Genomic DNA, 57671 nt, shown 5'->3' with positions numbered 1-57671 from the left:
ACATATTAGTCGCTTAAAATGTTTTGTCTTTCCTCTTTTTAGTTTTGCCTTACTTCACAAGCATTGCAGGGCATTGGACACGCTTCATCACTTTATGTGATACGCTGCCTAGCACCATTTCCTGCAGGCTGTTTAAGCCGCGGCTTCCAATCACCACTAAATCCACATTTTGCGTGTTGGCAAATTTGATGATTTCAGGTGCTGGTGAGCCGTGAATGATTTCCACCTTATAACGGACTTGATGCTCCTTGAACAGTTCCTCGATTGGCACGAGCTTTCGACGGCGTTCCATATATAGACTTTCGATGGAGCTTGAATGCAATACATCCGTTTTCGCTTTTTCCATATCAATTATAAAAATGATTGTCACCAATGTTTCAGCATTTATTTGGGCTATTTTTAAAGCTTCTTTTGCCGCACGTATCGAGTTTTGCGAACCATCAGCGGCCAGTAAAATATGTTGATACATAAGCCACCTCCTAATCGATTAATGTCGTACCGGTTAACTTCTTCAATAGCTGTTTACTTGACTCATCAATATTCAAGTAGGTAACTTCTATATTTTTCGCTTTCAACTGGTCTTTCACCTTCATTAAAGCACCGATTGCCGAATCATCCCACACTTTACATAGTGAAAAATCGATGACAATTGATGAATGCTCATTTTGAACAGTTTTGAAATAGTCAATAAAACCTTCCGTTGAAGCGAAGAATAGCTGCCCTTTGACAAAGTATGTTTTCCCTTGTTGTGAAATACTTACACGTGAGATTTCGTTGACGAAAAACAGTGCGCTGACAATAATACCGGCTACAACACCTAACGCTAAGTTATGTGTGTACAGGACAACCGCGATTGTCAGAAGCATAACAAACACATCTTTTTTCGGCGCTGTCACAGCATATTTGAATGATTGCCAGTCAAATTGGGTAATACATACAACAACCATTACACCGGCAAGTACCGGCATTGGAATTTGAACAACATAATCGCCCAAAACGAGTATTAAAAACATTAAAAATATACCAGCAACAAAAGTGGAGAGTCGGCCACGTGCGCCGGATTTTACGTTAATAACGGATTGTCCGATCATCGCACAGCCGGCCATACCACCGAAGAAACCGTTAATAACATTGGCAATCCCTTGTCCGCGCGCTTCTTTATTTTTATCGCTTTCTGAAGCAGTCATATCATCCAAAATTGATGCTGTCAGTAATGATTCGACCAAACCGACAACAGCCAGAGCCAATGAATAAGGTAAAATAATCATCAACGTTTCTAAATTAATAGGAATATCCGGTATTAAAAATGATGGTAATGACTGTGTAATTGTTCCCATATCTCCGACTGTATTTAAATTAAAGCCAGAATAAATAGCTACTGCCGATAAAATAACTACGGCAATTAGCGGGGCAGGGATGCCTTTAATGACAAAAGGGATTGCATAAATAAGTGCAATTGTCGCAAGCAGGAACGCCCACGTAACGAAGTCGCCACCAATAAAGTGCGGTGTTTGAGCCATGAATACCAAAATCGCCAATGAGTTAACAAAACCGATCATAACCGCATTCGGGATAAACTTCATCAGGCGTGCAATTTTCAGCATTCCGAAAATGATTTGGATAACTCCCGTTAAAATTGTTGCAGCGAGTAAATACTGCAATCCATGATCTTTTACAAGTGACACGATAACGAGGGCCATCGCTCCTGTTGCGGCAGAAATCATTGCAGGACGACCACCGACAAAGCTGATTGTTACAGCGATTACAAATGAGGCATAGAGTCCGACCATCGGATCTACACCAGCTAAAATAGAAAAAGCAATTGCTTCAGGGATGAGGGCCAGTGCGACAACAAGTCCTGCCAGCACATCTGAGCGTACATTCCCAAACCATTGCTCACGGATATTGTACATATAATGTGTATCTCCTTTTAAATATTCTTCTACTATAATAGCACGCAAACAATGTCGAGTAATAGCAACATTATGATGGATTTTATATTCCTTAATAAAATTTCCGTGTGTTAATACCTAGTCCACGTTTTATTGATTAAGTATGAGGAACCAATTATTTCGATTTTTGTAATTACTTCTCCAAATGGAAATCACTGAGTTTATAATAGAATAACAATTGTTTGTAAAGGAGTGACCCGTATGACTGAGCGATTCAGCGAACAGCTAAACAACACTGATGAACATAATCCGTTGGAACAATTAATTGAACGGTTAAAACCTTTGCATAGTATTCTGTCTCGAAATAGTTATGTAAAAGATACGACAAACCGTTTAAAACAGATTATAGATGATGCAATCAGTCAGCCAATCGTGCTCTTAATTGGAAAAGAGCGGGTTGGTAAAACAACATTAATCAACAGTTTACTCGGCAGAAATCTGTTGGAAGACCGCCTATCAGAACCGACAAGGACCAATACATTTTTGAAATATAGTAATGAGGAATATATAAAAGCCGTATTTTTAAATGGAATGGAAGTAACATTTGATATTGCCAACCTCTCACTATTCACCATTTCAAATACGGAAAGTGCACAAATAATTCGTAAGCATCTGGATTATTTGGAAGTATATATAACAAGTGAGCTGTTAAAAAAAGTGACAATTGTCGACTCGGTTGCGCTTGAAACAGGCGAAAACAATACGGCATACTTTTCACCAGCTCTTTTACAGCGCTGTAATGAAGTTTTCTGGGTATTACAAGCGGGTTCACCTGCTACAAAAGCAGAAGTGAATTTTATTGAAAAGCTGAACAAAATGGGGGTAACTGCTCATTTAGTCGTAAACGGGATTGATCAGGTAGATGGGGAAGTGGAAGCCTTTCTTGATATGGAGAAAGAACGTTACGGCTACTTTATAGGAGAGGATGTACCAGTGTCGGCTTTACAGGCACAGGAAGCACGTAATACGAACAGTACACAGCTGCTTATTGATTCCCGTATTACACAGCTGTCACAACTGATGTTCCAGTTAATTGATAACAAGCAAAAAAAGACGCGCAATATAGCGGAGCGATTAATTCAATGGCTGGAACGTCTCCGAGTAGAAATTAATACAATTCCTGCAAGAGAACCGTATGTATCAGCGTATGAATATGTCATTCAGCATCAACGTGATTTTAATAGCGGTACAGCTCAATTACAACAGGATAAAGCGCTCATCGACTCACTGGACAAACAATATGAATCGGTCAGTAAAGTGTTCAAGGAAGTACAAACGCTTTTTCAACTGCTACAGACACTGGAAAGCGATTCCTATTTACGCGACCCAATCATCGATATGTACGAAGAAATGGCGGTACTTTATCAAAAAAATGTGCGTGATTACCGAAAATTGCATGTAGAGTACTCTATGGAATATGGACAACTTGAAAAGTATTTTAAAAAACAAACGGGGATGTCGCTCACATTCCCATTAGAAGAGAGTGAACTTACACCGCTCCTTTCCGAGCGAATTCAAACGTTGAATAAAATCCAGATAAATTGTGAACAGAAACTGGTGTTCATTAAAAAATACGAACAAGTTGTACTGGAGAAACTGGATACAGTACAAAGCCGTCTGAACGAGCTGGTGGAAAATCGGCTATCATCAATTCACAATCAGTTAAACGAATTGGAAGCGCAACGGATTCGTGAGCGGTTCTACATGACAGCCTCTGTAAATAAACTGGCTGAATTCAATTGCATTGCCGAAGCGCAGCGTTTTATAAAAGATGCGATAGAGCCTCTTTTATTGGAAAGAGTTCTGCCGATCAAAGAGCAGGAAAAAATGCAAATCCAACAGACGATTGAGCGTATTGTAACGGTTGATTTCATGTTTGAAACACCAATTGCAGCAGAAGCGGATGAAATATTGGCACCGCTGAATTTAAAAGAAAAACACCAACTGTTTGAGCTGCGTTTAACCGAAGAAGATATTGTATCTGATATTCCGGAATTACCTGAAAAAATAGAATTCTGAAAAAAATGGCTGCACGTGATTTTTATCTCGTGGGGCCATTTGCTTTCTAACGGGAGTGCTGAGAATTCCTTCTAAACAATAGCCTTTCCAATACAAAGGTTTTATGAGAAAATTGTACTCGCAGAAAGGAAGTATTTAAATGAATACAATTTTTAAACCGCATGATGAATGGGAACCGTATATTGATCTAGATCAACATGGTAAGCTAACTTTATCTAATATAGAGTTTACAACAACAAACTTATGTAATATGAGATGCTCGCATTGTGCAGTAGGATATACATTATTAACGAAAGAATTACCGGCCATTCCCGCTGACGAAATTATTCGTAAACTGGATGAGGTTGAAACGTTACGAACAATGAGTTTTACCGGTGGAGAACCATTATTAACTAAAAAGGGAATTAAGGATAATCTGTTACCGCTATTGAAATATGCGAAAAGCAGGGGGATTAAGACCCAAATCAACTCCAACCTTACTTTACCGATGTCACACTATGAACTGGTTGCACCTTATTTAGATGTCATGCATATTTCACACAACTGGTGTGATGAAAAGGAATTTGTTGAAACAGGATTCGCGATGATGGAAAAAACGCCGTCAGTTGAATATAGAGGGAACTTATATCGCAATATTTTTGACAACGCAAGAGAACTATCAAAAGGTGGCATGTTCGTTTCCGCAGAAACAATGTTAAACCGCAACACGGTACCATTTATGGAGAAAATCCATCATGAAGTAGCTAATGAGATGCTATGTAAACGACATGAGATTCACCCGATGTATGCCAGTGATTTCGCCGAAAGTTTAGAAACGATCGGTTTGGATGAATATAGAAAAGTAATCAATGAAATTCTAGATTACAGAAATGAAGACATTTGGGTTTTATTCGGAACATTGCCGTTCTACCCGTGCAGCAGAGATGAGCGCGATATCGCATTAATCAACCGAATCAATAATGCATCGAATACGACTATGAGAAATGATGTTGACGGGCGTTCAAGAATGAACCTTAATATTTTCTCTGGTGATATCTCGGTTACCGATTTCTCGGATGACGGTCAGGCGTTCGGTAATATTAAAAATGAATCATTAACTCAAATTTACAAGAGATGGCTAGATTCAAATATTTCTAAATCAATCAATTGTCATTGTCCTGCGGTGAAGTGCTTAGGGGCAAACGTCATTGTTAAAAACATGTATTATCCGTCTACTGAATTTGTCAGTGGGATTGTCAAATAAATATTTAAAAATAGCAGTCTATCCAATTGGGATAGATTGTTTTTTATTTTTTGTTTTATCTACAATGAAAAACTACCTGCAACTGAAATAGTCGCAGGCAGCAATACCATTAGCTGATTTCATCCAAATTCGATGAAATTTCACTGTTATTTTCACTGTAAAACTTTGAGCCGAATGAGTTGTCGACCATTGTTTCGGACAGATAAATTTTCGAATAGTTGACCGCCTGGATATTGAAGTCAAACTTCGCATTTTGAATAATGCATTTCGAAGCATGGAGAACCGATTTATTTTGAACAAATATGTCGGATTCATGGCCTTCAATAATCTGTGTTGTGTTCAGTTCAACTGAAGATTCGGAGTCGATCCATAACTGGGAATACATATGATTGGAAATGAATGTATCATGAATTAACGCCTCTGCATGGTTTTCAACAATTAAACCGTTACGCTCACCTTCCATCAACTCGCTGTCTTTTAACACAAGAGAACTGTCATTGATGATAATTTGCGGCATTTTATGACCGGAAATTTGGCTTTCGATAATGTGGACCGATGTATCTTTCATCGCCACAATTCCATTCGTTTCTCCACCGCTAATTTGCGAATGCTGAATCGTTGCATTCGTATTGCCTACCATTTCAATTTGAATTCCCGTACCATCTTTTACAATAGATTCGGTTATTTCAAGCTCACATGCATCCATGACAAAGATACTTTTGCCGCCGACTAATTCGCTTTGGTAAATCGTCACCGTACTGTTATTTTTCCCAGCTATATGTGCCAGGTCATTGTGATTGAAATGGCAATTGTCCACAGAGGTTTTTGCATGATTGACAGCCAAAATGCCATTGCCTTTATTATGATGAACTGTCGTATTTAATAGGAATAATTCCGCCTCCATTACCGTTAGCGCAGCATTTTTATGACCTGTAATTGTACTGGAAACAATCGAACATGAAGCGCCTTTTTCTGTGTATACCCCAATCTGTTTTCCTTCCTGAATTGTCGCATCTTTTATTGTACAAATGGAGTTTTCGGTAATGAAAAGCTGCGGCAGCACATTATAGGCAAACACCGTACTATTGAAGTTGGCGACCGATTTTTCCTTTATATGAATCCCGACACCTTGGCAGCTGAATACTTCACAGTTCGCCATATTAAGGAAAGACTCGAGCAGTAACTGGACATTTGCGATTTTATGAAAAGCAATCAATGAATTCTCGATCATTGCTTCAGAATAGTCCCGTAAAATAATACCGGATTCTTTGCCGTATTGAATTTGGCAATCTATCGCATTAAGGGAGCTTCTTTGCATCCAGATTTGGGGTAGGTGATGGTGTTGTATTGCTGTTTTTGTTAAATGAATGTTTGAATGGTCTGATGCATATATACCATTACCTTCGCCATGCATTACTTCACAGGAATTCATCTCCAATAAGGCGTGGTCCTGAATAATGAGTTGTGTGCCGGAATGATGCTGGACTTTCACGCGAGTTAAATAAGCCTTTGCATGAGACTTAACCCAAAGCGCCTGATTTGCTTTTGAAAGGTTACAATCCGTTAAATGAAGCGTTGAATTTTCCGCTAATATATGGACTTTTTTATTGTTTTCAAAATGACAATGTTCAAACTGTGCAGCACTATTATAAATTAGTGTGACTGCCGCATCCGATGCATCCTTGAATGTTGTATTTTCACAATGTAATGTTCCGCCGTTCAGTGCTAACAGTACATTCGTGCGCCCACCTTGAATAACGCAGTTTTTTAATATCATTTTACCTTCGACGTAAATTTGTGTTGTAGGTTGAATCGTCATGTTCTCAAATGTAACTGTCGCAGACTCAGCAATCATAATCGATCCTTTTATGCAGACAGCAGCATCCTTTTGTGCTGCAATCGTTCTGTTTTCCTCAAAAGTTAAAGTTTCTTTATATGTCCCGGATGCAACGATAATATCATCTTGGCTCGTTGTTCGTTGCACAGCTTTTTGAATAGTTTTAATGCGTGAAAAAATTGAAGATGACACTCTTACTAACGCCATACGATTCCTCCTACCAAACATGCTATATGTAATATGTTCACGTAAAATAACAAAATTAATCATTTGCAACTAAAATTGTGTAAAAACATGAAAAGATTTTTTCATATGCTCTTACTAAAATAGTGCAAAGTCACCTGAAATATTCCTGTTTCTTTAAAGGAAGAAATATGACAGGCAAAATGTTTAAAAACCGTACAGGAAGTGTAACGTTATAAGGAGAGATTACATAAATGTGCGGGTAAACGGATTTACGGAAAAAGGGAAAGGTGGTCAATCAATGTGTGAACAGCTGCAATCAATCCGTCAGCAACTGAATGAACATTTTTATGATCGGGAAGAAGAGATTGAAGCATTATTAATTGCCTTATTATCACGGCAGCACCTTTTATTTATCGGTCCGGCGGGGACAGGGAAAAGTGTGTTATCGTCCATGCTTGGTTCAATTGTAGAGGGAAGTCATTGTTTTCAGCATTTATTGACGCCTTTCAGTACGCCTGAAGAATTGTTTGGTGTCCTTTCTTTGAAAGATTTGGAGCAGGGAATTTATAAACGGAATGTAGCAAATATGCTGCCGGAAGCCCATTTTGCGTTTATTGATGAAATCTTCAAAGCAAACTCCGCGATTTTGAATTCACTACTTACGCTAATAAATGAACGGATTTATTATAACAACGGGGTTCCGATCGTTTCTCCGCTTTTGACGATGGTCGGTTCATCCAATGAATATATCGAAGAAGGGGAAGGACTGGAGGCATTATTCGACCGTTTTTTGCTGCGCTATGAAGTAAACTATATCCGTGAAGAAGAAGCCTTTATTGCAATGCTAAAGGACGATAGCGATAAGAAAATATCGCGAATAACATTGGACGAGCTATACGAACATCAGCAAATGACGAATAAGGTTGCGATTTCGGATACGATTTATAAAGTACTCGCTAAAATTAGGCAGGCACTTCAAGATGAAGGCATTCGTCCTTCTGATCGCCGTTTTAAACAGTCACTGTCGGTTTTAAAAGCGAAAGCATATTTAGACAATCGGACAGAAGTGATCCGGGAAGACTTGTCGATTTTGACGAATATTTTATGGGAAACGGTTGAACAAAAAACGTTAACAGAACAAATCATTAGCGAAGTGGCCTTTGATACGGTAGAAGCATTTATTCGCAGAACATCGACCGAGTTTGAAACGATTATTTTAACTGCAAGAAATGCGATGCTTCAAAAATCCCCGTTTGCCAAATCAGAGCTGAGTCAACTGCTACTTCAGGGGAAAACATTATTTATGGAAGTACAAAATATGAGCCGTCAAATCCCGAGTCGTCCGGAATTAACCAGTCTCAAAATGGAAATGCATAAACAATTGCTTGGAATAACTTCAGATGTTATCGGATTTTAAAGAATAAAGAAGGTGGGATGCTTCTTGAGTGAGAACATACATGTAATCTACAGCCGAACGGTTTTTGAGGGCAGCGCCGAGCAAAAGGCCCGATTTAACGAATTGTTGAAAATGGCCACTTTGTTGAATGAAAGCTGCATTGCAGGGGAAAAAATTGTTCCCGGCTTTACAAATATCATCGGTGATTGCTGGCATGCTTTCTATTATAAAGCGCCTGTATTAAATGAAAATGCAAAGCAACTGGATAAAATGCAATATGATTTTGTGGAAGAGCTGCTGAAAAATGAAGAATACATCCAATGGCATGAGCTGACAAAAGGCGACGAGCTGTTAAGTGTCCTTACTTCTGTCAGCATTGCAGAACAGCTACTTAAAAGCTTCCAATATTATGAAGAACAAAAAAATCCTTTTCAGATTGAGCAACTGGAAGCCTTCCAAAAGCAGCAGCTAACGCCATATGCAACAAATGATTTACCAGAAAAAAGAGAATATCTAAAACAGTTATCCAAAACGTCTATCGGCATGATGCTGCAGGAAAACAAAAAGAATATCCATAATACAAAAACAGCGGTCATGAAAGTTGGAACAATGGACGGCAAAAAAATGGATCAAGTGCCTTTAAGCGATCAGTTTAAACTAGCAAGAATGATTGGCGAGCGCAAGGAATTGCATAAAATTGCCGAATTAGTCGGTCGGTTTAAAAAAATTGCGACAAAAAAGCAGAAATCTAAACAAGACGAGACAATCCAGCAACAATCGGTGACTTTTGGGCATGAGCTGTCCCGACTGTTGCCGGCCGAATTGGGCAACTATATGCTAGGACATAGCAAGCTTGATTTTTTAAAGCGGTTAAGCGAGCAGCAAACACTCGTTTTTAATAAGAAGGGTAAAGATCGTCAAGGAAAAGGACCGATTATTGTATGTATGGATGAAAGCAGTTCCATGACTTCGATTAAAGCTCAAAGTAAGGCGTTTTGTATTGCCTTGCTGAACATCGCTAAAAAACAGAAAAGGGATTTAGCGATTATCCCTTTTGCAACAAATGTGGGAGAGATTAAATTTTTCAGAAAAGGTCAGGCAAAGACCCAGGATTTAATTCAGTTCAGTGACAGCTTTATCGGCGGCGGTACAAATTATGAGCTGCCATTACGAGAAGCATTGAAGCTTTTAAAGAAAAGCGAATTTAAAAAAGCGGATTTGCTGTTTGTAACAGACGGGTCAAGTTTTTTACCGTCACGTTTTATAGAAGAATTCGCGCAAACAAAAAAGCAGAAGCAGTTTGAATGTACATCAATTGTATTAACAAATTTATTCAATACCGTAGATTTGAAAATTGTAAACCGATTTTCGGATCGTGTAATCGAAGTAAATGAATTATTTGAAGCAGAAGATGCATTTGTTTTATAAAAAACGGGTATATTCACAAGGTGTGCGTCTATTAGAAGAGCTTTTACCTAGTCAAATGATCGTACGTCTCTTACAATATTGTTAGTCATTTGGTTAGGAGGCGTCTTTTTGTTAGTGGAAGATTATGAAAAGTTTTTTGAAATGACGACGGAAGAGCGAAAATATTCTATTCAGGAGCACCCGTCGATACTGAATGATTTACAGGAGACAATTGGTCATGAAGAAGCAGCAATCCGTGACCAGCTGAATTATCGTCTGTTCATTTTGCTGTTGTCGGAAAATGCATTCGGCGAGACAGTTATTACCGATTTTGTGAGCAAACTTTCTTCAACAGACGGTTTACTTTATAATATCGGTGAAAAGGGGACAACTTCTGTTTTTCAGCGATCCTATGCAGCTCTTTATTTAGCGGCAATCGTCAATGCTGATCGACAGCTTGCCGTTTTAACGAGTGAGCAGTTGGAGCTGCTTGCACAAAATTCGGTGGTACTGTTAACGAAAGAGCAGGATTTGCGAAGCTTCGTCGATACGAAGTCGGGCTGGGCACATAGCGTTACTAATACAACGGAGTTAATTAGCGCCATTATTGCACATCCGCTTTATCCGATCCGCTTTACGTCCCAAATTTTGCAGGCAATCCGGGCAAATATTTGGAAAGGCTATGTATTTGTCGATGACGAAGAAGAACGTTTCTGCAATATCATTCAGGCATTGATATCCAAAAACATCGATGAAGAACTGTTCATTGAATGGTTTGAACAGCTGTTTGACCAGCTGGAAATGGTCGCCTATGAGCGCGGCTATGATGCACTTTGGTTTAAAGCGAGAACAAACCAGCTGAACTTGGCAAAAACGCTTTACTTTTATTTGAAATTTGCCAATAGGAATGAAAAATTGCGCAGTATTGTATCAACGTTCATTCAGCACTGGCTAAAATTAAACTGAAAACTTTATTTTAGTACAATAATAACTTTCAAATTAATAAACTGTACTAAAAAAGTATGCCATTTAAAATGCATTATGAAATTGTTGGGGAGTACAGTGTGAGAAGAACTTTCTGACAAAGTAGGATTTCTAAAGTTATTGCAGAAGAATATGGCATTTCCGATAGGTCATAATTTTAACTTATCGCAAAAGATAATAATAATGCAATTTACTTATGTTTGAATGTGCGCTATTATTGACTGTGGAGAAAAGAGCATTACAACCTTTTCAATTAAGAAAAACTAGGGGGAACACAACATGGCAAACTTACACAACAGTCGTTCGACTTTTGAAGTTAACGGTAAAACTTATAACTATTTCCGTTTAGCTGCAATTGAAGAAGCTGGTATCGCAAAAGTATCACGCCTACCTTATTCAATTAAAGTATTATTAGAATCAGTATTACGTCAATATGATAACTATGTAATTAAAGACGAGCATGTTAATGAATTAGCTAACTTCGGTAACCACAATGCAGATGCTGAAGTACCATTCAAACCTTCTCGTGTAGTATTACAAGACTTCACTGGTGTTCCAGTAGTAGTTGACTTAGCTTCATTACGTTCTGCAATGAAAGAAATGGGTGGAGACCCAGCTAAAATCAACCCTGCAATTCCAGTTGACCTTGTAATTGACCACTCAGTACAAGTAGACAAATACGGTAACGCAGCAGCATTACAAGCGAACATGGATTTAGAGTTCGAGCGTAACGCTGAACGTTATAACTTCTTAAAATGGGCTCAAACTGCTTATGATAACTTCCGCGCTGTACCACCAGCAACTGGTATCGTACACCAAGTTAACTTAGAGTACTTAGCTCCAATCGTTCACGTTAACGAAACAGAAGAAGGTTTAGTAGCATTCCCTGACTCAGTAGTAGGTACTGACTCTCACACAACTATGATCAACGGTATCGGTGTTCTAGGTTGGGGTGTTGGTGGTATCGAAGCTGAAGCTGGTATGTTAGGTCAACCATCTTACTTCCCGATTCCTGATGTTATCGGTGTTAAATTAGTAGGCGAATTACCAAACGGTACTACAGCTACTGACTTAGCATTAAAAGTAACTCAAGTATTACGTGCTCGTGGTGTAGTAAACAAATTCGTTGAGTTCTTCGGACCTGGCGTACCTGGTTTACCACTAGCTGACCGTGCTACAATCTCAAACATGGCTCCAGAATACGGTGCTACTTGTGGTTTCTTCGCAGTTGACGAAGAATCATTAAACTACATGCGCTTAACTGGCCGTGACGAAGAGCACATTGCTGTTGTTGAAGCTTACTTAAAAGCTAACGACATGTTCTTCAACCCGGAATTAGAGCCTGTTTACACTGACGTTTTAGAAATTAACTTAGCGGACATCGAAGCTAACCTTTCTGGTCCTAAGCGTCCACAAGATTTAATTCCTTTAACTGAAATGAAAAAAGTTTACCGTGAGTCAGTAGTAGCTCCTCAAGGTACACAAGGTTTCGGTTTAACAGAAGAAGAATTCTCAAAAACATCTACTGCTAACTTTGCGGACGGTGCTGTTGAAATTCCGGCTGGTGCGGTAGCAATCGCAGCAATCACTTCTTGTACAAATACTTCTAACCCATACGTATTATTAGCTGCTGGTTTAGTTGCTAAAAAAGCTGTTGAGTTAGGTATTAAACCTGCTAAATGGGTTAAAACTTCATTAGCTCCAGGTTCTAAAGTAGTAACTGGCTACTTAGAAGAATCAGGTTTACAAGACTACTTCGACCAAATCGGTTTCAACACAGTTGGTTACGGTTGTACAACATGTATCGGTAACTCTGGTCCTTTATTACCAGAAATCGAAGATGCAATCAAATCAAACGATTTATTCGTAACTTCTGTATTATCAGGTAACCGTAACTTCGAAGGTCGTGTACACCCATTAGTAAAAGCTAACTTCTTAGCTTCACCACCATTAGTTGTTGCTTACGCTTTAGCGGGTACTGTAGATATCGATCTACAAAAAGACGCAATCGCAGTAACTCCAGAAGGTAAAGAAGTATTCTTCGCTGATATCTGGCCATCAACTGAAGAAGTTAACGAAGTATTAAATAAAGTTGTAACTCGTGAATTATTCCAAAAAGAATACGAAACAGTATTCACTGCTAACGAAGCTTGGAATGCAATCGAAACTTCAACTGAAAACTTATATACTTTCGACGAAAAATCAACTTACATCCAAAACCCACCATTCTTCACTGGTCTTTCTAAAGAGCCAGGTGCTATCCAAACATTAGCTGGAATGCGTGTAATGGCTAAGTTCGGTGACTCTATCACTACTGACCACATCTCTCCTGCAGGTGCAATCGGTAAAGATACACCAGCTGGTAAGTACTTAATCGAAAACGGTGTTGCAATCCGTGACTTCAACTCTTACGGTTCTCGTCGTGGTAACCACGAAGTAATGATGCGCGGTACTTTCGCTAACATCCGTATCCGTAACCAAATCGCTCCAGGTACAGAAGGTGGTTTCACTACTTACTGGCCAACAGGCGAAGTTGAGTATATTTACGATGCTTGCATGAAGTACAAAGAAGCAGGTACTGGCTTAGTAGTATTAGCTGGTAACGACTACGGTATGGGTTCATCTCGTGACTGGGCTGCTAAAGGTACATTCTTACTAGGCGTTAAAACTGTAATCGCACAATCTTACGAGCGTATTCACCGTTCTAACTTAGTAATGATGGGCGTATTACCATTACAATTCATGGCTGGCGAATCAGCTGAAACTTTAGGATTAAAAGGTGACGAAACAATCGACGTTAACTTAACTGACAATGTTAAACCACGTGATATCCTAACTGTTACTGCAACTTCTCCAGAAGGTAAAGTAACTGAGTTCAAAGCGTTAGCTCGTTTCGACTCTGAAGTAGAAGTAGACTACTACCGTCACGGTGGTATCCTACAAATGGTATTACGTGCTAAAGCTGCACAACAATAATTCCATTCTATAACATGAAAGACAAAGTCAATTTTTATTGACTTTGTCTTTTTTTATGTCTTAAGAATTATATTTTCTGTTAAAAATAAGTAAAATTTTCCGGAAAATGTAGAAATTTTTATAATATTTCGTTACTATCAAAAGGTAGGTTAAAAATTTTGGGGGGTCTTTTGGATGAAGAAAAAAAGAATGTATTCGGCAACAGCTTTAGCAGCGTTTACGGCAGTTGCTGTAGGAGCAACAGGTGTTATGGCGGAAGAGACAATTTTTACGGATGTAACTGTTAGCCATCCATATGCAGAAGGGATCAATGCTTTAACATCTGCAGGTATCGTAAAAGGATTTGGAGATGGTACTTTTAAACCAGATGCAACGGTTACTCGCGGACAAGCTGCGAAAATGATTGCGGGTGCTCTTAAACTTGATACAACTAATGTAAAAAATCCTAACTTCAAAGATATTAAATCGTCAAACCAGTATTATAGTCAAATAGCGGCACTAGTAGCTACTGGATTTGTAAATGGTTATGAAGACGGCACATTCCGTACAGCGGATAAAATTACACATAATCAATTAGCTAAAATTTTAACGAATGTATCTGCGGTATATCCGATTGATGCAACAGCGTTATTAACAGAAGCTAAAGTTGTATTCAACCCTACGAAACAACTTACTCGTGGCGAACTGTCAAGCGTATTGGCAACAATGCTTGCAGCAGCTGCACCAGCACCACAACCTGAACCAGAAACAAATAATTATAAATTATCGATTATGCATGTGAATGACACTCATGCACGTGTTGATGCTCTTCCAAAATTAATGACGGCGGTTAATGAACAACGTGCAAAAACACCGGATGCGCTTTTATTGCATGCGGGTGACGTTTTCAGCGGCACTTTATACTTCAATGAATTTGAAGGACAAGCAGATCTACCGTTTTTAAATGCATTGAAATTTGATGCGATTACATTGGGAAATCATGAATTTGACTTAGGTTCTTCTCCAGAAGGACATAAAGCATTGGCAGAATTCATTAAAGCAGCACAATTCCCGGTTTTAACGGCGAATGTTGACTTTACAAAAGACAGCCTGTTTACAGGTATGTTCTCGGATTTAGTATCTAGTGAGCCTGAAAACGGCAAAATCTATGCTGGTATGATTAAAGAAGTAAACGGCGAAAAAGTCGGGATCTTCGGTTTAACGACAGCTGAAACGGAAGACATCGCTTCACCAGGCAGTGTAGCATTTGAAAATTATATCGACGAAGCGAAAAAAGCGGTAAAAGCGTTTGAAGATAAAGGTGTCGATAAAATTATCGCTTTAACACATATCGGATTTGACGATAATCCTGCTTATGACAATGATCAAATTCTAGCAAAATCAGTACCTGGAATTGATATTATCGTAGGCGGTCACTCACATACAGAGCTAAAAGAGCCATTCGTAGTTGATACAAACACAGTAGGCGAGAAAAAGGACGTAACATTAATCGTTCAGGCGAAAGAGTATGCTGGTTTCCTAGGTACAGTGAATGTTGAATTTGACGAAAATGGTGTCATCGTTAAACATGACGGTCAATTAGTTGAAATCGGTAAACTTGCAGATGACGCTGAAGGTTTAAAAATGCTTGCTCCATTTAAAGAAAAAGTAGATGCAGTTTCTAAAGCAGAAATCGGCGTTACTTTAGCACAAGATTTAGTGAGCCCTCGTAAATCAGAAACAAGTGCTGTAAGTGTTCGAAATAGCGAAACAGTATTAGGTAATATCATTACTGACGGTATGCTTGCAAAAGCAAAACAGTATACGGATAAAAAGGTTGTAATGGCATTGCAAAATGGCGGCGGTATTCGTGCTGCAATTCCTGCCGGCAATATTACGACTGGACAAGTTATTACAGTGTTGCCGTTTGGTAATACATTAGCATTAATGGATGTTACAGGCGCTGAATTAAAAGCGGCATTTGAACACTCTGTGAAAAGTGCTCCGGAAGAGAATGGCGGATTCCTGCATATCGCAGGTGCTAAACTAGAATACGATTCTTCTAAAGAAGCGGGTTCTCGTGTCGTTTCATTAAAATACTATGATGAAGCAACAAAAGCATATGTAGATGTAGCGGATAACGAAACTTATACAGTTGCTACAAATGCGTTCACAGCTAAAGGCGGAGACGGCTTCAGCACGTTCGAAAAAGCATATGGAGAAGGCCGTGTAACTGACTTAGGTTTATCAGATTGGGAAAACTTAAAAGAACAATTACTATCAATGAAAGAAATTAAGTTTACTACTGAAGGCCGCATTGTAGATACAGCTGCGCCAGAAGAAAAATAATCAACAGCTTAACCACTAATTTGGGGAACCATTTTAGTGGTTTTTTTATTTATTTTTTTCTGAAATCATTATGTAAATTAAACCATTCAACTTATCAATCAATAACAATATTATTCGGAATATTCAGATTAATAAAGTGAGTCCTGAAATGGAAAGTTATTTAACGATTATATTGTCCTACAATTTGGATATTAATATGAACAAAATTCACGTACTAAATAGAATTTTTTTACATTTTACAGTAGAAAAATGTAAAAACTTAGAATATATTATTGTTATACGTAATGAGTGTTTATTCATTCGTATAGGACTACTTTTATAAAAAGGGGGGTTTTTATGGGGTCGTTTCAGTTGTTTGGGAAGGAATTGCAGTCACTGAAAAATCGTAAAGGTTTAGTCATTGCGTTGATCGGTGTCATGCTCATTCCAATTGTTTATGTAGCAGTTCTTCTGTCAGCTACATGGGGACCGTATGACAATCTGGATAACTTACCGGTTGCGTTCGTCAATAAGGATGCAGGCGGTGTTTCGGGTGGTCAAGCAATCAATGTCGGCAATGATTTAATGGAAACATTAAAGGAAAGTAACTCATTAGGCTGGCATTTTGTGACGGAAGAAGAAGCGATGGAAGGGTTGGATAAGCAGGAATTTTACCTAGTGGTAGAAGTGCCGGAAGACTTTTCACAAAAGGTGACAACCGTTCTTGATGCAAATCCGCAAGTGCCGGAATTGCGCTATATCCAAAATGAAGGATTAAACTTCATGGGAGCGCAAGTGACAAACAGTGCTGTTGAAAAACTTCGCGAACAATTAGGGGACAAAATTACAGCAACTTATGCCAGAACGGTATTCTCCAGGTTTACGGATATCGAAACAGGATTTGCAACCGGAGCAGATGGCTCGAAGCAAATCGTGGATGGTACTGAGCTGCTGGCAAATGGGACGAACACATTATTAACATCGTTGACGGAAAAATCGGCAGATATTAACAAGCTTGCTGTCGGTGCGAAAACGGCCGATGCGGGGGCAGGCCAGCTTCTTTCTGCGATCAATGGGGGAACGGGCGATATTAACAAGCTAGCGTCCGGATCACGTCAAGTGGCATCAGGTGCTACACAGTTAAAAGGCGGATCACAGCAAGTGTTAGCTGGACTTAATTCATTAAAAGGCGGTTCAACGGAAATCTATTCAGGCTTACAAAAATTACAGCCTGGTTCCGAAAATCTCCTGAATGGGTTGCAGCAGCTTTCTGCAGGAGCGAACCAGCTTTACGCTGGTATTGCTGTGGGAGACGGCACGCAGGCGAATCCGGGGTTGGCAAAAGGGCTGAACCAGCTGGCGACCGTATTGCAGTCGAAACAGGCGAATATTGAACAAATGGCGCAAGGGGCAGAATTACTGCAAAGTTTGGCACAAGCACCTGGTATGGAAGCATACCGTGAAAATTTACTTGCTTTAAGTGCAGGCTTGGGGGAACTTGGTGCAGTTTATCCCGTTGCCGTTCAAAGTGCCAATGCTTTAAGCAATGGTGCCAACCAGATTGCACAATCCATGCCCGCATTGACAACAGGTCTTGAAAATGCGATTGCCGGTCAAAAAACAATCGTTTCCGGAATTGGTTCGTTATCAGCTGGACAAGAGAAAGCTGTAAAAGGAATCGATGCACTTGTTGCAGGACAGACAGCAGTCGTTTCAGGTGCCTCTACTTTAGCGGGTGGTGCATCGCAAGTTGCGAATGGTAACGCATCACTAACGAGCTCATGGAACAGATTAGGTACAGGTGTTTCCAATCTGAAAAGCGGTTTAACACAAATTAGCACAGGTAATGAAACCGTTGCAGTTGGCTGGCAAACGATGACAGAAGGCGTTACTTCATTAAATGATGGGGTCAACCGTCTTCAGGCAGGTTCATCGGAATTGGCGACTGGTTTGGAAGGCGGTCGTGAGCAAGTGGCGGCATTACGAATTACCGACGATAATATTGCGATGTTTTCTTCTCCGGTCACATTGGCAGGGGAAAAGGTCAATGCATATGAATATTACCGTGATTCAACTGCACCGTATATTTTATCGTTGGCATTATTTGTAGGTATGCTTGTATTGTCCATGTTTGTTGACTTTAAAAAGCCGGCTGTATTGCCAAAGTCTGCAATAAGCTGGTTTGTGAGTAAATGGCTGCAATTAGCACTGTTTGCTATAATTCAGGCAATATTGGTTACGGTATTTACATTAGTCGTATTGCAGCTATCAGTAGATCATGTAATGCAGTTTATTTTATTCGGGATTTTTGTCAGCATTGTATTCATGTCGATTATTTTCTTCCTTGTATCGGTTGCCGGAAACATTGGGCGATTTATCGCACTTGTACTGGCTGTTGCACAATTATCGATTACAGGTTCGAATTTACCGATCCCGATGCTTCCTGAAAATTTACAGGCTGTTAGTGCATATTTACCGTTTACGTATTCGATTTCAGGATTTAAATCGGTTATATCATTAGGTGATCTTTCATTATTATCATCGAATGCTTTAACCCTTGTCATTTATTTAGTCGTTGCTTCTGTCTTGGCACTGATTGCGTTTATCGTAAGCTATAAATCACTCACGACGAAGTACACACCGGAAGTGCAGCCGACTTCATAACAAAAAAAGACCCGTCTACTCTCAAAATAGAGAGTGACGGGTCTTATGATGTTCAATTATAACTCTACGTGTGCAATCATGCCTTCTTCATCATCAATATCCAGAGAAATACGTGCTGACATTGAATCACGGCCAAGCTGCTCATCAATATACAGACGAAGTGCCATGATGAAATTCACCGAGTTGTATACTTCCAGTTGTCCGTTATAGAAAGCTTCCGCTGAATATCCGGCAACATCATCATACATCAGCTCCGCTTCCACTTCTTCAGGTGCTGTGTTTTTGAATTTTGCATGGAACAGACAAACGGCATTAATTAAATCTTGTTCAGATAATGTTAGTTTTTCCACGTGTCAGTAACCTCTTTATCTTTTTTGCGTTTGATTAACTGATAAATCTTCACTAGGAAGAAGACAATCGCCGCAATTGCTGCTACGTTGATTAACAGACCTAAAATGTTACCTAGCATACCCATGCCGGCAAATAAGCTACCGAATAATAAACCAGCTAAACCACCAAGCATTAGGCCTTTCATTAAGCCGCCTTTGTTTGATGAAGCTGTATTTGAATCATTCTTTTTTGTTGTATTGTTATTTTGTTTTGTTGTTGTCGGGTTTGTTGCATCATTATTGTTTTTTTGAATATTAGTATTGTTATTGTTGCTGTTGAAGCCTTTTTTACCTGATTTGTAACCTTTTGCTTCAACTGACTGTGCATCATTAGCAAATAAAATCGTTGTCCCTACACTTGAAAAGACAAGTGTGAATGCTAATAAAACTGCTGATAATTTCTTCATGTTTCTCCCCCAATTAGTCTATTTATTTACTTTATCAGTATATCAAAAATTCATCTAAATAGAAAATGAAAACACTTTACAGCAAATAATACAAGCATTGCGCGAAAGATAACATTTTTTGTGAAAAGCACAAAAATTATTGTATTCATAAATATGAAACTGTATGATGAAATATAATTTAGACGAAAATTCTGAATTTACATCATTGTGTAAAGAATAAACGTCGAATAATTAAGATGGGGGAATAAATAATGAGTAAAATTCGCATTGGTATTGTTGGTTACGGAAATTTAGGTCGAGGTGTGGAAGCAGCAATCGGTCAAAATGCTGACATGGAATTGGTAGCTGTATTTACGCGTCGTGATCCTGCATCTGTTGCCATCCAATCATCAAATGTACCGGTCTATTTAGTGGATGATGCACCTAATTATAAGGAACAGATTGATGTCATGATTTTATGTGGTGGTTCTGCAAAAGATTTACCTGAGCAAGTTCCGCATTTTGCACAATGGTTCAACACAATTGACAGTTATGATACACATGCGAATATTCCGGTATTTTTTGATGCAGTTGATGCTGTGGCACAAAAAAGTGATACAGTCTCCATCATTTCGGTTGGCTGGGACCCGGGGCTATTTTCATTGAACCGTCTATTAGGTGAAACAGTTCTGCCTGAAGCAAATACATATACGTTCTGGGGTGACGGCTTAAGCCAAGGCCACTCAGACGCAGTACGCCGCATTGAAGGTGTAAAAAATGCAGTACAATATACTTTACCGATTAAAGAAGCGGTTAACCGTGTGCGCAATGGTGAAAATCCTGAGCTGACAACACGTGAAAAACATGCCCGTGAATGTTTTGTTGTTTTAGCGGAAGGTGCAGATGCAGCAACGATCGAAAAAGAAATTAAAGAAATGCCAAACTATTTTGCGGAATATGATACGATGGTGAACTTTATTACAGAAGCCGAATTTAAAGAAAATCACCAAGGTATGCCACATGGCGGATTTGTTATCCGTTCTGGTCAATCAGGCGAATCAGACAAGCAAATTATGGAATTTTCATTAACGCTTGAATCCAATCCGATGTTCACATCAAGTGTTCTCGTTGCCTATGCCCGCGCTGCATACAAATTGCATGCAAAAGGAGACAAAGGTGCAAAAACTGTTTTCGACATTCCATATGGTTTCTTATCACCAAAATCTCCGGCAGATTTGCGCAAAGAATTACTGTAATTTCCAAACGAGCGTCGTCTAATAAATTTAGGCGACGTTTTTTCGGTTTTTGCTAGACAAATCGTCAACAAACTCTTTTCTTTCGCAGTTTGGCAACGTAGAATAGAGAAGTTAAGTCTCTGAAAGATGGTTGTCCACTTTAGAGCGAGTTAAAATTCCCTCATGATCTGAAATTACAGCAGATTCAAATAGTATACAGAAAGGATGTTTTAATGTGCAGGCTAAGCGTTTCAAAATCGCACATAAAGAAGCACTGATCGGTGTCGTGCTTGTCATCATCAATTTTGCGATCTGGTTCGGGTTCGCATATGGGCTCGGTTCAGGTGACCCGCTGGAGTATGATTACGTATTCGGATTCCCGGCATGGTTTTTCTATAGCTGTATCGCAGGAACAATTTTCATGATTATCGCAATCTGGCTCGCGATGAAGCTTTTCTTCAAAGATATTTCACTTGAAGAGGAGGAAGAGCAAAAATGATACATTGGTCGGTCATTATTCCATTACTCATATTTTTAATTATCATTTTTGGCATCGGTATTTGGGCAAATCGCCAAGTACGCACATCTAACTCGTTTTTACAGGAGTATTTTTTAGGCGGACGCGAAATGGGCGGGTTCATCCTGGCGATGACGATGATGGCGACATACGGGAGTGCTTCAAGCTTTATCGGGGGACCGGGTGTTGCCTATAATACAGGACTTGGATGGGTTCTATTAGCAATGGCACAGCTGCCTGCAGGTTATTTTGTGTTAATGGTGCTCGGCAAGAAATTTGCGATTGTTGCACGCCGTATTGAAGCCATTACTTTGATCGACTTTTTAAAGAAACGCTATGACAGCCATACGATTGTTATTTTATCGGCAATCAGTATCATCATTTTCCTTTTTGCCTCGATGACAGCGCAATGGGTGGGTGGTGCACGTCTGATTGAATCATTGACTGGGCTGTCGTATACAAATGCACTGCTCATTTTTGCGGTAGCCGTTTTGGCATATGTAATTATCGGTGGTTTCCGGGCTGTTGCGTTAACGGATGCATTGCAAGGTTCCATTATGATTATTGGTACAGTGATCCTTCTAATTGCAACTGTCATTGCCGGTGGTGGTGTTGACACGATCATGCAAGGACTGGTAGCAGAAAATCCGAATTTAGTGACGCCGTTTGGTGCAGAACAAAACCTGACACCATTGTATGTATCAACATTTTGGATTTTAATTGGATTAGGTGTCATTGGGTTGCCTCAAATTGCCGTTCGTGCCATGAGCTACAAAGATTCGAAAAGCTTACATAAAGCAATTTTAATAGGTACAATCGGTATCGGGACAATCATGTTCGGCATGCATTTAATTGGTGTATTTGCACGTCCGGTTTTGCCGGGAATTGATGTCGGCGATAAAGTGATGCCGTTGCTGACATTGGAAGTGCTGCCGCCTTTACTGGCGGGAATCGTACTCGCAGCTCCAATGGCAGCCATTATGTCGACGGTTAATGCATTGCTTATTCTAGTAAGTTCAACAGTTGTAAAAGATATTTATCTAAACTATATCAATCCGAAAGCAAGCGATGCACAAATTAAAAACCGCAGCTTCTGGGTAACGAGCATCATTGGGATAGCGGTAGTTATTTTCGCCGTTAAACCACCTGAGCTATTAATCATGCTGAACTTGTTTGCGTTCGGCGGACTGGAATCAGCCTTTTTATGGAGTGTAATATTTGGACTGTACTGGAAGAAAGCAAATAAATACGGGGCAATCAGTTCGATGATTGTCGGTCTGACATTATATATTGTCATCTACCGCTTTGCGGAAAATATTTATGGCATGCATTCCGTTACAATTCCAATCATCGCTTCACTTATTACATTTGTAGCAGTTAGTCTGATTTCGCAAAAGATGAAAAAAATAGAAGATTATCATTTCTAATAGCCAGAACCGTTTTAGGTCTGTATGATAGAAGAAACAGATATTATAAGTCCAAATTTAATTGGTTTAGGGAACTCTTATTAAGAAACGCATAAATTGATTGGAATGGAGGGGGGCGACTCCAGCAGGAATAGCGTGACGCCTGAGACTACAGGCTCAGGCCACGCCCTCGGAAAGCGTCCGACCCGAAATGGAAATCATTTTACTTCACCAAAAAAACAACATTTTTCTCTGTGAGAAAGATGTTGTTTTTAGATTAGATACCAATCTCTTATTTGACGTTATACGCTTATTATTGTAAACTAGGTTACATAAAGTAACTTAATAAAAATCAAAGGTGATCAGATGAAACAATTAATGTCTATTTTAGAAGATAAAATTCAGCTTGTCCGTCGTGATGATCTGCAAAATATTGCAGTAGTCGGACCGGTAAAGCTACCTATAAAACAAGAAAATTTAGAAGCGACGTTCCAATGGTATTCATGGACGACTGTTGAAAAAAATCAGACGAAAGAACAGGTAGTAGAATCTGTATCGTCAATGCATTTAGCATTTGGCCAGCAGTCTTCTGTACTTGTGTATGGAGATTTTGCCAACCAGGATGATGTATTGATCCGCATGCACAGTATTTGTCATACAGGTGATATTTTCGGTTCACAGCGTTGTGACTGTGGCTATCAGCTACATGAATCGATGAAAATGATTGTTGAACATGGCTGTGGTGCAATATTTTATCTAGCGGATCATGAAGGGCGAGGTATTGGGCTTTTTTCAAAATCGTTAGCTTACTTATTGCAGGAAGAAGCGTTTGATACAGTAGAAGCCAATCATGCACTCGGTTTTGAAGATGATGTACGTTCGTATGATGATGCAATCCGTGTACTACAGGTGCTTCGTACAAAACCGGTAACACTCATTACGAACAATCCGAAAAAGCTTGCGGCACTGCAGGACAACGGATTACTTGCGGATGGCCATATTCCTTTATGGGGCGGTCTGACGGAAACGAATGAACAGTACTTGAAAACAAAAGTAGAAAAGTCTGGGCATATCGCGATGGTTGAAAAGCTAACTGTGTAAGGAGAATTTCATATGAAAACTGATCAGGACTATATGCAACTTGCGCTTCAATTAGCGGCAAGTGCCAGAGGGAATACAAATCCAAATCCGTTAGTCGGAGCCGTTATCGTAAAAGATGGCGTCATCGTCGGTACAGGACTTCATCGAAAAGCAGGGGAGCCCCATGCAGAAGTACATGCGGTTAACATGGCAGGCGAGCATACAAAAGATGCGACAATATATGTCACATTGGAACCGTGTTCGCATTACGGCAAAACACCACCTTGTGCGAAGCTGCTTAAGGAAAGCGGATTTAAACGTGTTGTTGTTGCAACTGAAGATCCAAACCCTGAAGTAGCAGGCCGTGGTATTCGACTGTTGCGTGAAGCGGGAATCGAAGTGGAAGTTGGGGTTCTTCAGGAGGAAGCTCAAAAACTGAATGAGCGTTTTATTCATAATATGCTGACAGAGCGTCCATTTGTCGTTGCAAAATTTGCGATGACACTTGACGGCAAAATCGCCACATATAGCGGACACTCTCAATGGATTACAGGTGAACAAGCACGTGCGGATGTCCATGAATTGCGTCATGAAGTGGACGGGATATTAGTCGGTGTTCAAACAGTTCTAAATGACAACCCGAAACTGACTACTCGTCTAAAGGATAATCGACAAGGACGTAACCCGATTCGGGTAGTCTTGGACAGTACTTTGAAAACACCGGTGGATGCGCATATTGCGGATACGACAGAAGCTCGTACAATCATTGTCACTTCACTAGAATCAGATGCAGTAAAGGCAGAGAAGTTGGAACGCAACGGTGTTGAAATTATCCGTGTGGAAAAAGAATCAACAGGCTTGAACATAGAGGATATGTTGAAAGCATTATATAAAAAGGGCATTACGCATCTGCTTGTTGAAGGTGGCGGCAATGTGAACGCATCATTTTTACGAGGCAGCTTCATAGACCAGTATATGGTATATGTCGCTCCGAAAGTATTGGGTGGGGAAAACTCCATTACGCCGTTTACCGGATCTGATGTGGAAACAATCGATTTGGCAAGCCGGCTTGAATTCGGTGAAGTCACTCGCATCGGGGAAGATTTGCGTATTATAGCCTATCCAAAGAAGGCTGGTTTACATGAATAGAAAAGTGGATGTTTGCATTGTTGGCGGTGGTCCGGGCGGTGCATTGCTTGCCAATATATTGGCGAAAAATAATGTGTCGGTTCTTTTAATTGAGCGGACAAATGACTTTGCGAAGGCATTCCGCGGGGAACATTTAAATGAAGAAGGCGAGCGGATTTTAAAACAGTACGAGCTTTTCGAACGAATTGAACAGCTCGGTTTGCTGCGTATGGAAACTTTGGAATATTGGATGAGCGGTGAAAAGTTTAAAACAATTGAACCGGATCCGGCTGTAGGCCATTTAGGCATCCATGTTCCGCAGGCTCATTTGCTTCAGGCAATTATTGAGCAGGCAAAAGGCTATCCAACGTTTAGCTATTTATTGAATACGACGGTTAAAGAGCTTATTCAAAACGAACATGGACAATATATAGCTGTTCGCGCTAAACAAGGGGATGCTGATATTATAATTGAAGCACAGCTGATCATCGGTGCGGATGGGCGCTATTCAACAGTTAGAAAATTGGCGGATTTGGATGTAACGATCCGTGATCATGGTTATGACTTGCTTTGGGCGAGAATACCGGCACCTGAAAATTGGACTCCTTCCATTAAAATGGCCTTAGTAGACGGCATGCAAATTTCTTTGTTTACGCAGGCAAAAGGATTTGTCCAAATCGGCTGGAATATCGAAAAGGGAAGCTATCCGGAATTACGCAAACAGCCGTTTATACCGTTTATAGAAAAACTCGTAAAAGCATTTCCTCAATTGGCACCTGTCGTACAGGAGCATATTCGGTCCTGGAAAGACTTTGTGCTGCTTGATGTATTCAGCAGTACGACCGAACAATGGGGAAAAGAAGGTGTCGCATTAATTGGGGATGCTGTTCATACGATGACTCCGACAGGCGCCTACGGATTAAATAGTTCGTTAATGGATGCCCATGTCCTGGCACAAATGCTGCTGGAAAATGAGGAATTTGATTTTGTCAGCTGCGCAACGGCACGAAAAAAACAAATCGAAAAAATCCAGGCTATACAAATAGAAAAAGAGCAAAAGTTCCATGAAGCTTTTCTCGTATTAAGTTAGGTGAGATATATGAAATTTGGTTTTGATATTGATGATACATTAATCGATTTACGTCGTCATGCATTTCATTTATATAATAAAAAGTTGAACAAGACGATCGGCGAAGACGTTTTCGACACAATCCCGACTGTCGAAATTCACGTACCATTTGGATTAACAAATGAAGAAGGCAGCCAAATGTGGAAAGATACGATGGAAGAAATCTATTTCACGGACTGTCCAAGCTTTGAAGGGGCTAAGGAAGTTTTAAATGCTTTGGCAGATGAAGGACATGAAATTTATTATATAACGTCCCGTCCGAAAGGGTATTGTGAACAGACCCGTGCTTGGGTAAAAGCACAGGGATTCCCGGTTGTTGATGAGCGTTTTTACTGCGGAATGGCAGACCATGAGAAAATTGATATCATCAAAAACCTGGAACTTGACGTATATGTAGATGATAAGCCGGCTGTTTTAAACACATTGGCGGGTAGTACAACGAAAGTCGTTGTGAAAAATCAGTCATACAATCAGGCAGTAGAATATACGCGTCTGACAAGTTGGGACGAATTCAATAAACTGATCGGTTATGCCTCGGTGTAATCGGCAGAGAAAATTCCCGGAGCTTTTCCGGGAGTTTTTTTATATAAAAAGTGAAAATAGTTTGAATTTTTTCCTTTCAAGTGAATGAATATGTGGTATTGTTAACAGTGTATAGACATACCGGTGGAGGATTTTACTATGATAACACAACAACATTACGAAGCAAGCGTTCATTACAATGGGATTATATTACTGTCGGCTTACTTACAACGCCAGTATGTATACCGTACAATTCAAGTACGTCTGAATGGGGCAAGTGAAGAACCATTAAATAAAGTAAAAAATATGCTTGAACATACAGAGCTGATGCTTAGTATTTTTGAGGAATCAAAAAATCTGATGGACGGCCAGCGTAACAAACTTAAATCATTTGCAGATGAGGTAGCCCTCTTGATGCAAAATTATATTAAAGAAAATCCGGATTTTACAGAGCGTCTAGCAGTTGTCGGCTCAACACTTTATTCGGAGCAGCTGATGAACAACGGAATTATTAAACTTGGCTATATTTTCAAGCAAAATATCGGCAAAGATTTCCCGGCACGCGTCAAGTTTTATGAAGAACGTACAAAGGTTATCGACGTGATGGTACAGCTCGTATCGGAAGGAAAAGAAATCGAGAAGGGCATGCAGGACATTCTAAACAAGTGGTATGACGGCATCGCCAACCAGAAAAAAGGTATTATGGAAGATTTATCGAAAATTAATGAAATGCTCGATTTTAAAGCGGAGTAATAAAAAGAACACCTTGCCGGTAAAGGCAGGGTGTTCATCTGTTTATGCCCGTTCAAAAAACACTTTATCGATATTGTATTTTGACTGGAATTGATTAATCGCATATGTTTCGTAAATTTCACGTTCCATTGGATCTTCGATTTCATACACTTCAATTTTGTGGATTTCAGCACGGTGGTTTTTCATTGGAGATACATTGTCTTCAAAGTGCTTTTTAATACGCTGACGGATTTTGCGTGCTTTCCCTACGAATAAAAGCTCGTTCTTCTCGTTGTAGAAGAAGAAGATTCCGCCTTTATCGCGCGTAATTTTATGGAAATCAATAAATCCGAAGTATGGAGTAATTTCCACATCACCTGGTTTTAATACTTGTTCGCGTTGACGAATTACTAAATCTGGTTTTGGCATTTCAATTTTAATCAAACTGTTCACGTCCCTAAATTATTCTAAAAGTTTATTTTACACGATAATACGGCAAATTGCTATTGATATAATAGTCCAAGCATTGGAGAATTGAAAAATAATCGGGAATTTTACCGTTATTTTCAAAATCAAAGGCACAAAAAACTTCACAAACATACATATTATCCGACACTATATATTTTATTATATATATTATTCCTCCGAATATAACTAACATTAACATAAATTTTATATACCTTTAAGTTAATAAAAAATCATTTTTGACAATCCCAGGTCAAGCTAAAAACTCTAACTTATTTGCTGGATTGTATAGATTTTGAATTTTCGCTTTCTTTTTTATTGAAAATTGCTTATGGTAATAATAGTTTATTCAGCAATAAATAATTATACATATTAATTCAGCAGTTTCAACAGAGAGAAGGAATCGTATGCAAAAATTTAAAGGTGAGCTGCTCATGCTCATCACCGCTGTTATGTGGGGTAGCGGATTTGTAGGAATGGCAAAAGGGCTTGAACATTGGACTGTATTTCAATTGATGGCCGGAAGATTTTTATTGGCTTCCGTTATTTTAAGTTTCATTTTCTATAAAAAATTAAAACTTATTTCAAAGGCAGTAGTATGGAAAGGTGCTGTTCTAGGTGCAATCCTATTTATCGCATTTGCATTACAGACAATGGGCTTGGAATATACAACAGCTTCTAAAAATGCTTTCCTGACAGCGATTAATGTTATCATTGTTCCAATTATCGCTTATGTCATTTATAAGAGGAGAATTGACCGGTTCGAATTTATCGCAGCTGGTGTGGCCATTGTCGGAATCGGATTTTTATCATTACAGGATTCGCTGACAATCAATTTCGGCGACTTTCTATCGATTCTTTGTGCAGTCGGATTCGCTTTCGATATTTTTTATACAAATGTTTTTGTAAAAGCGGAAGATGCTTTAGCGCTGACGATTGTTCAGTTTTATACAGCGACTGTACTGAGTGTAGTAAGTGTCATCATACTTGGGGAAGTACCGACTACTTATACTTCAGAAGGCTTAGGGATCATCGTTTACTTGGCGATATTTTGTACCGCTGTTGCATATGTATGTCAAAATATCGGAATGCAATATGCAAACCCGACGAAATCTGCCATTATTTTATCGACAGAATCATTGTTCGGTACGATGTTCTCTGTGCTTATTTTAAACGAACTTTTGACAGGTCGTATGCTTGTTGGATGTGTCCTCATCTTCTTTGCGATATTGTTTGCAGAAGTCAAACCGACATTTAGACGAAAGAAGTCCTATGTTTAACAAACAGCCATTTTAAGAAATCACTAATATAGGGTAAATAGTATAAGTAAACAAGCTATACCTTATGATTAGAAAATTTAAGTTTGTTTATATAATAAAACCTTTATCTATATAAAAATACATCCATTAAATCTTTATTGAGAATGGATGTATTTTTTTTGGTCTTTTAATAAAGGTTAATATAATAAAGTTTAATTATTTATAATAAAATTTGATAAAAAACCTGTTTGAAATGCTAATTTTTTATTGACAATCATTATACTCTCAAAGTTTCTATACGGGGATACCGCCATAAAATAAAAAAAGAGCTACTAAACGTAGTTCTTTCTCATCGCTATTTATTAAGTTTTTTGTAGATTTGCAACATTTGTTGTCTTTCTTCATCCGTAAGTTTTTCAAATATTTTCTTCCTTAATAACTGCCCTGATTCATTGGCCTCTTTTAAAATCATTTCACCAGCATATGTGATTTCCAAGTAAATGATTCGGCGGTCATTTTCATCAATGGAGCGGGTAATTAACTGCATTTTTACTAACTTTTCGGTTAAATGTGTAACTGTAGGTGGTGTTAATCCGAGCGCTTTTGCCATATCAGAAGGACGACTTTTTCCATTTACCTTTAGATGACCAAGAATTAGAACATGCGTTACTCCCAAACCTTTATTGAAACCCTTATTCCACTGAATAATCAGATTGTTTGTCATTTTATCCATATTATGTATAATCTCAAAAATGGTTTCCTCCTGCACGTGAAATTCCTCACTTTCCAAAATAGAATCCCCCAGAATAAATCAGGGAGATCACTTTATTCTTACTATACCATAATATTGGGGTGGAAATCTGCCAGCAATAATAAGCATGGCTCCAATAGAAGAAATAATCTGCTGCCAAGTCAAATGCTACATTTCCATTCAGCTGATCTTCCGAGTCCATTGGTGTCTAAATGATAATTCTAAGAAACACACTTTGACTCGTCCCCTATCGTCTCCTAATAGTTGTCGCAGCCATTAATAACCCGTAAATATTATCGATCCATTTCGTTTCAATAAGCCAACAATCCCACCGAGCCACTCTCTGTTCTTAGCTAAAAATATTGCAGTTTTCTCAATATAATCATACGGATCTACTGGAATAATCCCTACTAGGGAAAATATACCGCCAGATAAATGTCACAAAATTTTACGTTATTATTGCTTTTTTAGTAACAGTTTAGTATTATTTAGTCGTTAATAATTAAGCATCTAACTATTTTAGATATAAATAAATATTCAATGTTATAGAGTAAGCCATAATCTAAATTACTGACAAAATGTTTTCATGGCCTACTACTTTTCAGGACAACGAACATAACATTATGATTGTGCTTAAATTCCGCAGTAATTCAGCTTTTAATATCTTTTAGATATGCTGCACTACTTGGGTAGCCCATTAGGATGGATTCTATCACAAAGCATACGTACAGTTTTATTTATACCCTTTTATATTCTGATGCCAATGAAAGGTAGGTAATAGGACAGAAAGAAAAGAAAATATGACTACCTTATTAACGAAGTACTTTAGAAATTGATTTTGTCACTGCGCATTTTACAAGGAAAATGCAAAGGTTATCGTGGCTGATTTTAATTTTGAAGTAATAAGGCTGCTGAGGAGATACGCACAAATGGCTATGATTCAGTAGATTCTTTGTTGATGAAGGAGAATATAAATAGGTCGATTACCTTGAATTCGAGATAATCGAATCAAAAATAAATAGTAGTTTAAAATGACTTTCTATTTACAAATGTACAGGTTTTTGTATTAATAAGCCGATTTTTGCAAAACCTAAAATGTATTTTATTAGTACAGAAATTTCAGGTGAGCTAGATCATTTGAAAAGCAAAATAAATTAAGGGGCATCAATATGAGATTAGAAGGAAAAGTAGCAATTATTACAGGGAGTGCTTCAGGTATTGGAAGAGGTATGGCTCTGGCCTTAGCAAAAGAAGGGGCTCATGTTGCAATAGTAGATATCAACGAAGAAATGGGTCAAAAAACTTTAGACGAAATTAATGAGCATAATGAAGGGATGCTGCTTATTGCAGATATCTCAAAAAAAGAAAATGTAGAACAAATAGTAAGTGATGTAGTTAATAAATTTGGAAAGTTAGATATTTTAATCAACAATGCACACGCTTCCAAGCAAGCACTATTTGTAGAAACAACACAAGAGCTTTTTGATCTATCTTTTGGAACTGGGTTTTACCCGACTTTTCATTTCATGCAAGCAGCTTATCCTGAACTAAAGAAAACAAGAGGAAAAGTAATAAACTTTGCTTCTGGTGCAGGACTTAACGGTCAACCAACACAAACTTCTTATGCAGCAGCGAAAGAAGCAATCAGAGCAATATCACGAGTTGCATCCAATGAGTGGGGCCCTGAAGGAATTAATGTCAATATCATCGCCCCGATTGCACTAACGGCGGGGGTCGAACAGTGGAGCAAAAGTTCCCCTGAACTATACGAAGCCATGATAAATAATATTCCACTTAGAAGAATGGGCGATCCAGAAGGGGATATTGGAAGAGTAGCGGTTTTCTTATCAAGTAGCGACTCTGATTATATTACTGGACAAACTATCATGGTTGATGGCGGTTCGACGAAATTACGTTAAAACGAATTAACCAACCGGCTTGTTTTTAGATATTGTTAGTTGAATGAATTGGTGGGATTTAATCCTACTTATTACAAACATATTTTAATTCTGTATTTTATTATTTCCAAAACAACGATAAAAAGGATGGTATGAATGAATAGAGTAAAAGGGAAAGTCGCATTAGTAACAGGTGGCGCTTCAGGTATTGGTCTTTCTTCAGCGCAACTTTTAGCAAAAGAAGGGGCAAAAGTAGTCATAGCAGATTACAGTATCGAAGGTGCAAAAAAAGCGGCAAAAGATATTGAAGCAAATGGCGGAGAAGCAGTAGGTATTTTCCTAGATGCAGGAAAGGAAGAATCTATTAAAGAAGCTGTTGAATTTACAATTAAACATTATGGGAAAATAACAGTTTTGTTTAATAACGTAGGCTCATCAAATTTAAAGAAAGACCTAGATGTTGTAAATATGGATCTTGAAGAATGGGATCGATTAATGAATTTAAATTTAAAAAGTGTATTACTTGGAAGTAGATTTGCCATTCCTAATATGATTGAAAATGGTGGAGGATCAATTATCAATACAGCTTCAATGGCTGCTTTCGCAGGGGACTCAATACGCGCTGCTTATGGAGCTTCAAAAGCTGGAGTAGTTAATTTAACTAAGTATATTGCAACACAATACGGAAAACAAAGTATTCGCTGTAATGCTATTGCACCCGGACTTATTTTAACGCCTGCAGCAAAAAATAATATGTCACAAGTGTTATTGGATACTTTTGGTAAATACAACCAGCTTCCTTATCACGGAGAGCCAGACGATATTGGTAACACGGTCTTATTTTTAGCTTCGGATGAGTCAAAGTTCATAACAGGACAAACTATTAAAGTAGAAGGCGGACATTATTTAAGTAACCCGACTATCCCGGATTTTAGAGAGATGACGAACTAAATAAAGGTCTTGCTTTTTATAAATGTGGAGGATAAGAATGAGCGGTAAAATTCATAACGCCTGGTGGGTACTGATTGGTCTTTGTATTATTCTAGGGATCGGTAAAGGGACATTAAACAATTCCGCTGGTCTTTTCTTACCATCCATCTCAAATGAACTTGGCATTGGTATGGGAGATTTATCTTTATATTTTAGTGTCTCTGCAATTATCACTTTGTTGTATTTGCCTTTTGGCGGAAAATTGATAGCAAAATACAATATCCGGTTAATATTAATCATTTCCATAATTTGTGAAGCTGGCGCTTATATCGCTTTTAGTTTTATGAATTCTGTGTGGGGATGGTATCTATTTGCAGTCCCATTGGCATTTGGTGGTATATTCATCACAGTCATTGCAGGCCCTGTTTTAATTAGTCAATGGTTTAAAAAAAGAAATGGCCTAGCTCTGGGTATTCTAACTGCAACAGGCGGATTGTTCGGTTCAATCTCCCAGCCAATTGTTGGAAATATAATCGCAAACCAGGGGTGGAGATTTGCCTATTTGACTATCGGAATCACAGCCATTGTTATAGCTGTACCGGTTATACTTCTGTTTATAAAGAAAATGAACCCTAATAAAGGGCATTATCCTTATGGGATTACAGAAGGTGATAAGGAAAGTCAAAAAGCTTTTGATAACATTCAACATAAAGGCGTGTCTTTTGAGGTTGCGAAAAAATCTTCTGCTTTTTATACATTGATGTTATTTTTATTTTTCCTGACTTCCATTTCAAGTTTTACCATGCACATTCCAACTTACTTAGTCGATAGCGGGTTTGAACAAACATTTGCTGCTAAAGCAATGGGTATTTATATGTTAGGTGTTGTTTTTGGTGCACTCGTTATTGGAATTTTAAATGACAGATTGGGATCGAAGAAAGCAACAATACTGTCTATGATTTGCGGTTTAATTTCCGTTTCCTTGCTATTGTTCGCAAATTCTAGTTCCGCAGTCATCTTTATCGCACTGATCCTATTTGCGTTTGTAACAAGTGGCATTGGTACTCTTGTACCGTCCCTTGCACTTAGCTTATTTGGAAATAAAGAGTATAGCCAAATTTATTCAACAGCTTCTTTGGGTTTAGCAATTGCTGCTATCGTCGCACTTCCGGCTTACGGTTATATCTTCCAATTTACAGGGAGTTATTCAGGAGGATTATATGCAATTTTAATAATGCTTGTTATTAATATAGTTGCTGTAATTTTTGCCTATAGAGGCAAAACAAAATTAGAAAAATCAGGATTATGGAAATAAAATAATTAATTCCAAAGGGGGATTAAAATGGAGAGAAAACAATCCAAAATCCATTACGCATGGTGGATTCTTGTTGGTCTATGCATTATTATCGGAGTTTCGAAAGGGGCATTAAATAACTCTGCAAGCCTTTTCTTAACGCCGATTTCTCAAGACCTTGGCATTGGGATGGGTAACTTAACTTTATATCTAAGTATATCTGCCGTTATAACATTAATATTCCTGCCGTTTGCTGGTAAGCTGGTAGCGAAATATGACATTCGTATGTTAATAATTTTTTCGATTATCTTACAGGCAGGAGCTTTTATTGCATTTAGTTTTATGAATTCTGTATGGGGTTGGTATATTTTCGCAATACCTCTTGCAGTCGGTGGAACTTTCCTTACTGTTATTTTAGGTCCAGTTTTAATTAATCAATGGTTTAAAAAGCGCAGTGGTTTAGCTCTTGGAATTTTAGCTGCTACTGGTGGGATTTTCGGGGCGATTGTCCAACCAGTTGTCGGAAAATTAATTGTTAGTAACGGTTGGAGATTTTCATATATTGCAATTGGAGTTACTGGTGTAGTTCTAGTTATTCTTGCAACAATTGTGTTTATTAAGAAAATGTCAAAAGAAAAGGGATTATATCCTTATGGAATGGAAGAAGCGGAAAAAGGAAACCAAGTAACAAATGACGCTTTTCAAGAAACAGGCGTTACGATGGCGGTCGCGAAAAAATCTTCTGCTTTTTATGCACTGTTGATTTTTTTCTTCTTGATAACTGCCATTGCGAGTTTCATGATGCACATTCCAACTTATATAGTAGCTAAAGGGTTCACTCAGGAATTCGCAGGCAATGCAATGGGGATTTATATGTTAGGTGTAGTATTTGCTTCTCTAATAATTGGAATTTTAAACGATAAAATAGGAACAAAAAATACGACTATTCTATCGATGATTTTGGGGATGGCTTCTGTATTTATCTTCTTATACGCAGCATCTAGTTCAGTTATGATTTTTGTAGCGCTCATTCTATTTGCATTCGTAACAAGTGGAATTGGAATCATCGCACCATCTCTTACTTCAAGTTTATTCGGAAACAAAGAATACAGCCAAATATACTCATCTGTTTCATTAGGATTAGCTATAGCTTCGATTGTCGCACTTCCAGCTTACGGATACATTTTCCAGTTTACCGGAAGCTATTCGGGTGGGTTATATGCAATATTAATAATGCTCGTTATTAATATTGGTGCAGTTATTATTGCTTATAAAGGTAAGAAAAAGTTAGAAGAAGCAGGTTTATGGAATTAAATAAAATTGAGGAGGATTTTCAATGAAAAGATTAGATGGAAAAGTTGCAATTGTTACAGGTGGAGCACAAGGAATGGGTGCGGCACACGCAAAATTATTCGTAGAGCACGGTGCTAAAGTTATTTTAACAGACTTAAATGAAGAAAAAGGAAATGCATTGGCAGTTGAATTAGGTGAAAATGCCCTTTTCGTTAAACAAAACGTAGCATCTGAAGAAGATTGGGCTACAGTTATTGCGAAAGCAGAAGAAGCTTTCGGTCCGGTAAACGTATTAGTAAACAATGCCGGTATCACTATGGCGAAAAATCTGCTTGATATTACAGTAGAAGAATATCGACGCATCGTAGAAATTAACCAAGTGTCTGTATTCTTAGGTATGAAGTCTGTAGCAGCTTCCATGATGAAAGCTGGTGGCGGTTCAATCGTCAACATTTCTTCAATGAACGGTTTAGTTGCTGGTGCTGTAGGTTATACAGATACCAAATTCGCAGTACGTGGTATGTCAAAAGCAGCAGCGATCAACCTAGCACCGATGGGTATTCGCGTAAACTCTGTACACCCGGGTGTTATTGCAACGCCAATGGTTGTACAAGAAGATACAAAAGCAGCTGTAGAATCATTCTCTCAACACATTCCATTAAAACGAGTAGCACAACCAGAAGAAGTATCAAATATGGTATTGTTCTTGGCTTCAGATGAATCTAGCTACTCAACAGGCTCAGAATTCGTTATCGATGGTGGATTAACTGCGCAGTAGTAAAAATACATGAAATAAACTGAATATGATTTATAAAGGCCGATCTTCTATTGAAAGAAAATCGGCCTTTTTTTAGTTAAAACCGCCCTTACTTATGGTAAGGTTCAATATAAACCCTCAAAATGAGGTTTTTTAGAATAGAATATTTAAGAATGATGCAACCAAATTGTAAAGGTTGTGCCTTTTTCCTTCTCACTTTTTACTTTTATTCTTCCTCTATGCAACTCAATACTGTGAAAGCAAAGTTCATCGTTAATCCGATCCCAACCCGTTATTTTTCGTTGAATGAAAAGAAGTGGATAGTTTTTCTAAAGTATCTTTATCCATTTCAGAACCATCATATGTGCTTGTAATTTTAACCTCACCATCAGTATGATTTTAATCGATAGCAATTGATATATTGCCTTCAAAGTCAATGGCTTCAAAGGAATTTTGTAGGACGTTTAAAACACTGCTTGATTTTATCCATACCTATATTAATCTTATTCTTAAAAAAATAGCCTGATCATGGACCTTTATATTTAAGGGCCGAGCAAGCGACAATCAATTATTTTAAAAAGGACATTGTTATTAATCAAATGCAATTCTGTAATTCTAAGTAAACAATAAAGTGTTCACTATTTTATTAACTAGCATTTTTATTATATTTTTGTAAGGATGCGCTTAAATGGGAATTTTCTTATTTCTAGATATCAAGAAATACACGTGCTATAATGCGTGTGGAAAAATCGTGAAGCGGAAATTTCAATTAATGTATATGCTATTAGAGATTAAACGAAACAGTAGGCGAGTTAAAAGATGGAAAAGCAGTAATTACAATAACTATAGCCTATCAATCAAAAGCAGAATATGGCTACGTTTAAATATGCCTATCTTATTCAACTATAAATAAAAGATGATTTAGAAAAGTTAGGAAGGAGTAATAATTGAAAATGAATATCTTAGTTTTAGACGATGAAAAAGAAATTGCTGATTTAATCGAAATTTACCTAAAAAATGAAAATTATAATGTATTTAAGTATTACACAGCTTCAGATGCCCTAAAATGCATGGAAAATGAAAAAATAAATTTAGCTATACTTGATGTTATGATGCCAGAAATTGATGGTTTTACAGTATTGATAAAAATTAGAGAAAAATATAATTTTCCCGTTATCATGCTTACGGCAAAAGAAGAAGAAATAGATAAAATAAACGGATTTTCTCTAGGAGCAGATGACTATATAACAAAACCCTTTCGTCCATTGGAGATGATAGCACGTGTAAAAGCCCAAATACGGCGATTTATGTTGTATAACCGGGACTCGAAACAAAATGAAGCTATTATAGACTTTTCTGGCATGGTTATTAATAAGGACACACGTCAGGTGTTCCTAAATGAAAAAAATATACTTCTTACTCCAACTGAATTCTCTATACTTTGGTATTTATGCCTTAATAGAGGTAAGGTAATCAGTTCAGAAGAATTATTTCAAAAGGTTTGGGGGGAAAAGTATTTTAACAGTAATAACACGGTAATGGTTCATATAAGACATTTGCGTGAAAAAATGGAAGATTCTGTGGAAAACCCAAAGTTTATTAAAACAGTTTGGGGAGTGGGGTATACAATTGAAAAATGAATTTGGAAGATTGAAAAGGAAAATAATAGGACAAATAATTTTTATATTAGTGATAGCTACAGTTGTTGGTTACTTAATAAATATTGCTATACTTGATGGTATATTGCAAGCTCCTTTTGCAGACACCTTTATTGCTTTTTGTGAAAATGTACTTCAATTAGATTACTTTGCAGCACAAAATGCTTACAATATTTTATTTCGTCAGAATAAGCCACTTTGGTTAGCTATAGGATTTATTATTTTGCTGCTTATAACTTTCTATATTGCCCTATCTCGTTTCACTCATTATTTTAATCAAATAAGTACAAGTATATCGATGCTGTCGGATGAGTCAGATAAAGAAATTCAGCTTCCAGGTGAGTTAGAGTTTTTGGAGAGAAAATTAAACAATGTAAAATATATATTAGAAAAACGTGAAAAAGATGCTCAAGAAGCAGAGCAACGAAAAAATGATCTTGTTGTTTATTTAGCACATGATATAAAAACCCCGCTAACATCAATTATTGGCTATTTGAGTCTTTTAGATGAAGCAAAGGATATGCCTATTAAACAAAAAGAAAAATATGTAGAGATTACGTTAGAAAAATCATACAGACTTGAACAATTAATTAATGAATTTTTCGAGATTACAAGATTTAATTTACAATCTATAATTTTAGAGAAAGATCTTATCCCTGTTAACTATATGTTAATGCAAGTAGTAGATGAATTTTACCCATTGTTAGCACCAAAGGGACAGAAAGCGGTTGTAAATATAGATAGCGAAATCAAGATTTATGCAGATGGCAACAAGCTGGCCAGGGTATTTAACAATATTTTAAAGAATGCAATAGCTTATAGTGATACAAAGAGTACAATTGAAATTAATGCTAAAAGCGCAAATCATCAGACGTTTATCTCATTTACGAATACTGGGAAGACAATACCTGCTGAAAAATTAAATATGATATTTGAAAAATTTTATCGTTTAGATAGTGCAAGGTCAACTCAAACAGGAGGGGCGGGACTTGGTTTAGCCATCTCAAATGAAATCGTAAAAGCTCATGGAGGGACGATTACTGCCACTTCAAAAGATGAAAAAACAATATTCACGGTAATAATTCCAAACAATTCTTAAGAAACCTTAAGAATTCCTTAATAGTTAATTAAAAAAGAGCTCCTCTTTTTATGTTTGAATTAAAGCATAGAGAGAAGGAGTTGTTTTTATGTTCAATAGAAAAGGTATTTTTAGTATATTATTCATTTTAATCATGCTTGTGGTTTATTATTTTATATCAACAAAAGAATCGTCTATGCAACAACTAAGTCCGTGGTTAGTCGACTCATCAAAATTAGACTTACCAACAAAGAGTGAAGATATGCTCGATATAGACTTACACAGTTCTAACGCTATTTTAGTTAATTTGGATGAAAATAAAGTTTTATTAGATAAAAATAGCGATGAGGTTATTTATCCTGCGTCCTTAACAAAAATTATGACGGTCTTAGTGGCTATTGAATATATCCCGAATTTACAGGAAAAAATAGTTCTACCGAAAAACATATTTAATGATTTGTACGAAGAAAATGCCTCGATGGCAGGGTTTCTCCCTAATGAACAGGTTACTTTAGAGGATTTATTGTATGGTTCTATGTTGCCATCGGGTGCAGAGGCATCAATCGGTTTAGCGGAATATGTTGCTGGTTCAGAAAGAAACTTTGTAAAACTTATGAACGCAAAGGCAAAACAGCTAGGTATGAAAAATACTCATTTTATGAATACTACTGGATTGCATCATTCAGATCATTATACAAGTGTAAAAGATATTTCTTTACTCTTACAATATGCATTATTAAACAAAAAATTTCGTAATGTTTATACAGCGGAAAGACACTCAACAAAACCAACAAATCTACATATGGAGGGGATTACATTCAGTAGTCGGATGTTCAAAAATATGATTTCAAGTAAATTACCAGGAGGAGAAATATTAGGTGGTAAAACTGGTTATACAGAAGACGCCGGTTTATGTTTAGCAAGTCTAGCAACAGTAAATTCGCAAGAGTATATCCTTGTTACAGTAGGTGCTGATGGAAGTCCTCAAACTGAGCAATATAATATAACGGATGCATTTTCGGTATTTAGTAAATTATAAAAATCATAAGTACTGCGTCAACATTACAAGAGCCAATAGATACAGCTAACGCCCTTGTTAAATGTTTCCATCCTTTCTTTGCAACAACATTATTGAGTGCCACAGGTTTACTGTTATCTTTGTATTTGAGAAAAGAAAACAAGGATGATTAACCCTGCTCTTGTTACATTCAAATATACTACACATAAAAAAAGCCTATTTAGAGAAACTAAAGCTAGAAGGTTTTCGCAGTTATATAAAAGAGAGGTATGGTTTTTGTGAATCCAATAAATTGTAATTTTTCACCAATGAAAGAAACTTTAAAGGATGAGCTTCTCCAAGTAATTAGATCTTTGCAACAAAGCGTAGAAGAAATGGATACAGACACGAATTGTCTTCTCAGCAACTTTGAAAAAATTAAAGAAAGATTTATTACGATTGAAATGAAGGCTGCTACGTTTTATTTAAATTGTTATCTTTCTCCTTTTACAGAAAAGTATCCGGAATTGTCACATAGTGCGCAAAATATGTCGTTGAAAAGACATGGTGGATTAATTGTTATTCAGCGACAAGATGCATTAAAGGATTTTATTCAGCCTGGTATTCATATTGGTGCAGACTTAACTCATTCATTATTAGAATCTATTTTCTTCCCTGGCAGTCCGTTACATGATGGAGCAGTGTTAGTAAATCATAATAAAATTGAGTCCGCTGCAAACGTTTTACCATTATCAGAGCGTAATATAGGTGAAAAAAAGTTAGGCACAAGACATCGTGCAGCGTTGGGGTTGAGTGAGTTAAGCGATGCCCTTGTGATGGTTGTTTCTGAAGAAACAGGCAGAATCTCTTTCGCCTTTCAAGGCAATTTATATCCTATTACAACCCACGGCATTATATAGGGACATCCCTATGTCGGGCAAAAGATACAGAATATGATTTTAAAAGACTAAAAAACGCTGTATAAGTAGCATTACACAGCGTTTTTTTGCTATAAAATTTTTTTAATCTTTATTAGTAATACATACATGCTGCTCAAATGATTAAACTCTTTCGAGCCGCGCCTTTTGTGGCTTTGAAATAAAGTTTGATAATTTATAGTCTGACCATTGATAAAAAAATCGATCGAATTCCTGTGTAGAAGTTATTCTCTTATTCCACATTCGGGCCAGATTGTTGAGTAATATTTACTTGTATAGCATTAGGTGGGGTGAGCCGTATTATAAGTAAGTGCGGTTTTTTCTACGTTTAAATATATGACAAGTGTCATCTGTACCTATTGACGCCTGTCGATATTTTCATGGATGCCCTGTAATGTACGATAAAAGTACAAAAATGGAGGGGCATTTATATGAAACGTATAGCATTGATCGATATATTAAGAGGAATCGCTATTTTGGGGACACTTGGAACGAATATTTGGATTTTTGCCCATTTAGGGGATCTAAAGTATATAACGACTACGGATTTTACCAATTGGTCGAGTATGGATGATATTTTACGCCTCCTTGTGCTGTTCGTATTTAACGGCAAGCTGCTTGGCATGTTAACAATAATGTTTGGAGTAGGAATGGAGATTAAATATCAGCAGTCCATTAGACACAATGAGCCTTGGATTGGTATGTATAAATGGGTAATCGTATTTTTAATGGTGGAAGGTCTTCTTCACTACGTACTTGTAATGGAGTATGATGTGCTCATGAGCTATGCAGTAACAGCAGGAATTATTGCTGTCATATTAAAACGTGGGGAACGGGCAATGACGGGGGCATTATGGGTTGCTGGAGCTTTACATTTAGGAATGCTTGCCCTAATTTTTACTTCAATGCTGTTGGGACCGACGTTTTCAATGGCAAGCTCTCCACAGCTGATTGCAATTTATGCAGAGGGAACATGGCTGGATCAGGTCCAGAATCGTCTCCTAAATTTTATGTTCTTTAGAGCAGAGGTAATCTTTATTATTCCTTTAAATGTAATTTTATTTATTGTTGGTATAAAGCTGATGCGCAGGGGTGCGTTCTCCTTTACTGATTTCGGTATTGCCATTCAACGAAAACTGCTCATTTGGGGGTTAGGTCTAGGTCTGCCTTTGAATGTGTTGATTTTTGTACCAGGCGGTCTATTTGATTTACCTGTCCGATATCTGTTTGCTCCTATCCTGGCATTAGGCTATATAGGACTGATTGCTTTTATTGTTCGGAAGTGCAGTACGTGGGGAATATGGAAGTGGCTTGAGAAAACGGGGCGTATGTCTCTAAGCTGTTACATTCTGCAAAACATTACTGCTACAGCTATTTTCTATGGATGGGGTTTAGGCCTTGGAGGTACTCTAAATAGTGTGGAAATTATAGTGGTTTTTTGTATGATAGTAGTAGGGCAAATTATCCTGGCGAATATGTGGTTAACTAAATTCCCTTATGGACCGGTAGAATGGCTGCGGAAGGGAATGCTGCAGTGGCTGGAAAGATAGGGGTGTTAGAGGCTGGAATGGTATCCTAAAAGTCAGGCAAGATATTATTTAATTATTGATGTACTGACCGTCCTGCTATTTAGCTACGCGGTTGTCGTCTCGGAGCAGATTCCTTCACTTGTTTTTAAGGTTGTATTAATCATCATTTATATAGGTGCCTATTACACGGCACTATGGTATCAGGATGGTTTGTTGCTTCCTGCTGTTGTTCTTGGTTTTGTTATAACAGTATATTTGGCTTATTTAAGTGGTCCACAATGGATTTTCTTTCAGTTTGCCTTTGCAGATTTTGTTGGGCGCGCTGTCAACCGGCATATTTTATGGATTGCTACATGTGTAAATTTTCTCCTCCTATTCAGTCTCGTTTTGCGCTATCAGGAGGTACTGTTTTCAAATTCGCAGTCAATTGTACTGGCGGTTATGCTTTTTCTCCTGCTGTTGCCGTGGCTACGCTATTATATTGAAAAATCCAAGCTGCTTCAACGCGAGGTTGATGAAGCTTCGGTTCACATTGCGATGCAGCAGGAACGTCAGCGGATTGCCCGCGATCTGCATGATACTTTAGGGCATACGTTGACGGTTATAAAGGTAAAAACAGAGCTCGTTTCCAGGCTGGTGCCAAACGAAAATCAAAGGATTCATAAAGAACTTGATGATATGATTCTAACAGTCCGAACAGCACATAAGCAGGTACGTGAAATTATATCGGAAATAAATTTTTTATCCTTGCAGGAAGAGCTTAAGCATTGTGAGCAGTTGCTTAAGAATGCCGGTATCCATGTGCAGATTAATCATCAGCTTACCAATATTCTGCTTTCTAGTGTTCAGGAAACGATGCTTGCCTACAGTATCCGAGAAGCGGTAACGAATGTTGTAAAGCACAGTCATGCTGATGATTGCAGAATGCATTTATACCAGAATGAAGACCGGGTAGAAGCAGTTATTATCGATAACGGAATCGGTTTATCCGAACAGCAGCATGGGAATGGACTGTTTACAATAAAGGAACGGATGAGATCATTAAAGGGAAAAGCCGAAGTGACGTATGATCAGGAAGGAACAAAGGTACTTCTGACTTTACCACTGGATCCGATTCGGGAGGGCGTGAAATGATTAGACTTAGTATCGCTGAGGATCAGCAACTGCTGAGAGGTGCCTTAATATCCATTATGGAGCTTGAGGATGATTTACATATTGTGGGCGAAGCAGCAGATGGAGCAGAAGCATGGGCTCTAATTGAAAAGGAAAAGCCAGATGTATGCATTTTGGATATTGAAATGCCGCATTTGTCCGGGTTGGAAGTAGCTGCTAGAATACGCCTTCACAATTATCCGTGCAAAATTATGATTATGACAACTTTTGCGAGAGCCGGTTATTTGCAGGAAGCAATGGATCTAAATATTGAAGCATATGTTCTGAAAGCTGAGCCTATCCAATATGTAATTGGTGCAATACGCAAAATTATGCAAGGTGAAAGGGTAATCAGTCAGGATCTTGCCGCTGCTTTATTTATGAATAAAAAAAATCCTCTGAATGACCGGGAAATCAATGTACTGAAGCTCGTGAAGGAAGGCTATACGACGAATGAAATTAGTAAAAAGTTATTCCTGACTAAAGGCACAATTCGCAACTATTTATCTTTATCCATTCAAAAGCTCGAAGTTGAAACAAGGCAGCAGGCTGTACAAAAAGCAACTGAAAAGGGCTGGATATAAATTTTAGTTCAAAAACCACCTTTATTTATAGCGAGGAGAATCGTATCGAAAAGAGCTTAAAGAACATGAAATTAATTATAGAAACCTGAACGAGATACACCCATTACCTTACATTAAATAGCTCACCATCCGCTATAGAGGCAAAGGATATGTCAGTGAAATGTTCCAATACCTTCTTACCCAAACAAAAGACAAACAAAAAACCGTGGTCTTACAAGCATCAGATGATGGAAAAAATATCTATAAGCGCTTTGGATTCATAGATGTCGTAGAAATGGTTGTATTTGAATAAGGATAAGGAGGTACCTCGTACTAAATTAGTAGCATTATTTAGAGGTAATTATTAAACAAGTATTTATAACATATAAAAATAAACTAATAACGTTCCCTAATGAAAATCTGGAGATAAACAAAAAGCCAGGAAATGCTGTAAAACAGTGTTTCCTGGCTTTCCTTGACTAAAGACTATTTCCTAGAGCTTAATTGATTAATGATGTTAAACAATCGGGGCGATTCTTCAATAAGAAAATCGCGTGTTTCCGTTATAGGGCCATTTAATTAACGACTTTAGGGAAATAGCGTTATTTAATAAATTTTTTCAAAATTAGGATATTCTGGAAATGTATACCTTCATGAAAAATTGTTCTAATTAATACTTGTTCTATCGTATTCATTCCCATTTCCGTAGGAGAATTCTCGATTTCCAATTTGCTGCTAAATTTCCTTTTGATATCTTCTATTTGATTTTCTAGTAGTATTTTTAATTCATCAAAAGACGGCGTTTCGGAGCTGAAATTTCTGGAGAAGTACCATATCCAAACCAACTATTATATTCAGATGGCACGTTTTTTATTTCTATGATTTGCGTTTCTATCCATAAATACTGGTCGACATAAATATGTCCCAAATTCCAACGAATATTGTTATTGAACCTATTTGGAATGATTTCTGCATCTTCTACACTTACGTCTTCCAATAAACTAAGAGTGGCATTTCTGTAGCTTCTCAACTGATTGAATAGTATTTCATGTCTTTCCTTCATTAGAATATTTCTCCTTTCTATGGTTGTTAAATAATTTCGTCAATTGTTAAGAGATATCCTTTTTAAATGGGGAAGTGATATGCATAGCGTAAAATCTTTTGGGGTATGGGCGGAGTCCCTATTATCTCAGCTATTATAGTAGAGTAAATCAGATAATCTATCACAATAGTCTTTTTTACAAGAATGGAATAAATAGATTTAAATTGCTTATAAAGTACAAAATGCAGTAACAACAAGGACTCAGTCCCTAATTGTTACTGCCTGTATTGTTTTTAAATAAAATCTCTTCTGTTATTCAATCGGGCGCGATTCTTCAATAAGAAAATCACATTTTTCGGATATAGGACAATGTTAATCCTTCATAGTTATAATTGTGGAAATCATAGTAGGGGGTAGTTGCTACGACTGCTATTGCAGGTGGGTCGAAGGCGAATAGATGATGCAAGTCTCCTCTCATCGGTCTTTTTTATCGAACCATGATTAAGGCACTACATGTTCACAGTTAAATAGATTATCCGAGAAGATGCTGATTAACCCTTTTGCCTGCATTTCATGGAGATGATATCCTCCTCTATAAGAGAAAGTGGATCCATCCTATTTCCAGAAGTTTTCCTGCAAATCAAACCAAGGGTACAAATAACGGTGGGGGCTGTAGTTTAACTGATTTGTATGTGTTTTTTTAGCAATGTGTGATGGCTATCTATAAGATTGGCATCTGTGAATGAAATGCTCTGATAGTATCGATTTCTGACTTCCTCATCTTTCTTTACGACATAATAAGGGTCGTTTTTCTTTATTAAAAAGTTTGTACTTGGCCGTTTCCCATTCACAGTATTGCAAATTTAGTTTTTCCATTATATTTTCAACGCCTTTGCAGATAATTCTTGGTTGAACACCTCCGATAAGTATTTCTCTGTTGTTAAGTACAGCAATCCGTTGCCTTCGAGTTTTGGCGAGTTTCCTAAAGGAATGGTTCTCTTTATTAATTGTGCATACAGCTCAGTCTCTGTCAGATTTCGTTCAAAGTTTCTGTTGGCACTCACTTTTATGAGTGCAAGTGCACCGGATACATGCGGTGTTGCCATCGAAGTTCCGCTTAGTTTTGCATAAGTTCCGTTTAAATACGTTGAAAGGATTCCTTCACCAGGGGCTACTAAGTCGACTTCATTATTCGAATTTGAAAATTCAGAAGAACTGCGTTGCAGGTTAATGGATCCGACGCTGATGACTTCATTGTAGCAGGCGGGAAAGGCAAATTCATTTGAAGAACTCTGTCCATCTCCCTCATTACCAGCGGCACACACTACTAGAATTTGATTAGTGATTGCATTTTGAATAGCCTGGTGTAACTCAGGTACATCGACAGAACCTCCGAGGCTCATGGAGATGATATCCACCTTTTGTTCAACTGCATAGTTAATACCATTTATGATCCAGTCGTATTGTCCTGATCCACTTTTATCAAGCACTTTTAAAATCAATAAACTTGCTTCAGGTGCAACACCAACTACTCCCGTGCCGTTATGAATTGCAGCAATTGTGCCAGCCACATGGGTTCCATGGCCATTATAATCGATGTATACATCAGGTTGTCCATCATCATCACGAGTGAAATTCCGTCCGCCGATAATACGCTCACTCAAATCAGGGTGGGTGACGTCGCAGCCTGTGTCCAATATCGCAACAGTGATTCCCTTCCCTTTAGAATTCTCCCAAATTTCTGGTGCTGCAATAAGTTCAATACCTTTTGGCACCACTTCGACCATTTCGACCACTTCATCCACTTGATATGGTAATAAGTGTAACTTTTTCTCCATTTGTATCCCTCCTGAAAGAATTAAGTTTTAAGTGTATTCATGGTAGTTGATAATAGTCTAACAATTCTGAATAATTATTAAAAGTTACAATAGATGTGTTTTTATCTAACTATCTGAATTTTAAAAGTGAAAATAGTATTGGGATCTATTAGTTAATTACGCATGATAACAATCTCAAAGATTGTGAATGTTTGTTCTTGAACCAAAATATATTAGTATTAAAAAACAGGTATTTATGATTTCCTATAATCTGGGGTGTGAGTGGAATAGGCAACATCAAAACGCATAAGAAACCAGGCTAGACTTCAATTAAATAAGATTTGAGCCTGGCCTATATTATAAAACCCACCAGCACACAGTCGACGCATGTGGAGTCAGGGGCTGCGTTTAACGAGAAACACGTCTTTTTGTATATTACATTAATCGAAAAAGAAGAATGATAATATTATCAAAAAGAACGACAAAAGAAGAATGTAAGTTTTATAATAGTACTAACCACTACTGGAGGTGTAATATTTGAGGCCTGATCTAAAAAGGGAATTGGATGTACAAAAATTTCAAAGTTTTTATTGGTTAAAAGAGGAATTACAAAATTTTTGTAGACAGAACGGGATGAGTGCCTCTGGTTCTAAAATTGAAATCACGGATAGAATAACTGCATTTCTTCAAACAGGAGAAATACAAAAACCACTGAAAAAAAGAAAGTCGCCTACAAATGAAGCAATATTAACAGATTTAAATTTAGATACAGTAATAACGGAAAATCACCGTTGTAGTCAAACTGTAAGGGCCTTCTTCAAGTCAGAAATTCCTAAATTTCATTTTTCTACTTATATTCAAAATTATTTTAGAGAAAATGTAGGAAAAACATATCGTGATGTTGTAAATGCATGGTATGAAGAGCAGGAAAGAAAAAAAGACCCGTTGTATAAGAAACAAATAGGCTTAGAATTTGAATACAATCAGTTTATCCGAGACTATTTCGCAGATCCCAAAAATAAAGGGAATCATCGAGAAGAAGCAATTAGAGCTTGGTATGAAATAAAAAAACTACCGGGTAGTAACAAATACAAAGGCTAAATTACATATGTTGTTATGATATAGCTATACAACAATCAGGCGCGATTCTTCAATAAGAAGATCGCGTTTTTCTGTTATAGGGCCATTTAACGGAATATCACTCAATAAAAAATCTGGATATTTATTATAGATGTAGGTGATCTTATCGAATAGGTTAGTGTAAAAAAGAAGCTACTGGATTATTTTTGAAACGAAAGCTATGAAACCCCCGTCTAATTATAAAAGGAGGTGTGACTCAATGAAAAAAATAACAACGATTTTATCTTTTGTATTTATATCAATTATTTTATTTGGTTGCCAACAAAGTAATGACAAGGAGCTTGATAATGAGGTGTACAACACAGATAAGCTGGAAACACAGGCCGAAGTTACTGAGGGGGATTTTACCTATCGACTTGTAACCGAAAAAGCAGAGTATATTGAAAATGAGCCGGTAAAAATATATGCAGAACTGGAATATACAGGTGATAAAGGAGGAATTGAAATTTTCCATTCTGCTTCGCCATTTTCGTTTCCAATGGTTGAGACTATGAGAAATTATGAAATTGAATATGGAATGAATGAGCCGTTAATAAGTACGATATTAGTTAAGGGGGAACCACTTCGAGAAGGATATGTTGGAAGTGGAGGATATAGTTCCGAAGACAAAAATGAATATAAAGCTTTCATGAAACGAGTTATGGATAAAGAATTTCCTGCTGGACATTATGTCGTAAACGGTATTGCAGATTTTTATATTAGAGTTTCAGAGGAGACGGAACCAGAGGAAAAGTATGAAATAGAAGCACAGGTAGGATTTAGTGTTATCAATTGAAATGTTATTCAATTAAATAGTAATGTAAAGATAAAAAATAACGCAATAAAAAAGAAGCGCATAGTCACAACAATGTCTATTATAAATGTTTTGTATGGGTGTCAGTAATGAAGTGATTTATGATAATTTTCGAGCTCTTCCGAAAAGAAAAGTACTTTTGCAATAAAACAGAGACAAAAGTACCTTCCCACTAATTTTAAGGTTTTAAAACTACTTTAATGCAATCTTCTTGTTTTGTATCGAATATTTCATAGGCGTGTTTTGCTTTTTCAAGGGGCAGGACATGTGTGATGATATCACCTGCATTCACTTTACCATCAGCAATTAAGTTATAGACATGCGGCATGAGATGAACAACTGGTGCTTGTCCAGTACGTATGGCTACATTGCGCTGGAATATATCGCCGAGTGGGAAGGCATTATATCTCCCACCATAAACACCAGTAATTTGGATTGTTCCACCTTTACGTACAGCTTGACTGGCTGTGACTATCGCTCCCATAGCGCCACTTTGCAGTTTTACTCCACTAGCAAGGAATTCTAGAGGCGTCATTTTTCCGCTCATCCCGACACAATCAATCACAACATCGGCACCGCCCTTTGTAATTTCCTTCAAATATTCACCACAATTTTGATGATCTTCAAAATTAACGATTTCGACGTTATTTGTCTTTTTTGCATGTTTAAGACGATACGCGATGTAGTCAACTGCGATTACTCTTTCTGCACCTTTCAACCAAGCAAATTTTTGTGCCAATAGCCCAACAGGTCCGCAGCCAAGAATTACAACCGTATCTCCTTTTTTCACACCGGCATTCTCTACACTCCAAAAAGCAGTAGAGGCAGCATCGGCTAGGAGAACAAGACTTTCATCAGGAACTTCAGATTGTTCCGGAATTTTAAAAGGGAGAAAATTGCCATAGGGAACGCGCATATACTCTGCCTGTCCTCCCGGAAAACCGCCTGTAGTGTCTGAATAGCCAAAGTAGGCGCCCATTTCACCATTGTCATTGGAATTATCACATTGACTTTCCAGCTCATGATTGCAGTACCAGCATTGACCACAGGCGATATTAAAAGGAATGATAACCCGGTCACCCTTTTTTACCTTCGTCACATCCTTGCCGACTTCTTCTACAATTCCCATCGGTTCATGGCCAATGACATAATCTTGTCCAAGATTTGGAATCATTCCATGAATCAAATGCAAGTCTGACCCGCAAATGGCCGTTGTTGTTAGGCGGACAATTATATCATCGGCTTTTTTTATTTTAGGGTCTTTTACTTCTTTAACCTCAACATTTTTAACACCTTGATAAGTAACAGCTTTCATTTAAAAAATCCCTCTTTTTTAGTTAATTTTTTGGTGGGGTAGGGAACATTCCTTTGCGGTTCATGCTCTTAGGGAATAATTCCAACTGTGCAATATTAATCGCATTTTCTGCAGATTTAATATCCAGTTCTTTTTGATCTTCAAGATTAAAAGGCTTCAGCCATTCTTTTTCCATCATGAGTTCAGAAATTTCAAAATATAAATCAATCATGACATCTAGCTGTGTTCTCATGATTTTTTGGAGTGCAGGGGAAGCTGTTTCGGTTAAGGCGATTGAAAGGTTTCGAATACCCGTTTTGGTAGTAAGTAAAAACTCAAGCGCAACTCCTGAATCCGTTAGTTCAGGCATTCCAACTGAATTTATAGGATCTAAATAGTCTTGCATAAAATTGTCCTCCTAATATTCTAATTCTGATTTAGAGTAAAGCTTAACCATGGCAGTGAGTGCTGGAGTAGATAGCTTAACATTTTTGTCTAATAAGGCTCTTAAATCATCATCAAAGACGACACCTTGGCTTAACTTTGATTTAAGTAAACTAGTTGTCATAAAGTTTATGACTTCATGAAATTCCATTGTTTCATGAAGTGCTAATTTTTTCTCTAACACGTTTTGTCGCACCTCCAGATTTTTTTTAAAAAAAGTTACAACGATTAAAGTCTACCCTGCAGAAATCTATATATACATTTAGGTTTTGGATTAGAAATGAAAATACTAAAGAAAAACTATATCTGCTTTAAAAGCTATTAACGTACATAACCCTTGGTTAGAGAAGGAACTAATTATGAATGGATTGCGCCTTAGTTATTGAAATATAGGATTAGCAGATAATTAGTCTTCACCATCCATTAATGCATTAATGTGATATTTTGAAATACTTAACCTCAAATCCTACATAAAATGCACCACGTACTCCTAAATCTATATGGAATGATAGAAAATTTTGTATAAAAGGGCCCTATGATTGAAATAACTGTAGAAAAGCAAAGAAAGGTATCGGTGCCATGTTTTCATTTTTTAAAGGGAAAAAGGAAATGAAGAATAGTAAAAATCAGCAAGGAAATAGCCCTACTGAATCTACAGATAAATCGTCGAATAACATCGATACCTCATTGTTCGTGAATGTAGAAATCGTTAAAAAAAGAACAGGAAATAGTTCAGATATTGTAATCAGACCGGTTAAACTGGGGAAGTTTCCTAAGGTTAAAACGAAAATTGTATATGTTAAAGGGCTGGTAGATAATCAAACTGTTAACGACTTTTTAATAGAAGCGATGATTGATAATCCTGCTTCCCAAGAACAGAATCCTCAACAGGAGGTAATCGATATGATTGCCGAAGATGTTGTAGCTGTCGGTGGAATAAAAAAATCAAGGGACTGGGAGGAACTATTCACAGAATTGATGTCAGGAAATACGATTATATTTATGGAGGGCAGTAACGCAGCGCTAAGTGTCAGCACTCAAGGTGGGGAAAGACGTTCCATTCAAGAGTCGACTACCAATGTCTCGATTCGTGGTTCGAAAGAAGCGTTTAACGAATCTATTGAGACTAATATTGCGCTGGTGCGTCGGATTATCAATTCGCCAGATTTGTGGATCGAATCCATGAAGATTGGCAAAATGACGAAAACAGATGTTTCCATCATGTATATAAATGGAATAGCAAAGAATGAAATCATTGAAGAAGTACGTAAACGTTTAAAAAGAATTGAAATCGATGGCGTCTTAGAATCCGGTTTTATTGAACAGCTTATTGAAGATCAGACAAATACGACTTTCCCCACTATACATCATACAGAGAGGCCCGATGGAGTGGCAGGTAATCTTCTTGAAGGAAGGATTGCCATATTCGTAAATGGGACTCCTTTTGTACTGATGGTTCCAGCCTTATTTATTGACTTCTTTCAATCGGTTGAGGATTACTATGAACGTTTTGACATTTCATCAGCCATTCGTTTATTACGTACGATCATTTTCTTTATATCCCTTGTTGGGCCTGCAGTCTATATCGCTGCGACAACCTTTCACCAGGAGATGATTCCAACAAAATTGGCCGTCATTATTGCTGCACAGCGGGAATCTGTTCCTTTTCCTGCATTTATCGAAGCACTCATCATGGAAATTACGTTTGAAATTTTAAGAGAAGCAGGCATCCGAATGCCTAAAGCGATTGGTTCAACAATTTCCATCGTAGGGGCGCTTGTCATTGGACAAGCAGCAATTCAGGCAGGCATTGTCTCACCAGTCATGGTCATTGTTGTCTCCATGACTGCGATTGCCAGTTTCGCGACCCCTTCCTATGCGGTTGCTATATCTGCACGTTTGGTTAGATTTATGTTTATGCTCAGCGCAGCAACATTTGGTTTTTACGGAATGATTCTGGCGTTTATCATTCTTGTTGTTCACTTATCCAGCTTACGTTCATTCGGTGTTCCATATATGACACCTCTTGCTCCGTTCATTAAGGAAGAAGCTGGGGATACCATTGTCCGACGACAACTTTGGGATTACAAGAAAAGACCAAAGTTGATTAGTGGCAGAAATAAGGACGGACAAGGAGAAAATCAGAAACCACACCCTCCAGGACCTCGTACTATGAAGAATTCTGACTATGATAAAGGAGATTGAAATGAGTCGTAAATTGATTTCTCTATACTTAATAATGGTAACTACCCTATTCCTAACGGGATGTTGGAGTCAGAACGAGTTAAATGAACTGGCAATCATTTCTGCCACATCTATTGATAAAAATGAAGAGGGGCAATATACCAAGACGATTCAATTGATCAATCCAATGAATGTGGCGGGGGGACTACAAGGGGGAGGAGCTGGGCAAAGTCCTGCAGTTACAGTTTACTCTGCAACAGGAGAAAGTGTACTTGAAGCCCATTTCAAAGCATCAGCCAAAATTTCCCGAAAGCTGTATCATGCTCATGCAAATTTAATTGTATTGAGTGAAGAGGTGGTACGAGAAGATGGACTGGAAAATGTTTTAGATGCCTTTGAACGCGAGCCGGAAATCCGTTCTACAGCAAGGATTGTGATTGCTCATAATACAAAAGCGGGAGATTTGCTTAAATCTTTGACAGCGGTCGATAAGATTCCAGCTGAAAAAGTGAACGGAACTTTGGAAGTAACTGAAAAACTTAGGGGTACAAATGTGGAAATGACTCTTCAAGATGTTATTAAGACACTTACCTCCGAAGGAAAAGAACCGGTGATCAGTGGTTTTAGTATGAATGGAGATATTGAACAGGGGAAAAAAATGGAGAATGTCCAACAATCTGAACTCGATACCACTTTGGAAGCAGATGGGTTGGCCATTTTCAAAGAAGGGAAGTTGATTGACTGGTACCAAGAGGATATGGCCAAAGGGGTAATCTGGATACTGGATAAAATTAAAGGAACTGATGTCGAACTGGACAGGGACGAAAAGAAAAATGCTATTGTTTACAATGTTTTTCGGCAAAAGACGAAGGTTTCTGCTGATACAAAAAACGACATCCCAAGCATTAGGATTAATGTACGTGCTGAAGGTGATATTCGTGAAGTAAGGACATCTATTGACCTGAAGGATCCGAAAGTTATATTGGAGTTAGAAAAAGAACTGGAGAAAAAAATAAAGACACAGTTAGAAGATACGGTTAAGCGTACACAACAAAATAAGACAGATATATTTGGATTTGGCGAAGTAGTTCATCGTTCTGACCCTGAAAAGTGGAAAACACTGAAAAATGATTGGAATAATAATTACTTTCCAGACTTAAACGTACAGGTCAAAGTTGAAGCTTTTATACGACGGACCGGTCTAAGATCTAATTCTTTTTTTTCGGATTTGAAGGATTAAGCACTGAAATAGGGGTGATTTATTGGAAAAGGCAAAAATTAGTGCATACCAACTTTTAGTACTCATATTCTTATTTGAAATTGGCACAGCCATCTTAGTTCCTCTTGCTATTGAAGCGAAACAGGATGCATGGCTGGCTGTTTTGATTGGGTTGGCAGGCGGCTGTTGTTTATTTTGGATTTATCATAGCCTTTATTCATTTTATCCCGAAATTCCGCTTACAGAATATATACAGAAAATATTAGGCAGCTTTTTAGGGAAGGTTCTGGCCTTCTTTTATGTTCTTTACTTTATGTATATTGCGGCAAGAGTTCTTAGGGATTTTGGAGAAATGCTAATCATTGTCTTCTATCCACAAACTCCATTATTTGTCATGAATGTATTGATGGTATTAGTGGTTGTGTATACAATTCGTAAAGGAATAGAGGTTATTGCAAGAACAGGAGAACTACTAATTATAATCATGTTGTTGATTGGCATTAGTGGCGCAATTTTAATTACTATTTCAGGTATTATTGAAGTATCAAACCTAGAACCATTGCTCGAAGATGGATTAAAGCCGGTCTTAAAAACGGCATTTACTCAAACGCTTTTTTTTCCTTTTGGAGAAGTCATTGTATTTGCTATGATTTTGCCTTACTTGAAGCAAAAATCAAAGACGATGAAGACCGGTTTACTCGGAATTGGGCTGAGTGGACTGATCATAGCGCTAATCATGGCTATGAATATCAGTGTACTCGGTGTAAACCTCATTTCTCGTTCACATTTCCCCCTTCTTTCAACTATACAAACCATTGAAGTTGCAGGTTTTTTACAACGGCTGGATATTGCTTTTATGCTTTCTACGGTAATCGGAGGCTTCTTCAAAATCAGTCTGTATTTCTATGCTACCTTGGCAGGCACTGCAAATCTATTCAATATCAAAGATTCTGCTAAATTGGCGTATCCGTTGGGGTTGCTCCTTTTAGTTTTGTCTATTACCATTGCCAGCAATTTTTCAGAACATGTTTATGAAGGACTGCAGATTGTCCCATTGTATGTGCATCTCCCTTTTCAAGTAATTATTCCTGGTCTCCTACTTATTATTGCTTTTTTTAAGAATAGGAAAAAGCAACGCAAACGTATTGTTAATTGAATTAATGAGAATTTCGCTTATGGAGCGTGATAAAAATTGAAAATCCTCGGTATTTCTATTTTGATGTTGGTATTATTATCATGCTTTTCTATAGGTATGGACAGACTTTTAGGATTTGACTTAAAAACTTCAATTAAGAATGCCGTAAATCCTTTTTTGGTAATGGAGGTAACTGAAATTATTATTTTTTATCTTCTTATAATTATCTGGGCATTCTATTCAATTCGTTTATTTCTTATAAAAAGAAGTAAGAAAGGATAGTAAATTTTTCAGTCAAATTGTTACAGAAGAAACTCGCTTAGCCTTAAATATTTTTATACTAGGGTTATTTGACCAACATTTTTAATAAAGAGGGGTTAAAAGCTGTAGCATCCATTAGGGTATAAAAATGTATAAAGAACTTGCACAATAAATATTTTTTTATCATATATATTCATATCCGATAGAATTTGATAAGGAGGATATCGTGCAACCTATGTTACCTATGGAAAAATATTTTGGGCAATTTGAACTGGTGCATGCTTTTTATGGGGCTATGCCTACAGGTGTCAGCGTTTCCGAAACCGGTCGTATTTTTGTTTGCTTTCCGAAATGGGGAGATGAAGTTCAATTTACTGTGGCGGAAATTGTGGACGGTCAATTGAAGCCTTATCCCAATTTAGAAACTAATTTGAATAATACGGGTAATATTGCATTGTCTTTCGTAAGTGTCCAAAGCATAGTTGCTGATGGAAGAGGAACACTTTGGGTACTGGATACAGGGGCTCCATATTTTTCTGAACCTATTCAAGGGGGAGCAAAATTAGTAGCTGTTGATTTAAGTACGAATACAATAAAGAGAATATATACTTTTACAGAGGATGTTGTCTTACCAACAACTTATCTGAATGATGTTCGTTTGGATTTTCGAGTTGGAAGAGCAGGGTATGCATATATAACGGATTCGTCTTCAAGAGGACCAGGGGCTATTATCGTTCTGGATTTAGATAATGGTATTGCGTTTAGAAGATTAAATGGAGCAGTATCAACTTCACCTGATCCCTATTTTTTACCGAAAGTAGAAGGGGAAATTTTAATGAATCGAAATCCAGATGGAACGACTTTCCCATTTAGAATGGCTTCGGATAGTTTAGCGATTTCTCCTAATGGAAAGGTTTTATTTTATGCTCCACTAACAAGCCGTCAACTGTTCTCAATTTCAACAGAAACATTAAGAGACAGAAGCATATTGGACATGAATTTATCCCAATATGTGCAGTATTGGGGGGAAAAAGGTGCGTCTGATGGAATGATTACCGGTGAAAAAGGAACGGTTTATGCGGGAGATTATGAAAACAACAGTATTAGAAAGATATTACCGAATGGTGAAATGGAAACCATTGCTCATGATCCGAGAATTTTATGGCCGGATACTTTTTCGATTGGCCCCGATCAATTTTTATATGTCATCGTAAATCAATTACACAGGCAGCCAAGATTTCATTATGGAAGAGACCTGCGCATAAAACCCTATAGTTTACTTCGTTTGAGAATTGATGAACTCCCAGCCTCAACTTTTTCATTATAAATTAAAGAATGTGGGCTATCGCTTATCAGTGTGTTGCCTCAAAAATAAAGAATTATAAGAAATTGAAAAAAGGTTAAAAGTAGATAATAAACCCCCAAAGAAAGAATGGGGGAGTAAGGTACTTTTATTTGTGAGTTTTGAATTGCGAAACTAAAGTGTTTAACACTTCGGCTAAGTTTGTCAACGCTTGTAATGTTACAATTGTTTGTTCACTTGTACCTGCTGCAATACTTAAATTGCTCTCAGTACTTAAGATAACAAATTACCCACTACCTTCTCTATTATAATTATTTCTTAATTATATTTTAGCTATATTCGATGAGGTTTGGAAATATAATAACCCTGTAAATAAGGTACTCCAATTTCTTTTGCAGTTTGAAAATCTTTCTTTGTCTCAATTCCCTCAAGAACAACGTATATATTTCTCTTCATCTTAGAAATAAAATGCATTATAGTAATTTGTTTTTCTATTAATGCTGATAAATTTTCAGAACATGAACGGTCTAACTTTAAAAAATCAGGTTTATAATTCTCTATAAAGTCTAAAGAAAAATGAGTAAACGTAACGTCATCAAAAGCAATTTTAAAACCCATATATTTCAACCACTGTAAACCTTCTGAAAAAAATTCCTCTTTCCAGAAATGCTTTTCACAACTATCTTCATTTAGTTCAAAAACTATCCTATTTTTTATCTTTGGATAGTTATGTAATAAGTTTTCAATGAAATCTTTAAAATTTGGGTGAACTATAGAAGAAGGGTACACATTTAAAAAGAGGATATACTTCTCAAAGTAGGAATAAGGAAATTCTTTTATTGCATTTGAGATAGCTGCAGAATCATACTTAAATAAATTTCCTTCATCCCTACCGTAATTAAAAATAATTTTTTGATTTATAATGGGGGTAGTACGTAGCAAAGCCTCATAAGCAAATATTTCCCCACTTTCTGAACCAATT

49 protein-coding genes and 1 pseudogene are annotated in these 57671 nt (G+C 37.5%); 37 read left to right on the top strand and 13 right to left on the bottom strand.

Going from position 1 to position 57671, the window contains the following annotated elements:
- Positions 1-49 precede the first annotated feature (49 nt).
- Complete coding sequence (locus tag ABS917_RS15915; RefSeq protein WP_350479921.1) at positions 50-469, bottom strand: universal stress protein; 420 nt, start codon at positions 467-469, stop codon at positions 50-52.
- Between the two features lie 10 nt (positions 470-479).
- The gene (locus tag ABS917_RS15910; protein ID WP_350479920.1) at positions 480-1913 is read right to left on the bottom strand and encodes a SulP family inorganic anion transporter; all 1434 of its coding nucleotides are present in this window, start codon (positions 1911-1913) and stop codon (positions 480-482) included.
- A 240-nt stretch (positions 1914-2153) separates the two neighbouring features.
- On the opposite strand from ABS917_RS15910, the gene ABS917_RS15905 reads away from it, so the two are divergent.
- The gene (locus tag ABS917_RS15905) at positions 2154-3971 is read left to right on the top strand and encodes a dynamin family protein (RefSeq protein WP_350479919.1); all 1818 of its coding nucleotides are present in this window, start codon (positions 2154-2156) and stop codon (positions 3969-3971) included.
- Positions 3972-4110: 139 nt separating this feature from the next.
- Positions 4111-5214, top strand: coding sequence for a radical SAM/CxCxxxxC motif protein YfkAB (yfkAB, locus tag ABS917_RS15900; RefSeq protein ID WP_350479918.1), 1104 nt, complete (start codon positions 4111-4113; stop codon positions 5212-5214).
- Between the two features lie 109 nt (positions 5215-5323).
- Here the strand turns inward: yfkAB and ABS917_RS15895 are convergent, their stop codons facing one another.
- A complete protein-coding gene (locus ABS917_RS15895; protein ID WP_350479917.1) occupies positions 5324-7258 on the bottom strand; it encodes a right-handed parallel beta-helix repeat-containing protein in 1935 nt (644 codons plus the stop codon).
- A 232-nt stretch (positions 7259-7490) separates the two neighbouring features.
- On the opposite strand from ABS917_RS15895, the gene ABS917_RS15890 reads away from it, so the two are divergent.
- The 6 genes from ABS917_RS15890 to ABS917_RS15865 all read left to right on the top strand — a co-directional run bounded on the left by ABS917_RS15890 (position 7491) and on the right by ABS917_RS15865 (position 18971).
- Positions 7491-8654, top strand: a complete 1164-nt coding sequence (locus ABS917_RS15890) for an AAA family ATPase (RefSeq protein WP_350479916.1) — start codon at positions 7491-7493, stop codon at positions 8652-8654.
- Positions 8655-8678: 24 nt separating this feature from the next.
- Positions 8679-10061 (top strand): VWA domain-containing protein, encoded by a 1383-nt coding sequence (locus ABS917_RS15885; RefSeq protein WP_350479915.1) that lies wholly within the window; start codon positions 8679-8681, stop codon positions 10059-10061.
- A 114-nt stretch (positions 10062-10175) separates the two neighbouring features.
- Complete coding sequence (locus ABS917_RS15880) at positions 10176-11006, top strand: DUF2785 domain-containing protein (RefSeq protein ID WP_350479934.1); 831 nt, start codon at positions 10176-10178, stop codon at positions 11004-11006.
- Positions 11007-11303: 297 nt separating this feature from the next.
- A complete protein-coding gene (acnA, locus tag ABS917_RS15875) occupies positions 11304-14000 on the top strand; it encodes an aconitate hydratase AcnA (RefSeq protein ID WP_350479914.1) in 2697 nt (898 codons plus the stop codon).
- Positions 14001-14174: 174 nt separating this feature from the next.
- Positions 14175-16328, top strand: a complete 2154-nt coding sequence (locus tag ABS917_RS15870) for a 5'-nucleotidase C-terminal domain-containing protein (RefSeq protein ID WP_350479913.1) — start codon at positions 14175-14177, stop codon at positions 16326-16328.
- 336 nt (positions 16329-16664) lie between these two features.
- Positions 16665-18971 carry a YhgE/Pip family protein gene (locus ABS917_RS15865; protein ID WP_350479912.1) on the top strand — a complete coding sequence of 769 codons (2307 nt, stop codon included), beginning with the start codon at positions 16665-16667 and terminating at the stop codon, positions 18969-18971.
- 56 nt (positions 18972-19027) lie between these two features.
- On the opposite strand, the gene ABS917_RS15860 is transcribed toward ABS917_RS15865, so the two are convergent.
- Together ABS917_RS15860 and ABS917_RS15855 are read right to left on the bottom strand one after the other, a co-directional pair.
- Entirely contained in the window at positions 19028-19321 is a 294-nt protein-coding gene (locus ABS917_RS15860) for a YxcD family protein (protein ID WP_350479911.1), read from the bottom strand.
- Entirely contained in the window at positions 19309-19767 is a 459-nt protein-coding gene (locus ABS917_RS15855) for a hypothetical protein (protein ID WP_350479910.1), read from the bottom strand. Before ABS917_RS15855 ends, ABS917_RS15860 begins: the two co-directional genes overlap by 13 nt.
- 251 nt (positions 19768-20018) lie before the next feature.
- Between ABS917_RS15855 and ABS917_RS15850 the strand changes: the two genes are divergently transcribed.
- The 8 genes from ABS917_RS15850 to ABS917_RS15815 all read left to right on the top strand — a co-directional run bounded on the left by ABS917_RS15850 (position 20019) and on the right by ABS917_RS15815 (position 27516).
- Positions 20019-21002: a diaminopimelate dehydrogenase gene (locus ABS917_RS15850; RefSeq protein WP_350479909.1), complete on the top strand. Its 984-nt coding sequence runs from the start codon at positions 20019-20021 to the stop codon at positions 21000-21002.
- Between the two features lie 214 nt (positions 21003-21216).
- Positions 21217-21480 carry a YhdT family protein gene (locus ABS917_RS15845; RefSeq protein ID WP_350479908.1) on the top strand — a complete coding sequence of 88 codons (264 nt, stop codon included), beginning with the start codon at positions 21217-21219 and terminating at the stop codon, positions 21478-21480.
- Positions 21480-22925: a sodium/pantothenate symporter gene (gene panF / locus ABS917_RS15840; protein ID WP_350479933.1), complete on the top strand. Its 1446-nt coding sequence runs from the start codon at positions 21480-21482 to the stop codon at positions 22923-22925. Before ABS917_RS15845 ends, panF begins: the two co-directional genes overlap by 1 nt.
- A gap of 345 nt (positions 22926-23270) precedes the next feature.
- Complete coding sequence (locus ABS917_RS15835; RefSeq protein WP_350479907.1) at positions 23271-24005, top strand: GTP cyclohydrolase II; 735 nt, start codon at positions 23271-23273, stop codon at positions 24003-24005.
- 12 nt (positions 24006-24017) lie between these two features.
- Positions 24018-25133 (top strand): bifunctional diaminohydroxyphosphoribosylaminopyrimidine deaminase/5-amino-6-(5-phosphoribosylamino)uracil reductase RibD, encoded by a 1116-nt coding sequence (gene ribD / locus ABS917_RS15830; protein ID WP_350479906.1) that lies wholly within the window; start codon positions 24018-24020, stop codon positions 25131-25133.
- Positions 25126-26202, top strand: a complete 1077-nt coding sequence (locus tag ABS917_RS15825; protein WP_350479905.1) for an FAD-dependent monooxygenase — start codon at positions 25126-25128, stop codon at positions 26200-26202. The genes ribD and ABS917_RS15825 overlap by 8 nt, the downstream gene beginning before the upstream one ends.
- 9 nt (positions 26203-26211) lie before the next feature.
- Complete coding sequence (locus ABS917_RS15820; protein ID WP_350479904.1) at positions 26212-26784, top strand: 5' nucleotidase, NT5C type; 573 nt, start codon at positions 26212-26214, stop codon at positions 26782-26784.
- A 138-nt stretch (positions 26785-26922) separates the two neighbouring features.
- The gene (locus tag ABS917_RS15815; RefSeq protein ID WP_350479903.1) at positions 26923-27516 is read left to right on the top strand and encodes a transcriptional regulator; all 594 of its coding nucleotides are present in this window, start codon (positions 26923-26925) and stop codon (positions 27514-27516) included.
- Between the two features lie 42 nt (positions 27517-27558).
- Here ABS917_RS15815 and ABS917_RS15810 read toward each other — a convergent pair whose 3' ends face one another.
- Entirely contained in the window at positions 27559-27939 is a 381-nt protein-coding gene (locus ABS917_RS15810) for a nucleotide excision repair endonuclease (protein ID WP_079526647.1), read from the bottom strand.
- 428 nt (positions 27940-28367) lie between these two features.
- Between ABS917_RS15810 and ABS917_RS15805 the strand changes: the two genes are divergently transcribed.
- A complete protein-coding gene (locus ABS917_RS15805; protein WP_350479902.1) occupies positions 28368-29240 on the top strand; it encodes a DMT family transporter in 873 nt (290 codons plus the stop codon).
- A gap of 334 nt (positions 29241-29574) precedes the next feature.
- Here ABS917_RS15805 and ABS917_RS15800 read toward each other — a convergent pair whose 3' ends face one another.
- Positions 29575-30009, bottom strand: a complete 435-nt coding sequence (locus ABS917_RS15800) for a MarR family winged helix-turn-helix transcriptional regulator (protein WP_350479901.1) — start codon at positions 30007-30009, stop codon at positions 29575-29577.
- A gap of 1130 nt (positions 30010-31139) precedes the next feature.
- Between ABS917_RS15800 and ABS917_RS15795 the strand changes: the two genes are divergently transcribed.
- The 13 genes and pseudogenes from ABS917_RS15795 to ABS917_RS15735 all read left to right on the top strand — a co-directional run.
- A complete protein-coding gene (locus tag ABS917_RS15795) occupies positions 31140-31889 on the top strand; it encodes an SDR family NAD(P)-dependent oxidoreductase (protein WP_350479900.1) in 750 nt (249 codons plus the stop codon).
- Between the two features lie 135 nt (positions 31890-32024).
- Positions 32025-32819, top strand: a complete 795-nt coding sequence (locus tag ABS917_RS15790; RefSeq protein WP_350479899.1) for an SDR family NAD(P)-dependent oxidoreductase — start codon at positions 32025-32027, stop codon at positions 32817-32819.
- A 37-nt stretch (positions 32820-32856) separates the two neighbouring features.
- Positions 32857-34113 (top strand): MFS transporter, encoded by a 1257-nt coding sequence (locus ABS917_RS15785; protein ID WP_350479898.1) that lies wholly within the window; start codon positions 32857-32859, stop codon positions 34111-34113.
- Positions 34114-34140: 27 nt separating this feature from the next.
- Complete coding sequence (locus ABS917_RS15780; protein WP_350479897.1) at positions 34141-35406, top strand: MFS transporter; 1266 nt, start codon at positions 34141-34143, stop codon at positions 35404-35406.
- 22 nt (positions 35407-35428) lie between these two features.
- Positions 35429-36163 carry a glucose 1-dehydrogenase gene (locus tag ABS917_RS15775; protein ID WP_350479896.1) on the top strand — a complete coding sequence of 245 codons (735 nt, stop codon included), beginning with the start codon at positions 35429-35431 and terminating at the stop codon, positions 36161-36163.
- Between the two features lie 926 nt (positions 36164-37089).
- On the top strand, positions 37090-37782 hold the full coding sequence (gene vanR / locus ABS917_RS15770) for a VanR-ABDEGLN family response regulator transcription factor (RefSeq protein ID WP_350479895.1): 693 nt from the start codon (positions 37090-37092) through the stop codon (positions 37780-37782).
- Complete coding sequence (locus ABS917_RS15765) at positions 37772-38899, top strand: sensor histidine kinase (RefSeq protein WP_350479894.1); 1128 nt, start codon at positions 37772-37774, stop codon at positions 38897-38899. The genes vanR and ABS917_RS15765 overlap by 11 nt, the downstream gene beginning before the upstream one ends.
- Before the next feature lie 88 nt (positions 38900-38987).
- On the top strand, positions 38988-39917 hold the full coding sequence (locus ABS917_RS15760) for a D-alanyl-D-alanine carboxypeptidase family protein (protein ID WP_350479893.1): 930 nt from the start codon (positions 38988-38990) through the stop codon (positions 39915-39917).
- A gap of 257 nt (positions 39918-40174) precedes the next feature.
- A complete protein-coding gene (cdaS, locus tag ABS917_RS15755) occupies positions 40175-40795 on the top strand; it encodes a sporulation-specific diadenylate cyclase CdaS (protein WP_350479892.1) in 621 nt (206 codons plus the stop codon).
- Positions 40796-41244: 449 nt separating this feature from the next.
- The gene (locus ABS917_RS15750) at positions 41245-42363 is read left to right on the top strand and encodes a DUF418 domain-containing protein (RefSeq protein WP_350479891.1); all 1119 of its coding nucleotides are present in this window, start codon (positions 41245-41247) and stop codon (positions 42361-42363) included.
- A gap of 192 nt (positions 42364-42555) precedes the next feature.
- Positions 42556-43476 (top strand): sensor histidine kinase, encoded by a 921-nt coding sequence (locus ABS917_RS15745; RefSeq protein WP_350479890.1) that lies wholly within the window; start codon positions 42556-42558, stop codon positions 43474-43476.
- Positions 43473-44078, top strand: coding sequence for a response regulator transcription factor (locus ABS917_RS15740; RefSeq protein ID WP_350479889.1), 606 nt, complete (start codon positions 43473-43475; stop codon positions 44076-44078). The genes ABS917_RS15745 and ABS917_RS15740 overlap by 4 nt, the downstream gene beginning before the upstream one ends.
- A gap of 133 nt (positions 44079-44211) precedes the next feature.
- Positions 44212-44370 (top strand): annotated as a pseudogene (locus tag ABS917_RS15735) (GNAT family N-acetyltransferase); the annotation flags it as partial.
- 468 nt (positions 44371-44838) lie between these two features.
- On the opposite strand, the gene ABS917_RS15730 reads toward ABS917_RS15735, so the two are convergent.
- Positions 44839-45120 (bottom strand): DinB family protein, encoded by a 282-nt coding sequence (locus tag ABS917_RS15730; protein WP_350479888.1) that lies wholly within the window; start codon positions 45118-45120, stop codon positions 44839-44841.
- A gap of 854 nt (positions 45121-45974) precedes the next feature.
- Positions 45975-46937, bottom strand: coding sequence for a S8 family peptidase (locus tag ABS917_RS15725; RefSeq protein WP_350479887.1), 963 nt, complete (start codon positions 46935-46937; stop codon positions 45975-45977).
- Between the two features lie 516 nt (positions 46938-47453).
- On the opposite strand from ABS917_RS15725, the gene ABS917_RS15720 reads away from it, so the two are divergent.
- Positions 47454-48017 (top strand): DUF6434 domain-containing protein, encoded by a 564-nt coding sequence (locus tag ABS917_RS15720; protein WP_350479886.1) that lies wholly within the window; start codon positions 47454-47456, stop codon positions 48015-48017.
- Positions 48018-48255: 238 nt separating this feature from the next.
- Complete coding sequence (locus tag ABS917_RS15715) at positions 48256-48831, top strand: hypothetical protein (RefSeq protein WP_350479885.1); 576 nt, start codon at positions 48256-48258, stop codon at positions 48829-48831.
- A gap of 196 nt (positions 48832-49027) precedes the next feature.
- On the opposite strand, the gene ABS917_RS15710 is transcribed toward ABS917_RS15715, so the two are convergent.
- Genes ABS917_RS15710 through ABS917_RS15700 form a run of 3 tightly spaced genes read right to left on the bottom strand, consistent with a single transcriptional unit; the run spans position 49028 to position 50771 of the window.
- Positions 49028-50164, bottom strand: a complete 1137-nt coding sequence (locus ABS917_RS15710; RefSeq protein ID WP_350479884.1) for a zinc-dependent alcohol dehydrogenase — start codon at positions 50162-50164, stop codon at positions 49028-49030.
- Positions 50165-50186: 22 nt separating this feature from the next.
- A complete protein-coding gene (locus ABS917_RS15705) occupies positions 50187-50549 on the bottom strand; it encodes a spore coat protein (RefSeq protein WP_350479883.1) in 363 nt (120 codons plus the stop codon).
- 12 nt (positions 50550-50561) lie between these two features.
- The gene (locus ABS917_RS15700) at positions 50562-50771 is read right to left on the bottom strand and encodes a hypothetical protein (RefSeq protein WP_008407170.1); all 210 of its coding nucleotides are present in this window, start codon (positions 50769-50771) and stop codon (positions 50562-50564) included.
- 395 nt (positions 50772-51166) lie between these two features.
- Here ABS917_RS15700 and ABS917_RS15695 point away from each other — a divergent pair, with 395 nt between their 5' ends.
- From ABS917_RS15695 to ABS917_RS15680, 5 genes are all read left to right on the top strand, one after another.
- The gene (locus ABS917_RS15695) at positions 51167-52792 is read left to right on the top strand and encodes a spore germination protein (protein ID WP_350479882.1); all 1626 of its coding nucleotides are present in this window, start codon (positions 51167-51169) and stop codon (positions 52790-52792) included.
- A gap of 1 nt (position 52793) precedes the next feature.
- On the top strand, positions 52794-54011 hold the full coding sequence (locus ABS917_RS15690) for a Ger(x)C family spore germination protein (RefSeq protein WP_350479881.1): 1218 nt from the start codon (positions 52794-52796) through the stop codon (positions 54009-54011).
- Positions 54012-54033: 22 nt separating this feature from the next.
- Positions 54034-55146: a GerAB/ArcD/ProY family transporter gene (locus ABS917_RS15685; protein ID WP_350479880.1), complete on the top strand. Its 1113-nt coding sequence runs from the start codon at positions 54034-54036 to the stop codon at positions 55144-55146.
- A gap of 36 nt (positions 55147-55182) precedes the next feature.
- Positions 55183-55407 (top strand): YczF family membrane protein, encoded by a 225-nt coding sequence (locus tag ABS917_RS18930; protein ID WP_483316067.1) that lies wholly within the window; start codon positions 55183-55185, stop codon positions 55405-55407.
- A gap of 214 nt (positions 55408-55621) precedes the next feature.
- On the top strand, positions 55622-56713 hold the full coding sequence (locus ABS917_RS15680; protein WP_350479932.1) for an L-dopachrome tautomerase-related protein: 1092 nt from the start codon (positions 55622-55624) through the stop codon (positions 56711-56713).
- Between the two features lie 309 nt (positions 56714-57022).
- On the opposite strand, the gene ABS917_RS15675 is transcribed toward ABS917_RS15680, so the two are convergent.
- The coding region (locus ABS917_RS15675; protein WP_350479879.1) for an EAL domain-containing protein at positions 57023-57671 on the bottom strand (649 nt) is incomplete at its 5' end.

The sequence above is a fragment of the Solibacillus sp. genome, assembly GCF_040273735.1.
In the GTDB taxonomy this organism is placed as follows: domain Bacteria; phylum Bacillota; class Bacilli; order Bacillales_A; family Planococcaceae; genus Solibacillus.
The sequence above is the reverse complement of the archived record's forward strand: the minus strand, read 5'-3'. Positions and strand labels throughout refer to the sequence as shown.

Bases quoted from the DNA above. Each gene is read 5' to 3' on its own strand.
- ABS917_RS15740 (WP_350479889.1), top strand. From the start codon at position 43,473: ATGATTAGACTTAGTATCGCTGAGGATCAGCAACTGCTGAGAGGTGCC.
- ABS917_RS15790 (WP_350479899.1), top strand. From the start codon at position 32,025: ATGAATAGAGTAAAAGGGAAAGTCGCATTAGTAACAGGTGGCGCTTCA.
- ABS917_RS15725 (WP_350479887.1), bottom strand. From the start codon at position 46,937: ATGGAGAAAAAGTTACACTTATTACCATATCAAGTGGATGAAGTGGTC.
- ABS917_RS15835 (WP_350479907.1), top strand. From the start codon at position 23,271: ATGAAACAATTAATGTCTATTTTAGAAGATAAAATTCAGCTTGTCCGT.
- ABS917_RS15820 (WP_350479904.1), top strand. From the start codon at position 26,212: ATGAAATTTGGTTTTGATATTGATGATACATTAATCGATTTACGTCGT.
- ABS917_RS15695 (WP_350479882.1), top strand. From the start codon at position 51,167: ATGTTTTCATTTTTTAAAGGGAAAAAGGAAATGAAGAATAGTAAAAAT.
- ABS917_RS15805 (WP_350479902.1), top strand. From the start codon at position 28,368: ATGCAAAAATTTAAAGGTGAGCTGCTCATGCTCATCACCGCTGTTATG.
- ABS917_RS15705 (WP_350479883.1), bottom strand. From the start codon at position 50,549: ATGCAAGACTATTTAGATCCTATAAATTCAGTTGGAATGCCTGAACTA.
- ABS917_RS15780 (WP_350479897.1), top strand. From the start codon at position 34,141: ATGGAGAGAAAACAATCCAAAATCCATTACGCATGGTGGATTCTTGTT.
- ABS917_RS15905 (WP_350479919.1), top strand. From the start codon at position 2,154: ATGACTGAGCGATTCAGCGAACAGCTAAACAACACTGATGAACATAAT.
- ABS917_RS15785 (WP_350479898.1), top strand. From the start codon at position 32,857: ATGAGCGGTAAAATTCATAACGCCTGGTGGGTACTGATTGGTCTTTGT.
- ribD (WP_350479906.1), top strand. From the start codon at position 24,018: ATGAAAACTGATCAGGACTATATGCAACTTGCGCTTCAATTAGCGGCA.
- ABS917_RS15715 (WP_350479885.1), top strand. From the start codon at position 48,256: ATGAAAAAAATAACAACGATTTTATCTTTTGTATTTATATCAATTATT.
- ABS917_RS15710 (WP_350479884.1), bottom strand. From the start codon at position 50,164: ATGAAAGCTGTTACTTATCAAGGTGTTAAAAATGTTGAGGTTAAAGAA.
- ABS917_RS15870 (WP_350479913.1), top strand. From the start codon at position 14,175: ATGAAGAAAAAAAGAATGTATTCGGCAACAGCTTTAGCAGCGTTTACG.
- ABS917_RS15690 (WP_350479881.1), top strand. From the start codon at position 52,794: ATGAGTCGTAAATTGATTTCTCTATACTTAATAATGGTAACTACCCTA.
- ABS917_RS15775 (WP_350479896.1), top strand. From the start codon at position 35,429: ATGAAAAGATTAGATGGAAAAGTTGCAATTGTTACAGGTGGAGCACAA.
- acnA (WP_350479914.1), top strand. From the start codon at position 11,304: ATGGCAAACTTACACAACAGTCGTTCGACTTTTGAAGTTAACGGTAAA.
- ABS917_RS15825 (WP_350479905.1), top strand. From the start codon at position 25,126: ATGAATAGAAAAGTGGATGTTTGCATTGTTGGCGGTGGTCCGGGCGGT.
- yfkAB (WP_350479918.1), top strand. From the start codon at position 4,111: ATGAATACAATTTTTAAACCGCATGATGAATGGGAACCGTATATTGAT.
- ABS917_RS15680 (WP_350479932.1), top strand. From the start codon at position 55,622: ATGTTACCTATGGAAAAATATTTTGGGCAATTTGAACTGGTGCATGCT.
- ABS917_RS15895 (WP_350479917.1), bottom strand. From the start codon at position 7,258: ATGGCGTTAGTAAGAGTGTCATCTTCAATTTTTTCACGCATTAAAACT.
- ABS917_RS15750 (WP_350479891.1), top strand. From the start codon at position 41,245: ATGAAACGTATAGCATTGATCGATATATTAAGAGGAATCGCTATTTTG.
- ABS917_RS15760 (WP_350479893.1), top strand. From the start codon at position 38,988: ATGTTCAATAGAAAAGGTATTTTTAGTATATTATTCATTTTAATCATG.
- ABS917_RS15730 (WP_350479888.1), bottom strand. From the start codon at position 45,120: ATGAAGGAAAGACATGAAATACTATTCAATCAGTTGAGAAGCTACAGA.
- ABS917_RS15915 (WP_350479921.1), bottom strand. From the start codon at position 469: ATGTATCAACATATTTTACTGGCCGCTGATGGTTCGCAAAACTCGATA.
- ABS917_RS15850 (WP_350479909.1), top strand. From the start codon at position 20,019: ATGAGTAAAATTCGCATTGGTATTGTTGGTTACGGAAATTTAGGTCGA.
- ABS917_RS15795 (WP_350479900.1), top strand. From the start codon at position 31,140: ATGAGATTAGAAGGAAAAGTAGCAATTATTACAGGGAGTGCTTCAGGT.
- ABS917_RS15910 (WP_350479920.1), bottom strand. From the start codon at position 1,913: ATGTACAATATCCGTGAGCAATGGTTTGGGAATGTACGCTCAGATGTG.
- ABS917_RS15865 (WP_350479912.1), top strand. From the start codon at position 16,665: ATGGGGTCGTTTCAGTTGTTTGGGAAGGAATTGCAGTCACTGAAAAAT.
- ABS917_RS15815 (WP_350479903.1), top strand. From the start codon at position 26,923: ATGATAACACAACAACATTACGAAGCAAGCGTTCATTACAATGGGATT.
- ABS917_RS15855 (WP_350479910.1), bottom strand. From the start codon at position 19,767: ATGAAGAAATTATCAGCAGTTTTATTAGCATTCACACTTGTCTTTTCA.